Here is a 57,383-nt window from a genome sequence, read left to right as displayed (position 1 = left end):
GTCATGACGACGAAGGCTCCGCAGACGCAGATGGATGATCCGCTGGCTCTCGACCGGCAGGTGTGCTTTGCACTTGCGGTCGCGAACCGGGCGGTGCTGTCCGTCTACCGGCCACTGCTCGAGCCGATGGGCCTCACGCATCCCCAGTACCTGGTGATGCTGGCACTGTGGGGAAAGTCGCCGATGGCGGTCAAGGAAATCGGGCAGGCACTGCAACTCGATTCGCCGACGCTGTCGCCGCTCCTCAAGCGACTCGAGGCGTCCGGGCTGATCACGCGAACCCGTAGCCGCGCCGACGAACGGCAACTGGACGTGGACCTCACCGAAGCCGGTGTGGCACTGCGCGCGGAGGCGGAGAAGATCCCGCCGGCGGTTGTCGCGAAGCTCGGCGTCAGCCTCGCCGAACTCGAAGAACTCCACAACGTTCTGACGCGGGTCAACGAGGCCGCGCTCCGCGCCGGAGCCTTGGACCAATGAGAGAAATGTGATGACTGCATCCGAAAGAAACGTGATGACTGCGTCAGTACCGTCGATGCGTACCGAACAGGTGACTTCCGTGACTTCCAAAAAGCAACGTACGAGCCCGAATCCTCTTCAGTGGTTGGGTTATTCAGTGGGGCGCAAGCTGCCCGATTCGATGCAGGACTGGGTACGAAACGACCTGATCGGTGACTGGGCCGTGCCGCGTCACCTGATCCGAAGCATGGTGCCGTTCATTCCAGTGTTCGCGGCTTTCATGCTCTTCCCCGGACCGTGGGCCCTGCGGGCATCGATGGTGCTGCTCGGAGTGCTTCTGGCACTGTTCTATTCGGTCTCCTACATGGCTCAGAACAGGTCGCGTCGCCTCGAGCGTCACGGTTTGCCTTCCGACCTCGAGAACCCGAAGAAGATCTCGCGCCACGACGCCGAGAAGGCCGCCTACGAGAAGTTGCACGGCGGCCCCGCGACGTAGACACCTCGGTCACAAGCCGTGGAGGGCGCTGCCGCCGTTCAACTCGCAGACGCGTTGCTCCACGGTCGCCGAGAAGCCCCCTTCCGGCTCGGTCGAACGAAGAGCCGATTCGACATCTTGCTCGACCAGATATCCGTTGATCGCGATTGCCGCGGTCGAACCTGCCGCCGCAGCATTGATTACCTGGGCGCGAGGGTCGACGACGTTGCCGGCGCCCCAGATACCAGGAACACTGGTGGCGCCGGAACGATCGACAGCCACGAATCCCGTGGGGCTGGTTTTGCAGCCGAGTCGCGTCAGATGTGCGTCGTTCGGAACGAAACGCGGCGCAACGAACAGTGCTGAGCGCGCAACAAGTTGGCCGTTGTCGAGTTCGACGGCTTTCAGTTTGCTTTTCTCGCAGACCAATCCAGATACCGATCCGTCGGCAACCGTCACTCCTCGGGCAGCCAGTCGCGCGCGTTCGTCGGGGGTGAGCGAGATCTTGTCGGGGAAGAACGTCACATCCGACGACCACTGTCGGAGTAGAAACGCCTGGTGAAGTGACATCTCGCGAGCGTCGCCGCCGAGAACGCCGATCGGTTGGTCGCTGATCTCGTACGCATGGCAGTACGGGCAATGGAGCACGCTTTGTCCCCAAAGCTCCTGGATGCCTGGTATTTCCGGGAGTGAATCCCGTAGACCGGTGGCAACCAGCGCAGTACGAGTTTCGAGCGTCGTGCCTCCTGAAAGTTCGACGACAAAGCCGGGTTCGATACCGCGCCAGGAGATGTCGACTACGTCATCTTGTGTCAATTCCACTCCGTACGTCTGCAATTCGCTGCGTCCGACGGCGAGCAACTCACGTGGCGCCATGCCGTCGCGCGAGAGGAAGCCGTGCATGTGTGCTGCCGGTGCGTTGCGCGGTTTGCCGGAATCGATGACGGCGACCGAGCGCCGAGCACGACCCAACACCAGGGCTGCGCTGAGTCCGGCGGCGCCACCGCCGACGATCACGGCGTCGAGGATCTCAGTTTCAGTGTGTGTTCGCATGAGCACAGATTGCTCGCGGAGGGGGTTCTTCAGCAACTAATGTTGCCATTTCTGGGAATCGTCGTCAGACTCGGCACCATGAATGTCAACGGTCCGCACATCGATGCCGCCATCTCGCAGATCGGCGCGCGCCTCAAACGCATTCGTACACAGAGGAACGTCACGCTCACAGCGCTGTCCGAGTCCACCGGTATTTCGAAGAGCACCCTGTCGAGGCTCGAAGCGGGGGAGCGTCGCCCGAGCTTGGAGTTGCTGCTTCCGATCGCGCTTGCCCACCAAGTGCCGTTGGACCAACTGGTGGCGGCACCGCAGGTCGCCGATCCACGCATCCAGAGTGCGCCTCGAAGCGTCAGTGGGCGAACGGTATTGCCGCTGACTCGGCAACCGGGTGGGTTGCAGGCATTCAAGATGACCATCCCGGCAAGCCAGACGGAACCGGATCCCCAAGTGCACGACGGCTACGAATGGCTGTACGTGTTGTCGGGGAGGTTGCGGTTGGTGTTGGCCGATCACGACATCGTGATGGGTACGGGTGAAGCTGCTGAATTCGACACCCGAAACCCGCATTGGTTCGGCAGTGACGGGCGCGGCCCGGTCGAGGTACTGAGTCTGTTCGGCCCCCAAGGAGAACGCATCCACGTTCGGGCCAGGCCTTCGGCGAAGTGACGGACAGTCATACTTTCATTCGATGCTGCCGGAAGCGAAGAGGACAGTGAGGGTCTGTGCGAATCGAAATTGACGACCTGAGTCGGGATGCGGTCCGTGCTCTACTCACCGAACATCTCGCCGACATGCACGCGACCTCGCCCTCGGACAGCGTTCACGCGCTGGACGTCACGGGGCTGATGGATATCTCTGTGACCATGTGGACGCTGTGGAGCGAAGGTGACGAGTTACTCGGTTGCGTCGCGCTCAAGGAACGGTCGTCGGCGGGCGGCGAGATCAAGTCGATGCGAACGTCATCGGCAGCAAGGGGGCGTGGCGTGGGAACGCGACTTCTTCAACACGTCGTGGACGAGTCGAGACAACGAGGTTACCGGCAACTCGAATTGGAGACCGGTACGCAAGAGTTCTTCGATCCAGCTCGCCGGTTGTACGCGAAATTCGGGTTCGTGCCTTGTCCACCGTTCGGGAACTACCGCGAAGACCCGAACAGCGCATTCTTCCTTCTCACCTTGTGAGCAGCTCGCACGCTACAGCATCTTGGCTGTGATGCGTCGTACTGCACTGTCGGGGTCCATGATTGCGGTGTCGAGCACCAGCCGTTCCGTAGTCCACGGCTCGTAGTCTCGATCCAGAATTTCCTGCCACGTCGGTAGTACGAGATCCGGGATGTCGACGACTCGCCGTTCAGCGCGTCTGCGATGCTCGTCGGGATCCGAACAGATGACCTCGACACCGAGCAGGCGCGCCGAATTGTGTTGTGCGGTAGCGGACCAGGCGGTTCGTGTCGCCTCGACGGGGTTGACGCATTCGACCACGACCGAAAGTCCCAGTCGCAATTGTTCGGCGGCGAGCGCGTACCCGGTGATGTATCCAGCGGTCCCGGACGCGTCAGCGATACCGCTGCGGATCAGCGTCTGTTCGATGGTATCGATCCGCACGAAGGGGATTTGGTGACGCTGCGCAAGCGCCCGCGCGATCGTCGACTTGCCGGTGGCCGGCAAACCACCGATCACGACGAGCGTTGCGCGGGTCGATGGCTGGGGGTTGTGTCCGGCATCCACCATCCCCGAAATGTACGGGGCGTTGTCGATTTACGTGAACTCGCCCCGTACTCTGCTCAGTTCGAGATCGCGAACTCTCGTGCTTCGAACGCCAGATCGTCGGCGGCGGATTCCATTCGTGCCGTCGCGCGGTTGGGTGCTGTCAGCACTGCGACAATCGGAACTGCCAACGCCAGCAGGCCGAGAACGAAGACAGGGAAGAGGAACGAGAACACTTCGAGTCCCTGTGGCGCCGGGGCTGCCGCGTCGTGAACAACCTCGACAGCGGCCATTCCGGTGTAGTGCATACCGACGACGGCGATGCCCATGATGATTCCGGCGACAAAACGCAGAATCGTGGACTCGAGCACCATGGTGAACCACAGTGCAGCGGTTCCGGCGACGACTGCGATGAGAACCGACAGTGCAACGAAGAGCAGGTCGTAGTGGATCTCGCCCTGAAAGCGCAACGCGCGCATACCCGTGTAATGCATGATGTTCACGGCGAGACCGGTTACCACGCCCCCGATCAGAAGCCGCGTCCAGCGAAATTCGGTCCCGATGATCAGCAGGCCGACAAACACGGCCCCTACTGAGATGATCGCGGAGATCACGGTCCATCCGAGGTTGTATCGAATGGGACTGCCGGGGACTGCGAAGCCGAGCATGGCGATGAAATGCATGAGCCAGATGGCGACGCCACCGATCGACAAGGCAGCCATGGCGAGCCATCGCATGCGTGTGGCGGTTGTCGTCGCCGACGCTGAATGCCTGGTGCACGCCAGGCCGACTACCGACCCGACCACGGACACGACGTAGGCGAGTCCGAGCAGCCAGATTCCCATCGAGAAATGGTGCATTTCATCCGACATGCCAGTTCCTTTCGGCGACGATTCGCATCTGGTGATTCATCTAGACGACTGCTTCAGCTGCAAGTCGTTCGAGGGAGTATTCGGTGACGGCGATCAGCGCGCGTTTGGCTGATTCGCGGTTTCGGGCGTCGATCTCGATCATGGGAACCCGGTTGGGTAGAGCCAACGCCTGGCGGAGATCGCTCGCCGAATGGATTGGCGCGCCGTCGAAACGGTTGACCGCCACGATGAACGGGAGGCCTCGCGCCTCGAAGAAGTCGACTGCGGCGAAGCTGTCTTCCAGGCGACGCGTGTCGACCAGAATGACCGCACCGATCGCACCGGTGATCAGGTCGTCCCACATGAACCAGAAGCGGCGCTGTCCCGGGGTTCCGAACAGATAGAGGACCAGGTCGTCGGCGAGAGTGATGCGCCCGAAGTCCATCGCGACCGTCGTGGTGCTCTTGTCGGGAGTGGATCCGAGATTGTCGATACCGTCGCTGGCGTCGGTGACCATGGCCTCCGTGCGAAGGGGGACGATTTCGGAGACGGTCCCCACAAGTGTTGTCTTGCCAACACCGAAACCCCCGGCGATCACAATTTTTGTCGATTTCACGCGAGACGATGAGTCAGAGTGCCCGAAGTCCACTGAGGGTCCTTTCGATCAGTTCGCGTCGCTCGACTCGAGATGCGTCGCTTCGCAGAGTGGCATGTATTTCCAGTGATCCGGCTACTACGAGGTCGGCGACCAGTACCCGCACGACTCCGATCGGAACACCCAGGTGGGCAGCGATCTCGGCAACCGAGATCCGCTGCTCGCAGAGTGCGACGATCGATGCACGAATATCCTGCGGTGCAAGATTGTTCGAGACCGCGTCTTCGATCGTCGCGATGATCGCTTCGAGTGGGAGGTCGATGGACGGCAGGGTCCGACCTTCGGTGAGCGCGTACGGCCGGACCAAGCTCGGTTCGGCGTCGTCGTACTCGGATTGATGGTGAGGCATCGAACTCAAATACCCTGCGATGTTCTCGGGGCAATGTCCATGGTGGTGCCGACGCGATCGACGAGAGTCGCCATTTCGTAACCGATCTGGCCGATGTCGCATCCGGCGACAGCGAGAGCAGCAAGGTAAGCGCCACTACCGACGCCCATGAGAAGCAGGTAGCCGTTCTCCATCTCGACGACGGACTGCATGACGGCTCCACCGTCGAAGAGGCGTGACGCCCCCGCGGACAGGCTGGCGAGTCCGGAAGTGACAGCGGCTAATTGATCGGCCCGATCGAGCGGAAGATGTGTGCTCGAGGCCGTCAACAACCCGTCGGCTGAGACGATGATCGCGTGACTCACACCCGGCACGTCTCGGGCAAAAGCCGATACCAGCCAGTCGAGTGCGCGGGGAGTCTCTTGGGCTCCGACAGTGTTCACTGTTCTCCTTCGTCGTTGTGCAACATCGTGGACGATTCGAAAGACTGTCCGCCATCGGGCTGATGGTCGGCGGCGCGCCGACGCCCTCGTTGTACTCCGGATTGGTAACTGCTCCAACCACGTTGGACGTCCGCCGGATTGGATGCATGGCGCTGTGTCGTTCCACCTCTCCCGACTGCGCCGGGAACCAGGCGGGCTCCGCGGTCTCGAATGGGAAGTCCGGAATCGGCGATCTTGGTGACCGGCATCTCGAACGAGGTCCGAGCGGCCAGCCAGCCTTGATCCGCGTCGGTGGTCCACGCACTGCCGGTGGAAGCAGCTGACGTCTCCGCCGTCGGGTCCACGAGCCACTCGGACACCATCCGGGCGAAAATCGGCATCGTGGTCGGGGCAGCGAGTACGCCGTTCGAGTTGCCGTCTCCCGCGCCGTCAGCGCGCGCCGATGCGCGAGCAGAGAGCCCGTCACGGGTGCGCGAGGAGAAGAACGCCGCAGTGTTTGTCGGCGTCGGGGCTGAGAGCCGGTGCCGTGGCGGCGGGGTTGTCGACGGGTGTGGACCCACCGGGATCTCGGGACCCTGTGCCGGCGAGGTGAATTCCGGCGACGGAGTACGCACGGGAAGGGACGTCGATGCGCTTGTGCCTTCGGGATCGGGCAGAGGAGCGAAGGACGACACGGAGGTGGCGGGTGCAGCAGTGGTCGGAGTCGAGGTACTGACCGCCGGTACTCCACTTGTGCCCGGAGTGCGACGTGGCAACCCCGAAGGCGCTGTTGTCGTGGGAATGGATTGCGGTGTGATCGGGGCGAACGTCTCAGTCCGGTCGGTGCTGTTGCTGGGCGTTCGACGCGGGAGATCTGCGAAACTTCTGGTCGCAGGCTGCGGGGGTGCCAATTCGGTCGGGACGGGCTGTGACCAGGACGGTTCAGACGGTGCGGGCGGCGGAGTCCGATCGAGCGTGGGCACGGGTCCGGTTCGCGGCGTGCGGATCTCGGGTCCCCGAGAAGAATCGAGTATCGACGTCGGTAGGAGCACCGTTGCGGTGATGCCGCTGTGCGTCGACGACGTTGCCGTCGGGCGCAGGCGCACAGAGATGTTGTAGCGACGACTGATTCGGCTCACGACGAACAAACCCATGCGACGCGCTGTATCCGAGCTCATCTCGCCGCCGGCGGCGAGGCGCTCGTTGGCATCGAGGATATCGGCAGGCGACATGCCGATACCGAGATCTGCGATCTCGACGATCATGGAGCCGTCGATGGTGCGGGCAGCGTTGATGGAGACGGTGGTCTCCGGCGGGGAGTACCGCAGAGAATTGTCGAGCAGTTCAGCGATGAGGTGAACGACGTCCGGGGCAGCATGACCGGTGACGACTCCGGGCGGTATCTGCCCGAGTTCGACGCGTCGATATTCCTCGACGCCTGATACCGCCGCACGAAGGATATCGCCGAGAGCGACGGGGGCGGTTCTGGCGCGGCGTACATCGGTTCCGGCGAGAACCAACAAGTTGTCGCCGTTTCTACGCATTCTCGCGGCGATGTGGTCGAGCCGGAACAGATTCTCGAGGCGACGAGGGTCGTCTTCGTCCTGCTCCAACTGTTCGATCAAACCGAGTTGCTGGTCGACGAGGGACTTGTTACGCCTCGACAGCGTTTCGAACATGTCGTTGACCTGGCGCCGCAGGGTGGCCTGCTCGCCGGCCAGCGTGATGGCCTGACCGTGCATGTCGTCCACCGCGCGTGCAAGCTCGCCGATTTCCTCGTGGGTGCGGATCGGTACACGGGCGAAGTCGACGTCGTCGATACTGGCACCTGCGCGAATTCGTTCGATCGCGTCGGGGAGTCCGCGTCGTGCTGCTTGCAATGCGGCAAATCGCAGCCGACGGATCGGATCGATGAGCGATCGGCTGATGACGAGGGCGATGGCCAGTGCCAGCAGGACCGCGCCGAGCACGATTGCAGTGTCACGAAGTGCTGCGGTTCGTGCTGCATTGGATTCAGCGGTGACGGTATCGCCGAACTCGGTGACGGTGGTGTCGGTCAGGCTGTTGTACTGGTCGTTTCCGGATTTCAGATCGGTACCGACGCGGCTCCCCAGAGGAGAGGTCGACGGGGTTGATCCGAGTGCGTTGATCCGGTTCTGAGCGGAGTTGCTGAGGGTCCGGACGGTGTCGTTGCTCCCGTCGATGGCGAGAATGTTGTTCAGAGCGACCAGTTCGGCACCGGCGGCACTGACCATCGAGGTACGAGCCTGCTGGTCCGGATCACCTGAGCCGAAGAGGATTCGTTGTTCGGCCAGTGCTCGTCGCGCATCCCAGAGTGCTGAGAGTCGGCCACCCTCTTCGCGCAGCGCCGGACGCTGAGAATGCTCGACGACGCTGGTGAAGGTGCTCGAGAGTGCGCGAGAGACTTCGCCGACCCGCGAAACCAAGCGTGCGGGAGCCACCGCGCCGGCGGCGACCTCTTCCATGATGGAACGGCTCTCTGCGAGCGCCGAAGTCACTTGGTCGTTGAGGTCGTCGTCGGACTGGAACGCGCGCGCGGCGTCGACCAGTTGATCCATTGCGTCCGAAACCGCTTGTGTGGCGGGGCCGGTGTCAGTGCGTGCCGATGCGGCTTCGGCGAGCTCGTACAGCGCGGATTCGAGATTGATCGCGGCGGGCACAGCGAGGGCGCGCTCGGACGAGGAACTCAGCTGTGCGGCTTCTTCGAGTTCCGTCTGAACGCGAAGGGCTCCGAGGACGACGGCGACGATCATCGGCAATGCGAGAACGGCGATGACCTTCCATCCCAGGCGCCATTCGCCGATCGACCACCAAGAGGTTGTCGTGTGTGAATCGTGTTTCATGCGGAACATGGCCCCTTCACGTCAACCCTCCGTGGGTCATTGCCCGAACCCCTTCGATCCGGTTTGACCAGAAGGGGTAGTTAGCTGAACGGTAACAGACTGTTCGCTGGCTCGCTACATCCCAGTTGGCTTCTTGGATCGCCGATGACTATATCCGGGTTGTAAGGCCAGGTGAAAGGGTAAACGGACAAGTGCGGCGAATGGGATAGCCGGAAAGTCCAATTTGGTAGCTCGGCGAGCGGTGCTGCCCGGGAATTCGTGGAACTCACGGCAAGCATCTGGCTCGTGTCCCGACATCGAGGACACGTCCGAACGAGGCGCACACGCATGTCAGAATGTGGAAACCGCACCGATGACCGAATTGAACTTGGAGCCATAGTGAGTGGAACTGCTCGCGACGCGTTGCGCGCGATCGCCGAACTGCTCGCCCCTGACAGCGCTGTTGTCATCGATCGTGTGACTCTCGCGATCGACCAGCCGGAACGGTATGTCGAAGTACAGAACGAGTTGTACTCACAGACGCTCGAGAAGCCGCACCCGGAAATGGCGTGGTTTGCTCTCGTCGACGCATTGCACGAACAAGAACGCCTGGTCTGGGTGGATTGGAACGAGGGCGCTGCCGAGGTTCTGGGTCAGCTGCGAGTGCTCACGTCGGCGCCGGCAGGATCGTGGGAGTGGGCGGACAGTCTTGCCATGGGCTTCGATCGAGCTGCCGGACTCGAATCGCTTCTCGCCCGTATCGTCGACAACATCACCGATACGGGCGTTTCACTTGCCTGGCTCGACAGCGACAGCGATACGTTTCTCCTCGCGCTCGTCCCGAGTGTTCACGGTGCAACGCTCGTCGAACTCGCGCTGGCAACCGGGCACTGCGTGCGCGTGTTCTAGAGTCTCAGCGTTTGCCGAGCAGGCGGCGCAATCCTTCGATTCGATCGCTCAGTCTGGGTGGCGTGCGCTCGGGATCCATCAGTGCATTTTCAGCGAGCACGTGGTCTTCGCCGTCGACTGTGTTCCGGTCGAATTCGCGCAGACTGCGAGCGTCGGAGGTCGAGAGAGCGCGAACCGTCGACAACAGTGACTGCTCGCCCAACGCGTCGTCGACTTCTTCCTCGGTGACGTCGAGGTGCTCGCTGAGTAGGCGGCGCCTCAATCCGATGATCGAGGCGCGCAACTCGACATCTGCGTCGTCGTCGGATTCGACGGCGATGTCGCACTCGGTGTCGAAGCCCATCGAACGGTTGTTGAGATTCGACGACCCGATTCGCAGGAGGCGATCGTCCATCACGAGAACCTTGGCGTGTACGTAAATAGGTGCGCCAGAAGAGGTCACGGGATAAAACGCACCGAAACGGTCGTGGATATCGGCCGACCACAGCAAATGCAGCAGGTCGTGGCGTGCCCCGTCCATCGCCTTTTGTTCGAGCCATCCATCGGCATTGCGGGGAATGACCAGAACGATTTCCGGCCCGTCGGCCTCACGTAGACGCGCGGCAATCGCCTCGGCCAGCGTGCGTGATGCGAGGTACTGGCTTTCGATGTACAGCGTGTGTTCGGCGCCGGCGATGGCCGCGAGATACAGCGCCTCGATCTCACGAACCTCCGCGCGCTCGCCGAGTTCCGGCAATGTTCTGGCGACGGCTACGTCGACCACCCGCAAGGTGGGAGCCAAATTGACGGGCCATGGAGTAGTAGTGCTCTTGACCGGTGTCAGATCCTCGCCGGTTGCGGATTTCCAGCGTGCCCGCGCCAATTCGCCGATGGCCGCAGCCGCATTGCCGTCGACCGCCGTGGTTGCGTCATGCCAAGGGCCGTAACGCCTTCCGCTCGGCGTGATTCGATAATCGTTTCGGTCGACGTGATCCGAGGTGTCCCAGCGGTCCACAGTCATGTCGATGCCGCCGCAGAACGCCAGAGCGTCGTCGATGACGATGATTTTCTGATGGTGCGCCGCACCAACCGGGTGGGCGCCGTCGATCTCGAACCGTAGGCGCTCGTCGGTCAGCCAGTTGGACACGAAGACGGGAGTCATACCGCGGCCGATTGCGGTGAACGCGCCGATGTTCCATTTGAGTACGAGGATTTCGAGGTCGGGTTTCTCGCGGACGAGCCAGCGGAGGAACATTCCCAACCGGTTGGGGCCGTCGAGAGTCTGCTTGCCTGGTTCGAGTTTGATGCGCGTGTCGAAGTCCCAGCCGATCAACATGATTCGCTTTTCAGCCTGCAGCATTGCGGACTTCGCATGATGAAAGTAGTCAGCGGCGTCGACGATGCAGGCAAGATTGTCCGCCGGTTCGATGCGCCAGCAGGTTTCGCCCGGAACAAGGATTCTGTTCATTCGCCGATTCCCAGGTACGCGGTCAGTTCGCGCGCTGCCGCTTGGCCGGCGCGGTTGGCTCCGATCGTCGACGACGACGGTCCGTATCCCACCAGGTGCACGCGAGGGTCGGCTTCGACCTGCGTGGCGAGGCGCCCGGTCATCGGGATTCCGCCACCCGGTCCGCGCAGGTGCAACGGCGCCAGGTGATCGAGTGAGCTACGAAAACCGGTGCACCACAAGATGACATCGGCGTCGGCGACGGTACCGTCGGCCCACTTCACGCCGTTCGGAAGAATTTCGGAGAACATCGGCAGTCGATTCATCACACCACGCTCACGTGCTGCCCGGATGGCAGGCGTCACGGGGAGGCCGGTCACCGAGACAACGGATCCCGGTGGCAGGCCGCGTCGTACACGATCTTCGACCATGGCAACCGCAGCGCGGCCGATGTCCGGCGTGAACGGCTCGTCGCGGAACTCGGGTTCGCGCCGCGTCACCCAGGTAGTGGTCGTGACGCGTGAGATCTCGTCGAGCAGTTGGACGGCCGAGATCCCGCCGCCGACCACGACGACATGTTTGCCTTCGAACTCGGCAGCGGTTCGATAGTCCTTCGTGTGCAGTTGTCGGCCACGGAACGACTCGGCCCCGCGATAGTGGGGGATGAAGGGCCGCTCCCAGGTCCCCGTCGCGTTGATCAAGCCTCGCGCCGCGAATACTCCCCGGTCGGTCTCGATCCGCAGGCGCTCTTCCCTCGGACACACCACTCGCGTGTGTACCGGGCGGTGGACGGGAAGTTCGAATTGCTTTTCGTACAGTTCGAAGTAGTGGGGGACCGCCACCGATGCAGGCACCTGTTCGGCGTCTGTACCGGTGGTTTCCGCGAAGGACATTCCCGGGAGGTCATGGACGCCGTTGACGGTGCTCAGTGTCAGGCTCGGCCAACGGAACTGCCACGCCCCGCCCGGCCCCGACGCATGATCGAGCACCACGAACCCCGATTCGGGCTCGATTCCGAACTTGCGCAGGTAGTACGCGGCGGAGAGTCCGGCCTGTCCGGCGCCGATCACCACCACGTCAACCGGGTGTGGTTGCTGTGCGGCAAGGTCGTCTGTACTCATCGGTAATCTAACCTCCTGATGTACAGAACTTAGCTGCAGAGAAGTATGCGGACGGTATCGGCGCCTCGGAACATCCCTGTGTCGAGCCTTCCAGAAACGAAAGTGAGCGGACATGATCGGGTTCTCCCGTGACGGCAACGTCGTGACCATCGAGTTGCAGCGTCACGAGCGTCGTAATGCGCTCAGCGCGGAACTCTGCATCGCAATACGGGACGCGATGAACGCGGCGGTAGCCGAGCACGCGCACGTCGTCGTCATCACCGGTGAGGGATCGGCGTTCTGTGCAGGCGCGGACCTCTCCGGCGACGTCTACATGGAGGGCTTCACCGATCGCCTGTTCGAGATGCTTCGCTCTATCGACACGGCGCCCATCCCCGTCATCGCTGCCGTCAACGGTCCGGCTATAGGCGCGGGCACGCAACTGGCCATCGCGTCGGATCTTCGCGTCGTGGCGCCGAGCGCTCGCTTCGGAATCCCGGCCGCCACCCTCGGTGTCTCGGTGGACAAGTGGACGATGCGTCGGCTCGCGTCGCTGGTCGGCGGCGGTCCCGCGCGCACCATTTTGCTCGGCATCGAACAGATCGGCGCCGAAGAAGCCTTCACTCGCGGCCTCGCCAACAAAATCGGAACCCTCGACGACGCTCAGGAATGGGCACACCGCATCGCGAATCTCGCACCGCTGTCGTTGCGGCACATGAAGATGGTTCTCAACGACGACGGCACCATGGAGGAGCAGTCTCCCGAGCAGCTCGACGCGCTTCACGCCGCCTGGCTCAGCGAGGACGTCCAGGAAGCCCGCGCTGCCCGCATCGAGAACCGCCCTCCCGTATTCAAGGGTAAGTAAAGCTGGTTGCAGGGAAAACAGGCGCCGGGCACGCAGGGCAGATAGTGGCTACGCTCGTCTGAATGAAGAAGACGACGGTTCTCGGAGTTGCTGCTGTTGCCGCGGCGACGGGGTGGGTGGCGCGAGCCGCATGGGGCATCCCGACGCAGATCGGGGCCTCGCGAAACACGGTGCAACCGTATGCGGCGATGTCCCCGCGATACCGGGACCGCCAGTTCCACAACTCGGAGCCCAGCAGCACACTGGTTCCGGGCACCGATGTCGGAATGTTCAAGTCGATGGCCACGCGAGGGTCGACGGGTCGGCCGCGTCGGCCGATTCCGTTGGCCACTCCGCTGGCACCGGCGGCAGCCGGCGACGCGGCGGTGACGTGGTACGGCCATTCGAGCGTTCTCGTCGAGGTCGACGGCTACCGCGTTCTCGCCGATCCGGTGTGGAGTGAACGCGTATCACCCTCGGCCACAGTAGGTCCCGCGCGCATGCACCCCACTCCGGTGGCTTTGACCGAACTGCCTGCAGTGGATGCGATAGTCATCTCTCACGATCACTACGACCATCTCGACATGGCTACGGTCAAGACCCTGACTCGTACACAGACCGCTCCGTTCGTCGTGCCGATCGGTATCGGGGCTCACCTGCGGCACTGGAAGGTGCCCGAGAACCGGATCGTGGAATTGGACTGGGACGAGTCGACAAAAATCGACGACCTGGTCCTCACGTGCACGGAGGCTCGTCACTTCTCCGGTCGTGGCCTCGTCCGGAACACGACGCAGTGGGCGTCGTGGGTATTCGCCGGGCCGAAGCACCGGGTCTTCTTCGGTGGTGACAGCGGATACACATCGCGTTTCGAACAGCTGGGTGAAACCTATGGGCCTTTCGATCTGACGCTTCTCCCCGTCGGTGCGTACGACGTGCGCTGGCCGGACATCCACATGAATCCGGAAGAGGCAGTGCAGACGCACATCGACCTCAACAAGGGCGACGGGTCGCGCGGTGTCTTCGTCCCGATTCACTGGGCGACGTTCAACCTCGCGTTTCACTCGTGGTCGGAGCCGATCATTCGCCTCGACGAGTCGGCCGCAGATGCGGGCACAACAGTGTCGGTCCCGATGCCGGGCGGCAGGATCGACGCGTTGTCACCGACACCGCCGTCGAAGTGGTGGATACCGCTGGGCTGAGCGGCGAAGTGTCGCGGACGTGGTTGCCTGTCGAGTCGCACCCTGATTAGTTGCTCCGGGTGCGTAATCTTTGACCATGGCTCACGAGCACACCAGTTCAGAAGAGACAGCAGTGGCGGTAGCGCCTGAGCGATTGCCGGACGACGTCGACGTCGCCCGCGGCCTGACCGCCGATCAGGTTGCAGCAAGGATCGCGTCGGGACAAACCAACGATGTACCGGATCGGGCGTCTCGCTCGGTCAAGGACATCATTCGCGGCAACGTCTTCACTCGCATCAACGCGATCCTGACCGTGTTGTTGGTGATCGTGCTCGCGACGGGCTCGATCATCGACGGCATGTTCGGGTTGTTGATCATCGCGAACAGTGGCATCGGCATCATCCAGGAGATCCGCGCCAAGCGCACGCTCGACGCACTGGCCATCGTGAGTCAGGCCAAGCCGATGGTCAGGCGTGACGGCGTCGCCGTGGCGATGGCACCCAAAGATGTTGTGCTCGACGACATTATCGAACTCGGATCCGGCGACCAGATAGTCGTCGACGGTGAGGTGGTCAGTTCGGCCGCACTCGAGGTCGACGAATCGCTGCTCACCGGTGAAGCCGATCCGGTTCACAAGGCGAGCGGCCAGCAAGTGTTGTCGGGCAGTTTTGTTGCCGCGGGCAGCGGTGCATACCGCGCCACCAAGGTCGGCGGCGATGCATACGCGGCCAAGCTGGCCGAAGAGGCGAGCAAGTTCACCCTCGTGCATTCCGAACTGCGTAGCGGCATCGACAAGATCCTGAAGTTCATCACCTACCTGATGATTCCGGCGGGTGCGCTGATCATCTTCAATCAGCTCTTCACGATCGGCCTGCCGATCCGACCGGCACTCAACGGCATGGTGGCAGCTCTGGTTCCGATGGTTCCCGAAGGCCTTGTGCTCATGACGTCCATTGCATTTGCGGTCGGTGTGATCCGGTTGGGCAAGCGCCAGTGCCTCGTTCAGGAGTTGCCGGCGATCGAGGGTCTGGCCCGTGTCGACGTGGTGTGCGCGGACAAGACCGGAACGCTGACCGAGAACGGTATGCGGCTGTCCGAGGTCGACGTCGCACCGGGTGGATCGGGGGAGACTGCGGTCAAGTCCGCGTTGAGCGCGATGGCCGCGTCCGACCCTCGCCCCAACGCGAGTGTCCTGGCGATTCGCGAGTCTCTCTCCGACGACTCCGGGTGGGGTGAAGCGACAGCGGTGGCGCCGTTCTCCTCGGCGAAGAAGTGGAGCGGCCAGTCGTACGGCAGTCACGGCAACTGGGTACTCGGTGCCCCGGACGTGCTGCTCGATCCCGACTCGGAAATGGCCCGCAAGGCCGAGGAAGTGGGATCGAGCGGACTTCGTGTCCTCATGCTCGGCAGCAGCGACCTCCCCGTCGACGACGCCGACGCCCCTGGCACCGTCACCCCCGAAGCTCTGGTCGTGCTCGAGCAGAAAGTGCGCCCGGACGCCCAGGAGACGTTGGAGTACTTCGCCAGCCAGAAGGTCGCGGTCAAGGTCATTTCCGGCGACAACGCGGTTTCCGTCGGCGCCGTTGCCGGATCCCTCGGACTCGAAGGCGGCGACCGTCCCATCGACGCGCGAGAGCTGCCGAGCGATCAGGAAAAGCTGGCGGACACTCTCGACGGAGCAACGACGTTCGGTCGAGTGCGACCGGATCAGAAGCGGGAAATGGTCGCGGCCTTGCAGTCTCGCGGACATACCGTCGCGATGACCGGTGACGGCGTCAACGACGTGCTCGCCCTCAAGGACGCCGACATCGGAGTCTCGATGGGTTCGGGCAGCCCGGCTACCCGAGCCGTGGCCCAGATCGTGCTGCTGGACAACAAGTTCGCGACGCTCCCGTACGTCGTCGCGGAAGGCCGCCGAGTGATCGGCAACATCGAGCGTGTGTCGAATCTGTTCCTGACCAAGACCGTCTACTCGGTGGTGCTTGCGTTCCTGATCGGCATCACCGGCGTCCTGTCCCAGGTCTTCGACTTCGAACCGCTGCCGTACCCGTTCCTGCCCCGCCACGTCACGATCGCAGCGTGGTTCACGATCGGTATCCCGGCCTTCATCTTGTCTCTGGCACCCAACAACGAGCGCGCGCGAACCGGTTTCGTCTCGCGCGTGATGCGTCTGGCGTTGCCGTCGGGCCTGATCATCGGCATCACCACGTTCATCTCCTACGTATTGGCTTACCAAGGCCCGGACCAGACGGAAACCCAGAAGATCCAGGCCGGAACCAGTGCGCTCATCACGTTGATCATGATCGCCGTGTGGGTTCTGGCCGTCGTGGCTCGGCCGTACGTCTGGTGGAAGCTCGTTCTGATCGGCGGGTCGGTGGCCGGATACCTCATCCTGTTCGCGCTGCCGTTCACCCGCGAGTTCTTCAAACTGGATCCGAGCAACGTCGCTGCGACGACGCTCGCGATCACCCTCGGCGCGATCGGCGTTGTACTCGTGGAACTCTCGTGGTGGATCAGCGCACGCCTGCACGGGGAGAAACGAAAGATGTTCGCGACACCCGACGACCTGCCCGGCGAGCATCACCATGCCCACAGTGAGTGAGTAGTTTCAGCGCCTGAACATCTGCACCCAGGCAATGCGATCGCCGCCGCGCTTCTTGGCTCGGTACATCGCATTGTCTGCGTGCTCGATCAGTTCGTTTACAGCTCGATCCGGTAAGTCCGTCTCGGGACTCAGATAGACGCTGACGCCGGTACTGGCGGACACAGGATAGGGATCGGAGTCGGACGAGACCGCCGAATGTATCTCGGTGGCGACCCGCTCGATATCTCCTCGATCGACTCCGCGCAGGACGACGAACTCGTCTCCACCGATTCGAGCCACCACCGCATCGGGTCCGGCGGCAGCGAGGAGGCGGTCGGCGACAGCGGTCAACGCGTCGTCGCCCGCGACGTGGCCGTGTGTGTCGTTGAGGTTTTTGAACGAGTCGACGTCGATGAGTAGTGCGATCAGAGCCTGCGTTCGATCACTGCGCAGCAGATGCTGTGCCTCGTCCTGGAGTCCGCGGCGATTGAGTGTCGCGGTGAGGTAGTCCCGGTGGGCGTTGCGTGCGTCGTCGGTCAGGCGCAGCCAGACGATCTGCAGAATCCATGCGGTGGAGAAAACCACACCGGCAACCATCAGATAGAGATTCACGACCACCCAGTCGTCGTTGACCGGCTCGGACATCGCCATGGCAGCGAGCGTCGTGCAGACAGCAAGAGCCCAACCGATGTGGCTGATGGCAACGCGAGGGCTGTGAACTATCGCCGCATAGAAGCCGATCATGATGAACAAGATGCAGCCGATGGTTCCGACGAAAGCGGTGCGCACGGCGAAGAAGAGAGTGACGGCGAGCCACAGGTCGGCCCAGACGACAAAGGCCACGGATTGTCGCCAAGTTGGCCACGATTCATTACGCGCCCAGCGGTAGCCCGCATAGGCGCCACTGATAGTTCCGAGGGCGAAGATCGACCGCGCCAGGGCGGTGTCGGAACCGAAGCGGCTCAACTGCATGGTCGCCGCGATCAGGGCGAAGAGAAAACACCACACCGCGACTAATTTGCGTCCGGGAACGGTCAGCCCGCGAGTGTCGAGGAATCGGGGGAGCCAGGTGTAATCGGTGCGATCCGACCACCACCGGGACAGCAGTTCACGCGTGGGGTAGGGGTCGCTCCCCGTCCCGCGCAGTCCTGCATTCAAACCGGGCACCTGTCGATGTCGATGGGTGGTCAATCAGCTATTGGCGGGTTAACGCTACCTCGAGTTGCGCACGGCTCGAACGCACGGACCTGCTTTCTGGCGCAGAGGCCGTCGACCTGTGAGAATCGAAGGGCGCGGAGGAACGATTCCGCCGAAGGATGTGCGTCAGCACCGGGAGAGGACACGGACATGGGTTTCTTGGACAACGTCAAGGGATTGGTCGAAAAGGGCCAGGAGCTCGCAGCGGAGAACTCCGACAAGGTTCACGACGCTATCGACAAGGTCGCCGACATCGCCGACGACAAGACCGGCAACAAGTACGGCGATCAGATCGACAAGGCAGCTGAGGCCGCCAAGAAGGCTGTTCCCGAAAAGCAGTAATACCGGATTCGGCATACCGTTTTTCGGTAGCACCGTTGCTCAGGGGCCCGTCACCGAAAAGGTTGCGGGCTTCTGTGCGTCCGCTGGGTGAACTCCCAGGGTCGGCGGGCAGAATGAACGCGTGAACTTCACCTGGATTCTGCTGGTCGTCATTGCCGCCATCGCAGTCACCGGGCTGTCCAATCGACGAAACCTGCAGGCTCCGCTGGTTTTGGTGACGGTAGGTTCGGTCGCATCCTTCATACCCGGTATGCCGCGGCCGGAACTCGATCCCCACGTCATTCTCGGTGTGGTCCTGCCGCCGCTTCTCTACTCGGCCGCTCTGAAATTCTCGGTGGCGACCTTCAAACGCAACTTGGCCCCGATCTTGCGCCTCGGCGTCGGAATGGTGTTGGTGACGGCGTTCGTGGTTGCCTTCTTCTCCGAATGGATGGTGCCCGAGTTCACGATCGGCGCCGCCCTGGTGCTCGGGGCCGTGATCGCGCCGACCGACGCCGTCAGCGCGGTGGCGGTCGGTCAGAAGCTCGGGCTCCCGAAACGGGTGATCGCCATCCTGACGGGCGAGGGGCTCGTCAACGACGCCACCGCGCTCACGCTCTTCACCGTCGCCGTCGCAGCAGTGACCGGAACGCGAATTGCCACCGATTCGCCCCTGTTGTTCTTCGCGTACGAAGTGATCGGCGGCGTTGTCGTCGGCTTGGTGCTCGCGTTTGTCGTCAAGTTCGTTCGTGCCCGCATGTACGACTCTCCACTGGAAACCGGCTTGGGGTTGGTGCTTCCGTTCGCTGCCTACCTGGCCGCCGAAGAACTACACGCGTCCGGTGTTCTGGCCGTTGTGGTCGCTGGTCTGGTGATCGGGCACTATTCGACGGACGCGTCGATCATGACGCGATTGCAGGAGCGCTCGGTGTGGTCGAGCCTGGACACTCTTCTCGAGATGTTCGTCTTCGCATACATGGGGCTCCAGCTGAGCTTTGTGATCGACGATGTTGTCGCCGACGGACTTCCGGTGCTTCACGTGTTCGCGTACGGTCTCGCAGTCCTGGCCGTTGTCATCGTGATTCGGCCGGTGTGGCTGTTCCTGAGCTACTCGCGTGTGCGATTCGGTGTAACCCTGCGCCGTGATCGCGAGAATCAACTGACGTGGAAACAGAATCTGGTGGTCTCGTGGGCGGGAATGCGCGGCGTCGTCACTCTTGCTGCGGCCGGCGGTATCCCGTTTGCACTCTCGTCCGGCGAGCCGTTCCCCGGACGCGGCGTCATCCAGGCGATCGCGTTCATCGTCGCGGTCGGGACATTGCTCATCCAGGGATCTAGCTTGCCGTTCATGATCCGTCGCCTCGACGTCGCGGATCCTTACGAGCAGTTGCGCACGCAGGAACAGATGGAGTTGGCCCGCAACATTTCTCGCAAGGCGGGAGAGAAGGCGTTGGCAGACGCGGCCGCGCACCCTCCGCCGGGGATCGACGGGAAGGAACTGCAGGCGATCGTCGAACGCGTACGACGCTCGATGCAGGCGAGGCTTCAACTCCAGGAGGTCGACGAGGACGCCGATCGCGAGGCCGCCTTGTGGAATGCGGGAGCTCTGTTCGACAAGTTCCGGCATCAGTCACTGCGCTCGCAACGAGTTGCGCTGATCGCCGCACGTGACGACGGAGATCTCGACGACGAGGTATTGCGTACCGTATTGGAAGGACTCGACATCGAAGAGGCCGCAGCAGAGGAACGTGTCAGGCGTCGCCGAGCAGGTAGCGGTGCGGGCAAATAGAGGGGAACACTGCGTATGACTGTTCGGAGTTCGAGGGTTCGCGCAGTCTGGGGAGTCGTGGTGGCGAGCGCACTTCTCGTGAGCGTCGGCTGCGGATCGGATGCCTCGCCGGATGTCTCCGTCACCGACAACGCAACCACGACGACCCCGTCGGTCGAGAGCAGTGCGCAACGTGGCGTCGTGTTCGACAGTGAACCCTTCACCAGCACAGCCGAAGTGGCGGCGTCCGGAGCAAGCGCGGTGAAAATCCTGTACGGCTCCACCTCCGGTATCGACGGCCGAGAGACTCAGGTGTCGGGAACGGTGTTCACGCCGCCTGGAACTCCGCCGGAGGGCGGTTGGCCGATCGTCTCCATCGGCCATGGCACGACGGGTATTTCGGACGACTGCGCGCCGTCGGCCTCGCCGACCCTGTTCGGCACGATCGGCCTGGTCGCGCCGTTCCTCGACTCGGGATACGTGGTCGCTGTCTCCGACTTCGAGGGCCTCGGCACTCCGGACCCGCATCCTTACCTGCAACCGGACACCGCGGCGTTCAACGTCATCGACGCGGTTCGAGCGGCGCGCAACGTCGTTCCGGACACCTCGACTCGTTGGGCAACTCTGGGGCTGTCCCAAGGCGGGCAGGCATCCTGGGCAGCAGCCGAGGAAGCCGACACCTACGGCGACGGACTCGAATTCGTCGGTGCAGCAAACCTGTCCCCGGCAGCGGACATCTCGCCGATCATCTCGAGTGATTCCGAGGTGAATCTGTCACTGCCTCAGCAACTGCTGCTGCCCTATGTACTCGAAGGGCTGTCCCTCACCCATCCGGACCTCGAACGAACCGACTACGTGCGCGGCGCATTCGAGCAGAACTACGACCTGCTCACCTCGTGCCTGACCGCTCGGGCGACGGAGAAGTTGGGTCTGGTCGGAAAGGTGACGCCCGCCGACACGCGGCCGGCCACCGCCGAGGATGCGGACCGAATTCACGCGTGGCTCAGCGATGTTGCTCTTCCCCGTCAACGCGCGAGCGGTCCGATGTACGTAGTCGTCGGTACCAACGACAACCTGATCCGTCCGGAATGGACCGAGGCGGCAGTCGAACGCGCCTGCGCCGACGGTGACGTCATCGAATTCCAGGCGCGACCGGGTGAAGGTCATGCGGACGGCGCCGCTGTGCCGGGAGCTGTCGCGTGGGTGAAGGATCGATTTGCAGGTGTTCCGGCACCGAATACCTGCGGGTCGTGAATCGATGACGCCGTTGGAGCGAATCCGCGCTCTTGCACTGGCATTGCCGGAGGCGACCGAGCGGGTCAGCCACGGTGAAGCGTCGTGGTTCGTGCGCAAGGCGCCGCAGTTCGTCACCATGGCAGATCACCACCACGACGATCGCGTCGCGATCTGGGCCGCGGCCCCACCTGGGGCGCAGGCAGATTGGGTCAGTCGTGACCCGTCGAGGTTCTTCGTCCCTCCGTACGTGGGTGGCCGGGGATGGATCGGCGTGTACCTCGACGTTCCGAGTGCCGACGAGACCGAGGACGAGAAATTCTGGAACGACGTAGCCGACGTCGTCGAAGATGCGTACCGCACGGTGGCTCCGAAAACACTGATACGGAAACTGGACGAGGACTCGCGGTGAGTCCGGCCGTGGTCGCGCTTCTCAGCGTGCTGATTCTCGCAGTGGCCGGGGCGCTGACGGCTGTGTGGATGCGCACCAGACGTGAGGTGACCACCCCCACCGAACGTGCCGTCCATGCCGCTCTCCATACGGCTTCGCTTGCCGCGCGGCCACTTCGGCGTGGACTCGACGAGAATTCGGCCGCCGAGGCGGCGCCTCACCTACGTGAGCTGACCGGCGGCTCCGGTCTGGGCCTGGCAGACGCGTCGGGAAACCTGTTGGCGTGGGACGGCCGTCACGAAGCGTTGTCCGAACAATTCCACGACGCCGCCATTCGTGCGATCGAAGGCGAACGCCGGGTACTCGTCACGCACTCGGACCTGGTGCGCGGACCGAGCGATCACCATGTGCGAGCGCTGATCGCTCAGCCCCTGCTGATCGAGGACATCGGCGTGGTCGGCGTACTGGGAATCGTCACCAGCGAGGACCCGTGGCCGGGAATGCTCGGAGCGGTCACCGAGGTGGCACGATATGCCTGCAGTCAGATCGAACTCGCCGACCTCGACGCGTCCAGAGCCCTGTTGGATCGAGCCGAAGTGCGTGCCCTGCGCGCACAGATCAGTCCTCATTTCATCTACAACGCGCTCAACACGGTCGCATCGTTTGTTCGAACCGATCCGGCGCGGGCCAGAGAACTGATCCTCGAGTTCGCGGACTTCACGCGGTACTCGTTCCGATCTGCGGGTGAGTTCACCCTGCTTGCCGACGAGCTGCGCAACATCGATCGTTACCTGACCCTCGAACGCGCGCGATTCGGGGAGGCTCTGAACGTCCGCCTTCAGATAGCACCCGAAGTGCTCAACGTGGTTCTTCCTTTCCTTGCCCTCCAGCCGCTGGTCGAGAACGCGGTTCGTCACGGCATTTCGAGTAAGCCGGAGGGCGGGACCGTGAGCATCGTGGCTGCGGACGAGGGACCGGACTGCATCATCAGCGTCGAGGACGACGGTGTGGGGATGGACCCCGAACTACTGCGCTCCGGTTCGCTCGACGCCATCGAGTCGGGATCGGGGCGACCCAGCGCACGAGAAGCTGCTCACGTCGGTTTGGCCAACGTCGACGACAGACTTCGTGCCGCGTTCGGCAACGACTACGGACTCGTGGTGGAGACAGCGCCGGGTGCCGGTACGAAGGTCAGCATGCGTGTTCCCAAGTTCAAGCAGGGTATTCACGTCTGATTCTCGCCTTCGATGATCAGGCTGAAACCGTCGTGGGAACATGGACCTGTTGTGAACGAGACTGACACTGATGCCCAGCTGACCGTCCTTGCCGTCGACGACGAGAAACCAGCCCTCGACGAGCTGGCCTTCTTGCTGCGCGCCGAGGACTCGGTGGCGCACGTTCACACGGCATCGGATGCGACGACAGCGTTGCGGATACTGCGCGGTGGAAGCATCGACGCGGTGTTTCTCGACATCAACATGCCCGGACTCGACGGTCTCGAACTGGCAGGCATCCTCTCCAATTTCGCGACGCCACCGCCCGTGGTGTTCGTGACAGCGCACGACGATCGAGCGGTTGACGCATTCGATCTCGGCGCCGTCGACTACCTACTCAAACCGCTCCGGGAGGAGCGTCTCGCTCAGGCCGTTCAGCGGATCGTGGGGCTGGCCGGGCGCACCAAGAGTGAGAGCAAACCCGAAGCTGCGCCCACGGACGAGGTGATCCCGGTGGAACTGGGCGGTGTCACGACGCTCGTTCAGCGTTCCTCGGTGGAGTGGGTGGAAGCCGACGGGGACTACGCGCGTTTGCACACCGCTGGAAAGTCGCACCTGGTGCGCATCCCGATCTCGACGCTCGAATCACGCTGGGCCGACGCGGGCTTCTTGCGTGTGCACCGCTCCTACCTGGTATCTCTGGCGCTGGTCACCGGCATCCGAACCGTGGGCAGTGGATTGGTGGTCTGTCTGCGCCCGCACGGCGACAAGCCTCCCGTCGAGCTTCCGGTCAGTCGCAGACACACCCGTGAACTCAAGGATCGACTGGTTCGTGCGCCCAAGCAGAGTTGGTTGTCGCGGTGACGTCGCAGTCCGATCCTCCGCAGCGTGAGCGCGTTGTGTTGGCGCAACGTAGTGGCGCACGGATCGTGCGAACACGGGTGGAGGTGCAGGAACAGACCGAAGTCGGTGACGCCATGATCCGCGGTCTCGTTCGCGCGCAGTTGGGACTGGCGATTCGCCTTGCCGTCGTCGCAGCCGGGCTCCTGTGTGCGGTGCCGCTGCTGACGCATCTCTTCCCGACGCTGTCGGAGGTCGCGGTCCTTGGCATCCGGTTGCCCTGGCTCGTGATGGGCGGCGCCGTGTATCCCTTGCTGTTGACGACCGGTTGGGTGTTCGTGCGTCGTGCGGAGCGAAACGAGCAAGACTTCAACGACATCGTGGACGACTGAGCGCGGCACTGTGGGAGGACAACCTATCCCGGTGTTGACGGTGCTCGGCATCGTGGCAGCAGCTGTCGCGACGGTGGCTATCGGAATCTACGGCGTTCGGCTCGCTCGTACCACCTCGGACTTTCTCGTCGCGTCCAGAACCGTCAGTGCGCGGTGGAATGCGACGGCCATCTCTGGCGAGTACCTCTCTGCTGCTTCGTTTCTCGGTGTTGCGGGGCTGGTCGCCAAGTACGGCGCCGACGCACTCTGGTATCCCATCGGCTTCACCGCCGGATACCTCGCCCTGCTGCTGTTCGTCGCAGCGCCGCTTCGGCGTTCCGGTGCGTATACCGTCCCCGATTTCGCCGAGTTCCGTCTCGGCTCACCGCGATTGCGCAAGCTCGCGATGCTCGTGGTCGCGATGGTGTGCATCCTGTACCTGATCCCGCAGTTCCAAGGCGCGGGACTGACGCTCAATATCTTGCTCGGGGTTCCCAGTTGGATCGGCGGCGTAGCGGTCGGGGTCATCGTCATCGCCAACGTCGTCGGCGGCGGGATGCGCTCGATCACCTTCGTTCAGGCCTTCCAGTACTGGCTGAAACTGACTGCCGTCGCGATTCCCGCTGTGGCACTGACCTTCTACTTCTTCGGCGATCACCACGACGTCGGCGCGTCGATGCCGCCGACGGTCACCACTGCGACGACCGTCGACATCACCACCGACGTCGTCGTCCAGGTGTCCGAGCCGGTGACGGTCAGCGGCGGCACAGTCGACGGGCGAGCGGTCGAAGGCACGATGACCCTGGGGCCGGGGGAGCACACTCTCGGTGAAGGCATGTCCATGGTCCTCGACGCGGGAGCCGCTGTCCCTGTCGTCGCCGGAGCGCCCGCGCAGAACTCTGACTGGATCACCCCGGGTTGGGGTTTCGGTGGGCCGCACCCGATGTACCAGGTGTACTCGCTGATGCTCGCGACCTTCCTCGGAACGCTCGGCCTTCCTCATGTTCTCGTCCGGTTCTACACCAACCCCGACGGCCGGGCAGCCCGTCTGACGTCGCTCGCCGTTGTCGGTCTGGTCAGCGTGTTCTACCTGTTTCCGACACTCCTCGGTGTTTTCGCTCGACTGTACGTCCCGCAACTTCTGATCACCGGCACCTCTGACGCGGCGGTGCTGCTGTTGCCGGGCTCGGTGTTCTCGGGGTGGGGCGGACAACTGCTGGCAGCCCTCGTGGCGTCCGGTGCCATCGCCGCTTTCCTGTCGACGTCGTCCGGATTGCTCGTCAGCATCGCCGGCGTCGTCAGTACCGATGTTCTCCGTGGTCGAGTTCGAGACTTCCGTATTGCAGCGCTACTGGCCGGGGTCGTTCCTCTCGTGCTGTCGCTGGCGGTGGTGTCGGTCGACCTCTCGAGAACCGTCGGTTTGGTGTTCGCAGTCGCTGCGTCGACGCTCTGCCCACTGCTCGTATTGGGTATCTGGTGGCGCGGTCTGACTGCCGTCGGCGCGGGGGCGGGGATGGTTGTCGGTGGATGTGTTGCGGGCACTGCCGCTACTGTCGCCGTCCTGGGTGGTTTGTCGGAGGACGTCCTCGGTGGCTGGCCGGCAGCCATTTTCGCGTTCCCGGCCGCGGTGAGCGTGCCGCTGGCGTTCCTCACGATGATCGTCGTGAGCAAGGTGTCGTCGAAGCAGATACCGGCAGATATTGCGCGAATCTTCACGCGGATGCACGCCCCGGAACGTCTCGGAATGGGCTCCGATCGCGAAGACGATCTCCGCCAACCCTGACTTTCACCGCCCGAACCCTCTGCCGTTGGTCGCGCCTGCCTGACCGTTCGGCGCAGCGCGCGACTGCTCACCGTGTGACTGGCGCCACAGCGTCTTCATGTGACTCCGATCTCACTAACGTCTGTGCGTAGTTCACTTCACACGCGAGGCGAGGAGCCGGCAGTGTCCACAGCAGAAATCAGTGAGGGGTCGCCGCAAGAGCGACGCACCCCGGATGCCCAGGCATTCATAGACATGCAAGCGAGTCCCGAATTCCAGGAACTCCGAACGCGTCTGCGCAAGTTCGTTTTCCCCATCACTGCATTCTTCCTGCTCTGGTATGCGGTGTACGTCGTCCTGGCTACCTATGCCCACGACTTCATGGCCACCAAGGTCCTCGGCAACATCAATCTCGGCATCATCCTCGGCCTCGGGCAATTCGTCACGACCTTCGCCATCACCGCGTGGTACGTGAAGTTCGCCGGTCGTGAGCTCGATCCCCGCTCCGCCGCCATCCGTGAAGAACTGGAAGGTCCCGCACAGTGATCACCACACTCGCCGCGTCCGGAACGGACGTAGGAAACCCAGCCTTCAACATCGCGATCTTCCTCGCGTTTGTCGTCGTGACCATGACGCTGGTCATTCGCGCCAGCCGGACCACCAAGAAGGCGTCCGACTTCTACACCGGTGGTGGGCAGTTCACCGGCCCGCAGAACGGGTTCGCCATCGCCGGTGACTACCTCTCGGCGGCATCGTTCCTCGGTATCGCAGGTGCGATCGCCGTGTACGGCTACGACGGCTTCCTGTACTCCATCGGCTTCCTTGTCGCCTGGTTGGTTGCACTGCTCCTGGTCGCCGAATTGCTCAGGAACACGGGCAGATTCACGATGGCCGACGTCCTGAGCTTCCGGCTCAAGCAGCGTCCGGTGCGCATGGCGGCGGCCCTGTCCACTCTGGCGGTTTCCCTCTTCTACCTTCTTGCCCAGATGGCCGGCGCCGGTGGACTTGTCGCCCTGTTGCTCAACATCGACGGCAAGGTGGGACAGTCGATCGTCGTCGCGATCGTGGGTGTGCTGATGATCGTGTACGTCTTGGTCGGCGGCATGAAGGGCACCACCTACGTACAGATGGTCAAGGCAGTTCTGCTGGTTGCCGGAGCCGGAATCATGTTCGTACTCGTTCTGTGGGCAGTGCGCGGCAACTTCTCTCAGTTGCTCGCCAATGCGCAGGACATGGTCAACAGTTCCACCACCAAGGGTGTGCAGGGACGCGACATCCTCGGCCCCGGTGCCAAGTACGGTCTTTCCGGAATGACGAAGCTCGACTTCATCTCTCTCGGAATCGCTTTGGTGCTCGGCACCGCGGGCCTGCCGCACGTGCTGATGCGTTTCTACACGGTGCCCACTGCCAAGGAAGCTCGCCGCTCGGTGACCTGGGCGATCGCGCTCATCGGTGCCTTCTACCTGTTCACACTGGTTCTCGGCTACGGCGCGGCCAGCATGGTCGGACCGGACAAGATCTTGGCAGCGCCTGGTAAGGAGAACGCGGCCGCTCCGCTTCTCGCCTTCGAGCTCGGTGGCACCATCTTCCTCGGCATCATCTCCGCGGTGGCGTTCGCGACCATCCTCGCCGTCGTTGCCGGTCTCGCGATCACTGCTTCGGCGTCGTTCGCTCACGACATCTACGCCAGTGTGATCAAGCGCGGCAACGCAACCGAGGAGCAGCAGGTTCGAGTTTCTCGAATCACCGTCGTGGTCATCGGACTCGTCTCCATCGTTCTCGGCATCATGGCGATGGGGCAGAACATCGCCTTCCTGGTGGCTCTCGCCTTCGCAGTGGCGGCCTCGGCGAACCTGCCCACCCTGCTCTACTCGTTGTTCTGGAAGAAGTTCAACACCACCGGTGCGCTCTTCAGCATCTACGGCGGTTTGATCAGCTGCTTGACGCTGATCGTGTTCTCCCCGGCGGTGTCGGGCAAGCCGTCGTCGATGTTCCCGAACTCCGACTTCGCCTGGTTCCCGCTCTCGAACCCCGGCATCGTCTCGATCCCGCTGGCATTCGTCCTCGGCATCGTCGGTACGTACATCGGACGTAACAAGATCGAAGATCCGGCAAAGCAGGCGGAGATGGAAGTTCGCTCCCTCACCGGCGTCGGCGTCGAAAAGGCTGTCAGCCACTAAGAGGGGCAAAGCCCCCGTGCGTCTTTCTGGTACCTCTGGTTACGGAAAAGGCGCACGGGGCTTATTGTTCTGCCATGGCAAAGCTCACAGTGAAAATCGACGTTCCGCTTCCTCCTCAGGAAGTGTGGGACAAGGCGTCCGATCTCAGCGGATACGAAAACTGGCTCGTGGTTCACGACGGATGGCGCAGTGAACTTCCCGAACAACTGGGTGTCGGCACCGAGATCAGCTCGGTCGTGACTGTGAAGGGCCTGCGCAACCGCGTTCGGTGGACCATCAAGAAGTACGACGTTCCGAAGGCGATCTCGCTCAAGGGAGACGGCAAGGGCGGGGTCAAGCTCGGTCTCGAACTCGACGTGAAGGCAAAGGGCGACGGGTCGGAACTCGCGCTGACAGTCGAGTTGGGCGGCGCGCCGTTGTTCGGCCCGATCGGTTCGAGTGTGGCGCGGGCGCTCAAAGGCGATGTGGAGAAGTCGCTGGCCCAGTTTGTCCAGATCTACACCTAGTTGTGGAGATTTCCACATCGAGCTACTTCACCGCTAACGTGAGTTAGGATTCTTTTCGGCGGGATAAACCGGGCATCGGTTGGTTATTGATGCGGGTCCCGCCGGAAAGGATTCGATCAATGTCGTCTCGTCATGGGTACGGCGCACCACCTGCGTCCATGCCTCGATCCGTGCAGGTTCTGATCGGACTCTTGGCAGTAGTCGCAGTCGGTGGAACCGCAGCATTCGCCGTGACGTTCAAAAGCGTCAGCGACAAGGGAGAACTCGGTGCGAGTGCTGTCACAGCTGCGACGGCAACCAGCTGTGAGAACCCGGAAACCGTGACCGTGGCCGCCGATCCGTCGATCGCCTCGGGACTCGAAGCTGTCGCCGCTGCCATCCCCGCTACGGAACTCGGGTGCAGCTCGCTCAGTGTGACGCCGCAAGATCCCGTGCTCACCGTCGCGGCGATCGCCGACGGTTCGGCACCCGCACTGTGGATCCCTGATTCGAGCGAATGGTTGGACAAGGTTTCGGCGAGCGGGCAGGAGATTCGCCGGATCAGCAACTCGGTCGCGTCCACCCCTGTTGTCACTGTCTCGGCGCCGGGTAGCGAGGCACCCGCCGCTTGGACGGATGTCCTCGGCGCTCCAGCACTGCACATCGGCGATCCCCTCACCAGTGCCGTCTCCAGCGCACCGATCGTGGCAGCCTTTGCCGAGGCCCAGTCGCGGGGCGGGGACCTCACGTCCATTTCGGCAGCCCTGGTCCCGGTGGCGCAAGCGCAGTACGGAAATCTGAAGGAAACCGGTTCGACCGGACGCATCCAAACCGTGGACGCGGACGGCGGGACCGCGGTGACGACCGAGCAGACCTTCGAGGCTTATCTCGCCGCACATGCGGACAGTCGACTCACCGCGTCGGTACCGTCGTCCGGTTCGGTCTTCATGGACTACCCGATGGCAAGTGTGGGTGCAGACTCGTCGGCGGCGGTCGACGCCGGCAAACTGCTGGCGGCAGCGCTGACATCGGACACCGGGCGCTCCGTACTTGCCGGCCTCGGGTTCCGCGGCGCGGATCAGGCCCCGCCGGTCGCCGGTGGAGTGGGAAAAGTTGGCTCGCTGGTGCCGTCCGATCCGACTGTGGTCACCAAAGCGCTTGCGCGGTACGAGATTCTGTCCAGGCCTTCCCGTGCACTGGCAGTTGTCGACGTCTCGGGGTCCATGGACTACATGCAGGACGGGGTCACTCGAATGGCCGCGACTGCACAGGCCGGTGACATTGCGATCCGAATGTTTCCCGCCAACGCACAATTGGGTCTCTGGGCATTCTCCGTAGACCTCGGCGAGGGCACGGACTACCGCGAACTCGAACCTGTCGCCCGTATGGATGCAACTGAAGGCGACACGGATCATCGGAGCAAACTGCTGTCTCGGATCGACAGCCTCTCTTCGATCGTCGGCGGCGGAACAGGTTTGTACGACAGCGTTCTCGCCGCGTATCGGTCCATGCAACAGACCTACGATCCGGCCTCGATCAATTCGGTGATTCTACTGACCGACGGTGCGAACGATGATCCGTCGAGTATCTCGCTGCAGGAACTTCTCGACACCCTGACTCGCGAGCAGGACCCGACGCGGCCGGTACCGATCATCACCATCGGTGTCACCGATGACGCCGATACCGATGTGCTCGAGCAGATTTCGGCTCTCACCGGCGGCAACAGCCACTTCGCTCCGACACCGGCAGACATCCCGAAGGTCTTCGTCGGCGCGATCAGTGGGCGCGCCGGCTGAACTACTCGAGGACTGGCGCGTCGGCGCTGTCCGTGATCCATTCGGTTGCGAGTCTCTCGAGGGTGCCGTCGGCGTAGAGCGCATCCACGGCGGCAGAGACGCACGCCGTCAGAGGACTGTTCTTCTCGAGCACGAACCCGAAGAATTCGGTGACCGCGTTGGGCCGCGGAAACTGACCCACGATGACCGACCCGGGCAGTTCGTTCTCGGTGATGTGGAATCCGGTCGGGATGTCGACGACCAATGCGTCGATCTCGCCCGCGGCCAGCGCAGCTTTCGCGTCGTCCGTGGTCGCGAACTCGCGTGGCGCAGTGGTCGGAACAATCGTGTCGGTGATCGCCGCGAGGCTGGTGGAACCGGTCTGAGCGCCCAAACGGTAGCCGGCCAGATCCGCAAGATTCTTTGCCTCAGCGGCTTTGCTCCCGCGCGAGGCGATCACCGACTGCGCCACTGCGTAATACGGCGAGCTGAAGTCGACGTTCTCGCGGCGATCCCCGGAAACCGTGAACTGATTGACGTCGAAGTCGAAATCCTTGGGGCCTGGTTTCAGTGCGTCGTTGAAGGCGACCGTGGTGAAGCGAACCTGATCGGCGTTGTACCCGAGTTTGTCGACGACGGCCCGGGCCACCGCCCCCTCGAAGCCCTTGCCGTTGGACGGAGTGTTGTCGACGAACCACGGCGCGTACGCCGGCGAATCGGTGGCGATGGTCAAGACACCGTCTTCGAGGGTGGTCCCGCTCTGGGGTCCGCACTTGTCCACGGCGGTGGTCGAGGGCAGTTTGGTGAATGCCTCGGGAACCGTGGTCGTGGTGTCCGCTGCCGCAGGTGCCTCCGGCTGCGACGAACACGAGCCCAACAAGATCGAGCAAGCGAAGATCGCGGTCACGGCAACAGCGCGTCGTGTCATAGGCACAAGGCCATCTTGCCTGTTTGTCCGGTACGGACGTGACGGGGGTCTCGTGTGAGCGGAGTTCACGCAGCTGAGCGTCGTAGTGCAAGGCGCTCCGACGGTGTCGTCCCACCCCATACTCCGTGTGGTTCAGCGGTGTCGAGTGCAAAGGTCAGGCAGTCCCGAATGACCGGGCAGCGGAAGCACACCTGCTTCGCGGAACTCTCCCGTGCAGCCCGATTGCGTCCGCGCTCTTCACCCGGCGAATAGAACACCGCCGGGTCCACTGTTTTACAGGTGGCGAACATCCGCCAGTTGTTGTCCACCAACGGCTCCACGGAACTGCGAACTGTCATCGTGGTCTCCTCTCCCATCGAGAATCCAGTCTTGCCCGTGGCCTGGCGCAGCGGCAGGTTTCCGATCCATCAGATTTCTACTGCCAGACGCAGCGCTATCCAGCACAATGAGGAGATGGCAACGACGGATCGGGGTCAGATCACTCTCGACGGCACAACCGTGTCCGTGACCAATCTGGGCAAGATCCTCTACCCCGAGAGCGGCACCACGAAGGCCGAAGTCATCGACTACTACACCCGTATCGCCGCAGTCATGCTTCCACATGTCGTCGGTAGACCGGGCACTCGTAAGCGTTGGCCCAACGGTGTGGACGGTCAGTCCTTCTTCGAGAAGAACCTGGCGTCGTCTGCCCCGCAGTGGCTCACGCGTGCGTCGCTGCAACATTCTGATCGCGTCGTCACTTACCCGATCTTCGATTCCGTTGCATCCCTGGCGTGGCTGGGGCAACAGGCGGCACTCGAATTACACGTTCCCCAATGGCGATTCGACGGTTCCGAGCGTGGTCCGGCGACACGACTGGTATTCGATCTCGACCCGGGCGAAGGCGTCGGATTGACCGAGTGCGCCGAGGTGGCGAGGTCGATTCGAGATCTGGTCGCAACTCTGGGGTGGACTGCCTATCCGGTAACCAGTGGTAGCAAGGGAATTCACCTCTACGTTCCACTGGATCGAGCCTTGGACGGCAGCGGTGCGTCGACTGTCGCCAAGCAGATCGCCACCGGACTCGAGAAGCTTCACCCGGATCTCGTCACCGCGACGATGGCTCGAAATGTGCGGGCAGGCAAGATTTTCGTGGACTGGAGTCAGAACAACGCAGCCAAGACAACCATTGCGCCGTACTCGATGCGCGGTCGCGATCAACCCTATGTTGCCGCGCCGCGCAGTTGGGACGAACTCGACGATCCGAAACTACGACATCTGTTGTTCGACGAGGTTCTGGAGCGCGTCGAATCCGATGGTGATCTGCTGGGCGATCTGGATCCGCCGGTCTCGGCGGCTGTAGCCGACACGTTGACGCACTATCGCAACAAGCGGTCGGCCGACCGGACGCCGGAGCCGATCCCTGCTGCGGTGACCAAGGAGACAGCGGGCAATACCTTTGTGATTCAGGAACATCACGCCAGACGATTGCATTACGACGTTCGCCTGGAGCGGGATGGTGTGCTCGTGTCCTGGGCTGTTCCGAAGGGCGTGCCGACCAGTGCCGGAGAGAATCGGTTGGCCGTGCACACCGAGGATCACCCGCTCGAGTACGCCACGTTCTCGGGCACGATCCCGAAGGGGGAGTACGGCGGCGGTTCGATGACGATCTGGGATTCCGGGACGTACGAGACCGAGAAGTGGCGTGAAGACGAGGTGATCGTGCGCCTCAGTGGGAAACGGGTGCAGGGACGCTTCGCGCTGATCCGGACGAAGGGTGACCAGTGGTTGATGCATCTGATGAAGGATCAGAACGCGAGTTTCGGAACGGAGTTTCCCAAGAATCTCGAGCCGATGCTTGCCACCGCTGGAACGCTCGAAGGTCTCGACTCGCAGGAGTGGGCTTTCGAAGGAAAGTGGGACGGGATCCGAGTGATTCTCGAATATCATTCGGGCACAATGTCACTTCGCAGTCGCGCGGGTAACGACAAGACCGGGGACTATCCCTCCCTTGCCGGGTTGGCCGAGGTGCTGGACGGTCATGACGTGGTTCTCGACGGTGAAGTGGTGGCGTACAACGACGCGGGGGTCACCGATTTCGGTCTTCTCCAGCGAGGTGGGGAGCCGGTGTTCCTGGCCTTCGATCTTCTGTACCTCGACGGAGTGTCTTTGCTGCGGAAATCCTACTCGGACCGGCGCACCGTGTTGAATGCGTTGGCGGGCAAGGTCGGTGAGCTCGAGGTACCTCCACAGATCGAGGGCACGGCGGAGAACGCGTTGGAGGTGAGTACCGATGCCGGATGGGAAGGGATTGTCGCCAAACGTCGTGCATCGGTCTACCTTCCGGGGCGGCGTGGGTCGAGTTGGATCAAGGTGAAGAACTGGCGCACTCAAGAGGTGGTGATCGGAGGGTGGCGCACCGGGCAGGGCAATCGAGCACAGGGGATCGGGGCGCTGCTCATGGGAATTCCGGGTGAGGATGGATTGACCTACGTTGGGCGCGTCGGTACCGGCTTCAGTGATCGCGACTTGGAGTCTTTACTTGCGACACTGGAACCGCTGCGTCAGAAGGAAAGTCCGTTCGGGGAGGAACTTCCAGCAGATGACCGCAAGGGTGCGGTGTGGGTGAGGCCGGAACTCGTCGGTGAGGTGCGGTTCATGGATTGGACGAAGACCGAGCGTCTGCGTCATCCGAGTTGGCGAGGTCTGCGGGAGGACAAGAAACCGGGCGACGTGGTGCGGGAAACAGTGCAATGACGGCCAACGCACCGACGAACGCGACTGCGGCACAGATTTGGATTCCGGTACTCATCGCCGAGGTGTAAGCCTGGTTCGCTGCGTCGGTCAAGGCACTCGCGGGGGGAGCGCCGGCATGGATCTGCGCCGGATCGGCTGTGGAAGTGCCGCCTCCGGGTTCGAAGCGGGACCGGAAAACGGTGGCTACGACCGTCCCGATGACGGCGACGCCCAGAACTCCACCCAACTCTCGCACGACGCTGTTGATCGAACTGGCCATCGAAGCCTGCTGGGGCGCAACCGAAGACATCGACGTGGTTGTGGCCGGAGCCATGACCAACCCCATCCCCGCGCCGACCAGTGCCATGATCGCAGCCAGGATTCCGAACGGTGCGTACCTATCTGCTGCGATCGACAGGACCAACAGTCCCGCGGACATGACTGCGAGACCGCTCGCGATCGAACTGCGCACGCCGAATCGGCCGACCATACGATCGCTGCTGGAGGCGACAGTCGCCATCACTATCGCAAACGGAACTGCACCGACGCCGGCGACCAATGGACCGTAACCACGAACTAATTGGAGGTATTGCGTGTACGTGAAGAGAACTCCGAAAAGGGCGAAGAACGTTACGGCCAAGATGGCATTGGAGATGCTGAACACTCGACTGGTGAAGATGCGCACGTCGGTCATCGGCGCCGAGGCCCGCAGCTCCCACCAGACGAATCCGGCGAGAAGTGCTGTTGCGCTGACGATCTCCACTAGCGTGACGGGCGACGACCATCCGCGAAGGCTTGCCTGGGTGAGGGCATCCACGATCAAAGCCAGTCCGCCGGCGGATAACAGGAGCCCGGGGATGTCGAACGAACCCTTCGTGATTCCTCTTGCCGGGGGCACAAGAGAAACCGTCGCGGCGATCACACCGGCGACCAGTGGGACGTTTATCCAGAAGACGCTTCCCCAACTGAAATGTTCGAGTAGTACGCCACCGGCTACGGGGCCGATCGCGATTCCCAGTCCGGCGGTTGCAGACCAGATTCCTATCGCCCGGCCTCTCTCGTGCGGGGCGAACATCGAGACGACAAGTGACAGCGTCGCCGGCATGACCAGTGCGGCGGCTGCCCCCATCACTGTTCTCCAGCCGATCAGCTGCAACGACGTGTGAGAGAGGGCAGCGAAGGCTGACCCGAGAGCGAACAAGGTGAGGCCGGTCAGAAGTATCCGACGGTGACCGAATCTCGCGCCGAGTCCACCTGCCGTGATGAGCAAGGCGGCGAACGCCAATGTGTATGCGTTGGTGATCCATTGCAGGTCGACGGTGGTCGCCCGCAGTTCGCGGGCAAGGGTCGGGATAGCGGTGTTGAGGATGGTGTTGTCGATCGTGACTACGACGAGGGATGTGCAGAGGGCGCCCAGTGCTGCCCATCGTCGCCGGTCAGTGGGTTCGAGGGAATTCATCATGTCCTTACGAATGTAACCTTACGAATGTTTAGTGATGACAACGTACCCCTTCGCCTTACATGTGTAAAGTTTGTCGGGTGAGTGATGTTTCCGAAGATGCCGATGAAACTGGGACGAGTGGTTCTCGGAGTACTCGCGCCCGAAATCCGAGAGGAAGCGGCGCACGGCTCCGCGGAGAGATCGTCGCCGCAGCGGCGACGCTCATCGCCCGCACCGGATCGGATCAGGCGGTGACGCTCCGATCGGTCGCTCGCGAAGTCGGGATATCCGCACCATCTATCTACGGACACTTTTCCGATCGCGATGCCATTGTCGAAGCGGTGGTCTCCGAATCGCTGGAGCAGTTGCATCTCGCCGTGGCCGACGCCGTTTCCGCACACCCCGATCCGGTCGAGGGTCTGTATGCCGGGTGCTCGGCATACGTCGAGTTCGGCATTTCCGAGCCCGCTCGGTATCGGGTCTTGTTCGGGTGGTCCAGGCCGAAAGGTCAGTCACCACAATCGGATACGCGAGGACTGGCCGCCTTCAACACGCTGGTGACCAACCTCGACGCGTGCGTCGCCGCTGGGAGGTCGGCCAGCACAGACACTTTTGTCGATGCGGTATCGATCTGGACTTCGCTGCACGGACAGGTGATGTTGCGGGCCGATCTCCCGGAATTCCCGTGGCCGTCGACCGACACCGTCGGTGAGATGGTGAGGAGCCTTGCGCGGCTTGTGAACTGACGCCTCAACCGTTTGCTGATCGGCAACCAGGCGAGGTCTGATCCAGCATCGTGAGATAGGCATCGAGCTGAGCTGCGCCGGCGAGAAGGTTGCGACTGCGTGTGGCCAGCCGGTCTTGCCAGGATTCGAGGAACGCTGACAATGCGTCTGCTCCGCCGGCCTCGCGCAGCGAATCGAGAAACTGAGCGACTTGCGACAGCCGATAGCCACCGCGCCGCAGCTGCCGTGCGATCTCGGCGTCGCGCACACACTCCGAACCGTATTCGCGATAACCCGTTGCCTGTTCGCGCCCGGGGCGCAGGATGCCGTGCTCTTCCCATGTGCGCAGTGTCGCCGGGTGAACGCCGAGACGGCGCGCCAGCTCACCCACCGTCAGCGCTGGACCGTGCACCAGTGCCGGTGCCATGGTGGACAGAGTCCCCAGCGCTGTGGCTACCTCGGTGCGAGTTTTTCGCTCGGCGAGCAGCGTCACGTGCGCACTGTCGATCAGGCGGTAGGCGGACTCGGTGTCGCCCTGGTTGGTCGCCCGCATGATTTCCGTGGCCCGCTGGTGCCCGTGACCGCCGCGCAATGCGAGGAAAGTGCGCAGGGCTTGCGCGTGCACTGGGGTGTATCGCCGGTAGCCGTAAGCGCTGCGCTCGGTCGGAGGGAGGATGCCGGCATCGTCGTAGTTGCGGATCGCCTGTGCGGACAACCCGTGTTCACGGGCAAGGTCTATGGGCCGCACTGATCACCTCCGATTGAGGCTTTTCACGGTATACCCCAGGTAATTGCCAGTGAAAGTTTCACTCGAATCTTCAACGATACTGTCGAAGGCAGTCCACCTTCGAAAGGGATGATCATGTCCACTGCCCCAGCGCTGAGTGAGTTCGGCCACCAACTCGAAGACGCGGCAAGTCTTGGTCGTGCGGTCGACGAACTGCTCGCCACGCTAACCGAGGTGCCGACTCTGCTCGCCCTCGGCGAGCCGACCCACGGAGTCAAGGTATTTCCGTTGCTGCGCAACGAACTTCTCGGCCAACTGGTCGAACGAGGATATCGGTCGATCGTGCTCGAAACAGATGTCTTTGCGGCTTTGCTCGTGAACGACTACGTGAACGGGGGAGAGGCGGACATCGAGAAGGTGCTCGACACAGGCTTCAGCCACGGATTCGGTGCGGTACCGGGTAACCGCGAACTCGTCGAATGGCTACGCGAGTACAACCACGGCCGCGCTCCGGCCGACCGAGTTCGCTTCTACAGCTTCGACGCTCCGGTGGAGTATTCCGGTGCACCGAGCCCACGTGGCGCGCTGTCTGCAGCAGGTGACTTCCTGCCCGCTGCGATGCGGCCGCACTCGTTCGACGGCATCGACCTTCTGCTCGGGCAGGACACCGACTGGACCAACCCGGTGGCGATGTTCGAACCGGCTGCGTCCGTCGGCAACTCCGATCAGGCTCGTGCCCTGCGCATCATTGCGGACGACCTCGCCAGCGTCCTGCGGCGCGCCGCACCTGTGCTGCGGCCCGCCGACCCGGCCGGGTACGACCTGGCCCTTGCACATTCACGCACCGCTCTGGGGCTCTTGCGCTATCACTCCGCGATGGCGAGTTCCGCTCCTGATCGCATCGGCACTCTGCTCAGTCTGCGTGCCGAGATGATGGCCGAGAACCTGTTGGCGGTCGTCGCCCAGGAGCAGCGACGCGGGCCGATCCTGCTCTTCGCACACAATGCCCATCTCCTGCGAGTGCCGTCCGACATGCCCGTCAACGGCGACGTGGTCAGCTGGGGGAGCGCCGGCTCACTTGTCGGACTTGTCCTCGGGGAGCGCTACGTATTCGTGGCAACCGACGCCAACCCCGACAGTGATCCGGGCACTCTGCAGGGAGCGTTGGCCGATGCGACCAGTCGGCGTGCCCTGTTTCCGGCGCCCGCACTTCGCGCAGCACTTGACCCGTCCGTCACCGCGGGAGAGGCGATCCTGCCCGGCCACCTGCCGCTGAAACCTTCGGAGTTGGACGGCGCCGACGCGGTCATCTTCGTCGCGGACACTGATGAAAAACGTCATCAGTACTGGTAACAGCGTCAGGGGCAGAGTGCGTGCGAGAGTATCGCGACGGTGTCCGGCTGGTCCTTCGGCGTCGACGTCAGCGTCACAGTGAACGCGCGGTCCGGCGTCGCGCCGGACAGTGTGTAGTACCCGTAGATCCCGCCACTGTGGCCGGTATAGGTGACGCCGCAGGGAAGTTCGGTGGCGCCGACGCCCATCCCGTACCCGAGCCCCTCGGCTTCGGTGGCGGCGACCTGAGGGGTGGTCATCTCGGCAAGCTGCTCGGCCGGCACCACCTGCCCGTCGAGTAGTGCACGCCAGAAGGTGTTCAGGTCTGTGCCCGTCGAGACCATCGCTCCGGCAGACCAGGGGATCGACGGTTCCGTGCGGGAAACGTCGGTCAGGCCACCGTCGAGATCCTGATAGCCCGTCAGGTGATCGCCCCTGATGTCGAGCTCACCGGCCGGCGGGAGGTACGTGTCTTCCAAGTCCAGCGGATCGAGTATCCGAGACCGGAGTTCATCGGCGTAGCTGCGGCCACTCACGGATTCGACGAGCATTCCGAGAACGATGTAGTTGGTGTTGGTGTAGACGAACGACGTTCCGGGGACGAATTGCGCCGGTTTGCCGAGGGCGATGGCGACCGCGGCGGACGGCGTCAGCGTTCGGTTCTCGTTAGCTGCAATCCATTCGTCGGCGCCGGGTTCTCCGGCGAACTCGGGAAGGCCGCTGCGATGTTGCAGCAGTTGCCGCACGGTGATCGCGCTACCGTCGATGCCACTGCCGTCCATGTCACTGCTGTGCAGTAGGCCCGGGAGATACTGCTCGATCGGTGCGTCGAGGTCGACCTTGCCCTCGGCGACCAACTGCAGAACGAGCGAAGCTGTGAATGTCTTTGTCACACTTCCGATCCGGACGCGATCATTCTTGCCGATCGAATCGCCGTTGGTCCGGTTGGGCACGCCGCTGGTCATGACAGCCGTCGTGGTGCCGTCGTCGAGTGTTGCGATCGACCCGACGACACCCGACCTGGTGAGTCCGTCGAGATCCGATTGAATCTCCACTGCGCGCTGGAGCGTCGAGCAACCGACGAGTGCCGTGGTGGCTCCGATGATGACCGCGGCGACGAGCAGGTATGGGCGCATGAGTCGAATCTATGGACCTTGTCGTGCCGCGGGATCCAGGAAATCCCCCATCATTCCCTGATCTTCTGCCAGCCCGGGACGTAAGGCCCGTTTGTTCAAAACCGACAAATCGGATCAATCATTCCTGTCCGAACACCACGTCCACGCCGTTAACATCCGAACGAAGTGTTTGTTTTCACGTGTCTTACCAGTTCACGGCTATCGAGGTGCGCTGCCGCGCGCCGAAACGACTCCCACGAAGGACGGATGCATGAAGAAGTCGACACTCCGCACGGGAACGGTCGCGGCTTTGCTGACCGGAAGTGTCCTGTTGCTCTCCGCTGCCCCCGCCTCGGCCGACCCGGGAAGCCTCGGTAGCGGTGGCAGTAGCGGGAGTTCCGGAAGCTTGGGAAGCACGGGCAGCATCAGCAGCGGATCAGCCGCCCTTCCGATTCCGAGTCCGGCAGGGCTGATCGCGCTGGCAGCGGCGAGCACTCAGACCGGAAAGCCCTACCAGTGGGGCGGCGTCGGGCCGAACTCGTGGGACTGCTCCGGGCTGGTGCAATGGGCGTTTCGGCAGGCCGGCGTGAATCTGCCACGGACCAGCCAACAGCAGGCCAACGTCGGACAGCCGGTTCCCCGGTGGGCCCTCGCCCCCGGCGACGTCATCACCTTCTACCCCGGTGCGACGCACGTCGGCATCTACGCTGGGTTCGGAATGGTGTTCAACGCCTACGGAGTTGGTGTTCCGACCGGACTGACGCCGCTGGCGGATCTGCCGATCAACAACATCCGCAGGTTCTAGAACCTGCACAGAACCTTCACAAGTCCTCCCAGGTTCATCCACGAGGGCCGAATACAGTCAGTTCCATGAGTCAGCGAAGAGTGCTCGTGGTCGACGACGAGGTCAGCATCTGCGAGTCCATCGCGGCGAGGCTGCGTGCCGAGGGCTACGACGTCGAGCTGGCGTTCGACGGTCCCAGCGCGGTGGCCCGCTGCGAGCAGATGGACGCAGACCTGGTGGTACTCGACGTGATGATGCCGGGATTCGACGGACTCGAAGTCTGCCGCCGCATCCAGGCCGTGCGCCCGGTGCCTGTGCTGATGCTGACCGCTCGCGCCGATGAAACGGACATGCTGATCGGTCTCGGCGTCGGGGCCGACGACTATCTGAGCAAGCCGTTCAGCATGCGTGTGCTCGTCGCCCGGGTGCAGGCTCTGCTTCGGCGTGCGGATCGCGCGGAGCACGCTGCTCGCCCGGTGGCCGACCTCCTCGAGTTCGGTGACGTCGTGATCGACCTGACCGAACGTCGAGTGCGCCGTGATGCGCAAGAAGTTCACCTGACTCGCACCGAATTCGATCTCATCGCCTATCTGGCGGAGCGGCCGCGAGCCGCGATCCCGCGGGAGTCGCTGCTCGAGGAGATCTGGGGCTGGGGTGAGGGAGCGGGCAGTCGGACCGTCGACAGCCACGTCAAGGCACTGCGACGCAAGCTCGGACCTTCCGTGATCCGGACCGTTCACGGCGTCGGGTACGCCTGGGACGTGCCGCGATGAGCGGCGTCGACCGACTCTTTGCACGGTGGCCGCGGCCGCTGGACCCGATGCGGTCCTTCAAGGTGAAGGTCGGCCTCCTGGTTGTCGCAGCACTGGTGTTCGCCGCGGGTGGTTTCTGGCTGACGTCGCAACAACCGTTTCGTTTTGCTCTACTGACGGCGTTGGTTGTCGCTCTCGGCGTTACGCAGGTGCTCGCACACGGGATGACGTCACCGCTTCGCGAGATGACGGCCGCGGCGAAGGCGATGGCGCGCGGCGACTATTCGCGGCGAGTACGAGCGACTTCCAGAGACGAAGTAGGCGAACTCGCCCATGCGTTCAATCGGATGGCCGAGGACCTCGGGGCCGACGACCGGTACCGCCGCGAGTTGATCGGCAACGTCTCCCATGAACTGCGCACGCCCATCACCGCTTTGCAAGCCATGCTCGAGAACGTCGTCGACGGTGTCGAAGAACCGGATCCGGCGATGATGAAATCGGCGCTGCGGCAAACGGAACGACTGGGCGCGCTGGTAGCCGACCTTCTCGATCTCTCGAAACTCGAGGGTGGCGCAATGCCGTTGAAACGCCGCCGTTTCGAGGTCGAGCCGTTCCTACGCGAGCTGTCGAGTGTGAGTGCGGGCGACATCGAGATAGACGTCAAGCCTCCACAATTGTCCGTGGTCGCCGATCCGGATCGCCTCCACCAGGTGGTGACCAACCTGGTGGACAATGCGGTTCAGCACGGGAACGTCGACACCAAAGTTGTCATCCGAGTACGTACCGGCAGCGCGGGGGAGTTGGTGCTCGACGTCCACGACGACGGCCCCGGCATCGAACCACAGGCCCGTGAGCGAGTGTTCGACCGCTTCATCCGCGGCGGCTCGACCGACGGAGGCACCGGACTCGGCCTCGCGATCGCGAAGTGGGCGGTCGAATTACATGACGGCAGGATTGCCGTCGTCGATGCCCCGTCGGGTTGTTGCATTCGAGTAGTGCTGCCGCAGAACTGAATCAAAGTCCCTGACGAGATCGAGAGATCTCGCGATGGCGCATGTCTTCATCGGCATTCGTCTGTACTTCCGACCCTGAAAAATTGAACCAGACACATAGGAGATCACATGAGCGCTCCGATAGTAATTCCACTGGAACCGCCGATGCCGGCCGTAAAACCCAAGCGTTCCAGCCGGTTCTGGCGTCCCGATCGCACTTCGATGGCCACCCGCTCGATGCTCCTCGGCGCGGCCGCAGTAGGGGTGCTTGCGGCCCTGATCCTCGACCCAGGGTTCGCGAGTATCGCGTACGTGATCGTGGGTGCCGGTGTGGTGATCGTCTTCGGGATTCTGACGCCGCCGCGGATGACCGTGACGCAGTGGGTCGCCGCCATCGGGATGCTCGCACTGCTGGGTGTTGCCGCCGTTCGCGGTGCGGAGTGGTTGGTGTTCCTCTGCGTCGTAGCGGCGTGGGTTCTGTTCACGTGGACTCTGATCGGCGGGCGGACGTGGACCGGAATACTTCTGGGAACGGTCGCTCCCTGGCGGGCACCGCACCGGACGGTCAACTTCGTTCGTCGTCGAAAACTTGCTACCCGCTCTGCTCCGCGGGTGCCGGCGGCGCGAGTTGTCGCCGTAAGCGCAGTATCGATTCTTCTCCTGCTGATTTTCGGATCTTTGTTCGTGAGTGCGGATCCGGAGTTCGCGAAGATCTTCGACGGCTTCGCTCCGGCCATCTCGGTGTCGAACCCGGGAGCACGGATCTTTGCCGGCGTCGTGATGGCGTTCGGCACGCTGGTTGCGGTGTACCTGCGCCGCAGAACGCCGACGGTGGACGCGTTTGCACCTGCGCCGGCGACGCCGTTGCCGATGTGGGAGTGGGCGGTCCCGCTCGGAGTACTCAACGTGCTGTTCCTCGGTTTTGTTGCAGTACAGACGAAGACGCTGTTCGGGGGAGACGAGCACGTACAGGTGACCGATGGACTGACCTATGCGGACTACGCGCGTGAGGGTTTCTGGCAGCTCATGGCGGTTACCGTGCTGACGCTGCTCGTCATCGCCGTCGCAGTGCGGTACATCGACCGCCGCGACGCTGGATCGAGGCGTCTTGCCCGCGGACTGCTGGGTGCACTGTGTGTTTTCAGCCTGGTGATCGTGGCGTCCGCTGTGCACCGGATGTGGTTGTACGAGAATCAGTACGGTTTCACGGTGCTCCGGGTCAGCGTCTTCGCGACAGAGCTGCTTCTTGGCTTCGTGTTCGTGTTGTTGCTCGTCGCAGGTATTCGGATGTCCGGGAAGTGGCTGCCCACAGCTGTTCTCGCCACTTCGGCCGTCGCGCTGCTTGCCTTCGCGGTGTTCAACCCCGACGCGTACATCGCGCAAAAGAACGTGGAGCGGTTCGAGGGCGGCAAGAGCATCGACGTTTCCTACTTACGCGGGCTCTCCGTCGACGCGGTACCTGCCTTGGATCGTCTACCGGAACCGCAGCGTTCATGTGCCTTGAGCAGATATCGATTCGGAGTGCCGGGCACCACTGCGCCCTGGGAGTTCAACGCAGCGCGTGAGAAGGCCCGCGACATCCTGGAAGCTCGCCCGGTGGGGCCGTGCCTGCAGATGTACACGGTCGGATAGACGCAGGGCGATTGTGCAGCCGCACGGCAGATATCGCGCGCGGCTGCACAATCGGCGAGCGTCGCCTGGTCGATCAGTGCACGGCGAGTGAGATTTTCTCCCGTTCCTCTGCGGACACCACATCTCGGGTGGATCGTAAGTCGACGGTCACGCTGTGGAGTTTGCCGCCGTAGCGGAACGTGCCCTTGTCCGCGAACTCTTCCGCGACCGGGCTTCCCCGGTTGATGCCGACGTCGAGCTGTTCGTTCATGCTGAAGATCGCCCGAGTGGTCTTCTCGATCCGGCCTTCGGAGACCACCTCGTCGTCGACGCTCAGGGTTGCGGTTCCACCCTTGCCGATTCCGCCGCCGTCGTACTCGAAGTGGACGGACACCTCGCGTGCATTGGGTGCCAGCGGGTTGCGCCCACGCACGAAGGTCCGACCACCGCCGCTGAAGTTGTAGCAGTAGACGGGGACGGAATCGAGTATGTACAAAGCGAATCCGCCGAACCGGCCACCGAGGCTGACCAGCATGCCGTCGGCGACGCTACCCAGACTTGCGGTCAGCGTGTACGAGCGGTTGAAGAACGTCGGCGCGGCTTTCTCGACCAGACCGTTCATGTGTGGGTACAGCGTGAGGGTCTTGCGGCCCATCATCGGATGCGGGGGTCGTGATTCCGCGGTGGCGTGGCGACCGACCGTTCTGTCGTCCAGCGGCAGCACCTGATATTTGGCCGCCTCGACGAGGAACTTTTCCTTGAGCCGGGCGAGGATCTCGGGATGCTCGTCCGCGAGATCGCGGGCCTGCGACCAGTCGACCGAGGTGTCGTACAGCTCCCAACGGTCCTCGCTCATCGGTGTGAGCTCGAGGCCGTGAGTGGCCATCAGCCAGGGTGCGCGGTGGGCCGTGACTGCGGTCCAACCGTGATCGTAGATTCCGCGGTTGCCGAAGATCTCGAAATACTGTGTGGTGTGGCGCTCTTCGGCGTCGGGCTCGGCGAAGGTGTAGTTCATCGCCACGCCTTCCATCGGTTTCTGGGTGACCCCGTCGACGCTGGTCGGTGCCGGAATGCCGGCAGCTTCCAGGATTGTCGGCGTGATGTCGACGCAGTGATGCCACTGCTCCCTGATTCCTGGCTTGTCGATCCCCTTGGGCCAGTGGGCGATCAGACCGTTTCGGGTACCGCCGTAGTGGGACGCAACCTGCTTGGCCCACTGGTAAGGGGTGTCGAGAGCCAGAGCCCACGACGCCGGATAGTGCGGGTAGCTGGTTTCGGTCCCCAATTCGTCGTAGCGCGCCAGTACGTCGGATGTCGCACTCTTGTAACCGTTGAGGCCGGCGAGGTAGTTGAACGAACCCTCCATTCCGCCTTCCGCGGAAGCGCCGTTGTCACCCATCATGTAGAGCACCAGAGTGTTGTCGAGTACACCCATGTCCTGCAACCGGTCGACGAGCCTGCCTACCTCGTCGTCGGTGTGCTCGAGAAACGCCGCGTACAACTCCATCAGACGGGCCGAGACCTTCTTCTGGTCGTCGTCGAGTTCGTCCCAGTGTGGGAGCCCCGGAGCCCACGGGGCCAATTCGGTGTCAGGAGCGACGACGCCCAGTTCCTTCTGCTTTTGGAGGGTGATCTCGCGTTGGCGATCCCACCCGTGATCGAATTCGCCGACGTACTTGTTCAGGTATCGGTCCGGAACCTGGAGTGGAGCGTGGCACGCGCCGAAGGGGAGGTAGCAGAACCACGGCTTGTCGGGGTCCATCGTGTTGACGCCCTCGACCCATTCGATCGCGTGGTCGACGAGATCTTCGGACAGGTGGTAACCCTCCTGTGGTGTCTTGGGTAAGTCGACCATCGTGAAGTCCTCGTAGAGAACCGGGGTGAACTGGTCGGACTCGGCACCGAGGAAACCGTAGAACTTGTCGAAACCCTCACGGACCGGCCACCGATCGAACGGCCCGGCAGCGGTGGTCTCCCACGTCGGGGTCTGGTGCATCTTGCCGAAAGCACCTGTCGCATAGCCGTTTCCTTGCAGGACGCGTGCGACCGTGGCGGCAGAGGCGGGGCGGGTCCCGTTGTATCCCGGTGCCGCGTTGGCCATTTCGGAGATGACACCCATACCGACACTGTGGTGGTTCCGCCCGGTCAGTGTGGCGGCACGCGTCGGCGAGCACAGAGCCGTGGTGTGGAATCGGCTGTATTTCACGCCGGTTTCGGCCAAACGCTCGGCGGTGGGGGTGCGGCACGGGCCACCGAACGCGGAGGGTGCGCCGAATCCGACGTCGTCGATCATGATCAGCAGCATGTTCGGGGCCCCGACCGGCGGGCGAAGCGGTTCCGGGCGGGTGTACGGGGGATTCTGATCGGGGTAGTACACGGCGGCCGCGACGTTCGGCGTCTCGGGAATGATCGGAATGGAATGGCGATTCACCAGCAGGCTCCTTGGCGTGTGCAAAACCGGGCGGATTAAGCTGTCGTCTTAATCTGGAGCGTATCGATCGGAATTCAGTTGGCGGCGTATGTCTCGTTGACTGGGACAACTACCCTCGTGAGTGGTTAAGGAGTCCCTGCACTCCCTAACCGCGCACAGGGGATGGGGCTTGCGGAATTAAGACAGTGACTTATATGGTCGGTGTATGCCCGCCTCGTTGGATGCCAAGAACGCCATGATCGCCGTCGCCGAGCGGATGTTCGCCGAGCAAGGTATTCACGAAGTGTCCATGCGGGACGTGGCGACTGCGGCCGGGCAGCGCAACAACTCTGCAGTTCAGTATCACTTCGGTGGGCGAGACGGTCTGGTGCTGGCCGTATTCCGGCATCGGATGGATCAGATCAACGCAGCGCGACTGACGTATCTCGACGACATCGACGCCAGTGGGCGGACCGACTTGGTCCGTGCTTTGGTCGAAGCCTTTCTGTACCCGCTGGCAGATTTTCTGGCGACGGTCGACGGTTCCAACTATGCGAGGTTCATTGCCCGAATCTCACCGTCGGTGGATACGCAGAGTGCTGAGTTCCGCGAGGTCAGCGAGGGGATCAACGAAGTTGTCGTCAGGTTGACGCGGGCGTTGCCGCATCTATCTCGCCGCGTCGCGGTCGAACGGATCGATCTGACGTTCAACATGAGCGTCTCCGCTCTGGCAATCTTCGAGCAGCGCCGCGAAGACGAAAACCCGGTTGTGCAGGCAGATTTCGATACGACAGTGGATCATCTGGTCGATCTCGCGGTAGGAGCACTGACCGCGCCCCAAAGCGCACACAAACGCACACGAGCAAAGCGGGTGCACGCGTCGACTGACGTGTGACCCCGCGACACGACACGACAGGACGGAGTCATTCGATGGCTACCCTTACATCCTCACGAACAGTCCAAATCGGCAATCACACAATCGAATTCGGACCACGCGGAATGAGGCGAAACCCGGAAGGCGTTGAATCGAGGCCGTACGAGCGGTTCACTCTGACACCCGTCACACCATTCATCGGTGCCGAGATCAGCGATATCGACTTGCGTGACCCGTCGGAGGAGCAGATCGAGGACGTGCGTCGGGCCCTCCTCGAATGGAAGGTCGTGTTCTTTCGGGACCAGCCGATTTCGAGCGTGAATCATCGTGACTTCGCGGCCCATTGGGGTGAACTCGAGGTTCATCCACTTCTCCCGCAGGGAGAGGTCCCGGCAGTCGTCAGATTCGAACGCGGAGAGGACAGTCCAGGAACCGAGAACATCTGGCACGTCGACGTCACCTGGACGAAGACGCCGCCGCTCGGTTCAGTACTTCGGGCGATCGACGTACCGCCTGCCGGTGGTGACACGCTCTGGGCTGATATGGGTAACGCCTTCGACTGCCTCCCCGACGAGATCAAGGACTTGATCGACGGCAAGGACGCCATCCACGATTTCGTGCCGTCCTTCGGACGCGGCATGAGCCCGGAGAAGTTGGAACAGATGAAGGAGCAGTACCCGCCGGTTCTGCACCCGATGGTGCGTAAGCATCCGGAGACCGGGCGTAAGACTCTGTTCGTCAACAGCCTTTTCACCACCCACATTCCGGACATGGATCCTGTCGAAGGCAACGATCTGCTCAACCTGCTGTTCGCGCAGGTCAAGGTCCCGGACTTTCAGTGCCGCTTCAAGTGGGCGCCGAATTCCATTGCCTTCTGGGACAACCGGGCTACCCAGCACTACGCAGCGAGTGATTACTTCCCTCATCGCCGCGTCATGGAGCGGGTGGCCATCCTGGGGGACGTGCCCTTCTGATCTACTCCTGCGGAATGCGGATGATGCACCGGAAGCCGACGTGGCAGGTCGAGGACTCCTCGGATTCGCCCTGCCGCGCGGCGGGGCGGTAGCGCAAGCAGTAGTTCGGTGCACACAGATGTGAGCCGCCTTTGATCACCCGTCGTGCGTAGGGTTCGCCCACCAACGCCTCCGTGGCGAACTCCGCTCGGGGATTACGAGGAATGCAGCACGACGAGGCCGGCGCGACGTTCTTGGAACTGCGGGCGTGGTCCGATGTGTAGTGATCGGCCGTCCATTCCCACACGTTCCCGGCCATGTCGAACAGTCCGTAGCCGTTGGGCCGGAACTTTCCGACCGGAGCGGTGCGCTCGTAACCGTCCTCGAGCAGATTCTCCCAGGGGAACTGGCCCTGCCACACGTTGCCACCGGGCCGCCCGCCCGGAGAGTCGTGATCGCCCCACACGTACGCCTGGCGATCGAGTCCACCGCGGGCGGCAAACTCCCACTCGGCCTCGGTCGGGAGTTCCTTGCCGGCCCACGCGGCGTAGGCCTGGGCGTCGAAGTACGACACGTGGGTGACGGGGTGCCGTTCACGTCCCCCGACGTTGCTGTGGGCGCCCTCGGGATGGCGCCAATCGGCGCCGGGAGTGAACGACCACCACTGGGTGTAGTCGTCAAGTGAAACCGGGCCGGGTGGCGAAGTGAAGACCAACGATCCCGGGACGAGGAGGGCTGGATCGGCGTCGGGATAGTCGGCGGCATCCGGGGCGATTTCAGCAGTGGTGACGTGGCCGGTTGCCTTCACGAAGCGTCGGAACTCGGCGACCGTCACCGCCGTCGTGTCCATCCAGAATCCGTCGACGGTGACCTGGTGAACTGGGCGTTCTTCCGGATAGAAATCTTCGGAGCCCATCCAGTACGTCCCACCCGGGATCAAAGACATGTTCTTCGGGGGAGTAGCCGTGGAGTGAGGCGTCGTCATGAATTCAAGAATGGCACGTTGGTCGCGCCGATGTGGGGAGAGTCCCACCTGGTGCCCTCGGCAGGATTCGAACCTGCGACCCTTCCTTTAGGAGAGGAATGCTCTATCCCCTGAGCTACGAGGGCGGGGAGCGTACCGACAAGCGCTGAAAACCCTGTGCTGCCGGGGTTTTCGCTTCCCGATACTGCTGTTGCGTCCGCTCGACCTGTCGGCACGAAGCCTCGGGCGTCACAGCTGCGCTAGTCAGTGTAGCGGCCCGCCGACGAGGTCGCGAAGTCGACGGTATCGCCGGGTGCAAGCAGGAGCCGAACCGATCGCACTGATCGCAATGGTGTTCACCGCGGAGCAGGCACGGCATCGTGCGGGAATGACCCGCAGAATCCGCTTCAACGCCTTTGCCATGAACTGCGTCGCCCACCAATCACCAGGTCTGTGGCGCCACCCGGAGGACCAGTCGTCCAGGTACACGGATCTGAGGTACTGGACGGAATTGGCGAAGCTCCTCGAGCGTGGACGATTCGACGGGCTGTTCCTGGCCGACGTGTTGGGAACGTACGACGTGTACGGCGGCAATCACGACGCAGCGCTGCGGCAGGGCGCGCAGGTACCGGTCTCGGACCCGCTACTGCTGGCGTCGGCGATGGCTGCCGTGACCGAGCACTTGGGCTTCGGGATCACCGCAGGTACAGCTTTCGAGCATCCCTACCCGTTCGCTCGGCGCTTGAGCACCCTCGACCACCTGACGAACGGGCGAATCGGGTGGAACGTGGTCACCGGATACCTCCCCTCGGCCGCACGGAACATGGGCGAGGACGACCAACTCCAGCACGACGATCGCTACGACCACGCGGACGAGTACCTCGAAGTTCTCTACAAGTTGTGGGAAACGTCGTGGGAAGACGACGCGGTGGTGCGTGACAGAACCACCGGGGTCTACACAGACCCCGCCAAGGTTCATCCGATCGAGCACGAAGGCAAGCACTTCACCGTTCCGGGCATCCACATCTCCGAACCTTCTCCGCAGCGGACGCCGGTCATCTTCCAGGCCGGCGCGTCGCCTCGCGGGGTTCGGTTCGCCGCCGAGAATGCCGAAGCAATTTTTGTCGGTGCACCGACAAAGGCGATTCTCAAAGACACCGTTGCCCGAATCCGAAACGAACTGACGAAGGTCGGGCGAGATCCGTACTCGGCCCGCATCTACACACTGTTGACGATCATCACCGACCGAACCCCTGAGTTGGCCCAGGCGAAGCTCGAGGACTACCGCAGCTACGCGAGTAGTGAAGGCGCGCTCGTTTTCACCTCGGGGTGGATGGGAATCGACCTCTCCGGATACCGAGCGGACGAACCGATCGGGAACGTCGAGAGCAATGCCATTCAATCCGCGGTCGCATCGTTTCGTCAGGCCGACGAGAAAGGTGGCGAATGGACGGTGGGGGACATCGCGGAGTGGGCGGGCATCGGCGGGCTCGGCCCGATCGTTGTCGGTTCCGGCGCGGAGGTCGCCGACGAATTGCAGGAGTGGGTGTCCGAGACCGACGTCGACGGTTTCAATCTCGCGTACGCGGTGACTCCCGGAACCTTCGAAGACATTGTGGAGCATGTGATTCCGGAGCTGACCAAACGAGGTGCCTACCAGAGCGACTACGACGAGGGAACGCTGCGCAACAAACTGTTCGGGCGAGGGGACAGGCTGCCGCTCGAACACCGAGGCCGGAGCTTCGACCGGATCCGCACTGCCGGCTGAGCGGGGACCTCAGGACCAGCCGGACCCGGGTACGTGAACCGAGGTGGTGAGGTCGACGGCCTCGATGTCCGAAGACCTCAACTCTTCACCACACACACTGCAACCCAAGCGCGCTTCGAACCGTTTACCGCAGGCCTTGTGATGGAGAACGATGTCCGGGCCGTCCGCGGATCTGAACCAACGCTGACCCCAGGAGATCATGCACATCACCACGGGGAAATACGCCGTGCCCTTGGCGGTGAGTCGATACTCCGACCACTGTGGGCGATCCGGAAGCGGACGCGTTTCCATTACACCGATCTCGGTGAGGTGCTTCAAGCGATCCGCGACTATCGCCGGTGGTGCACCGGTGATCTCGGCGAACTCTCCGTAGCGGCGAGCGCCTCGGAAAGCTGCACCGATGATCGCCGCTGACCAGCGATTGCCGACAAGTTCCATCGTGTGAGCCAGAATCTCCGGACGGCGTTCGGACTTGGTGGAGCGTCGCCGCGATGTTGCTTCCGGGACACTGCGTGAGAAGTCCCCACTCGGACCCATTTGGGAGTCCAGGGATCGTACGTCCACGTCCTCGCCGCACTCCTTGCAGCGCAGGATCGGGGTGAAGTCGTTTCCGCAGGTGCTGTGCCGCAGTGGTGGAAGCGGCTGGGTTTCATTGGGCGCCCACTGCTTCTCCCACGACCACATGGTGATGAGGACGGGCCAGATCGACTGCCCTTTGCGGGTGACCGAGTATTCGTGCCTGGGCGGGTTCTGCTGATACTCACGACGCTCGAGCATTCCGCCGGCCGTCAGGACCGCCAACCGTGAGGACAATACGGAGTTGGAGATTCCCCCGAGGGCGAGCCAGTCGTTGTATCGCCGCGACCCCAACAGGGCGAATCGCAGAATCCAGAGGTTCCACTCGTCCCCCAACAACCCGAGCGTGACGGCCAGTGCGTTCGGACCGCCGGCAGGCAACTCGGTGACGCCCGCCGACGCGGTGGGTGTCGAAGATCCGGCTGCATTCACTCGTACCACCCCGAAATCATAGGCCGCGCACCCTGCGGCACCGCGAGACCGTACCGAATGGTCTGCAGAAAGAGTCGGGAATCACTCGGTGCGGGCAATGAGTAACGCTTCCTGAGTGATCTGGCAGATCTGGAGTCCGGATCGATCGAAGACCGCCGCATTCACTACTGCTCTGCCGGTGTGAGCTGTGGGGGTCGAGTGCTCGAAGAGCAGCCACTCGTCCGCCCGCACAGGGCGTTGAAACCACATCGTGTGATCGAGGGACACACCAGTCCAGTCCGTGTCGAGCGAGTGCTCCTGCCCGATGTCGTAGCCGTGCGGAGTCAGCGCGGTTGCCATCAGCATCAGATCACTGGCATAGGCGAGAGCAGCCACGTGAATCAGTGGATCGTCGCTCAGCCGCTGAGCCGAACGCATCCAGATGTTGCGCGGAGGCGCCGCCGAATGCGTCGTGGGGGACTGCGAATCGATGGGGGACACACGAATCTCGATGGCGGAGAACTCCTCCCACACCTCTCCCAACCCACCGTCTGCCTCGGCCAACTCCTGCAACGTCACGCACTCAGCGGGCGGGAGTGCGGTAGGTACTGCGCGACTGTGAGTGATGCCCTCGTCGATCGAGGAGGCAGAGACCGTCGAACGGCAGACGAGTCGTCCGTCCTGGTGGACGTCGACGCCTCTGGTGGACAGGCGTTTTCCGTCCCGAAGGCGATCTACCGAGAACTCGGTCGCGCGATTCGTCGACCCCGGGCGAAGGAAGTGGGTGTGGACGGAACTGATCGCTTTGCCGTCGGTAACCGTGTGCCCGGCTGCGAGAATCGACTGGGCTACCAGTTGGCCGCCGAACAGCTGAGGCAGCCGAACACCGTCGTTCGACCCTTGCCACCGGTCCGGGCCGGTCGATTCCAGATCGAAGACGTCGGCGAGACCACTCGTGGGGGCGCTCACGACGCGTGGTTTCGTGCCGGACGGGGTGGACGAGGTAAGAATCCGCTGGTCCGGGCGACGTAGTCGTCGTAGGCCTGCCCCTTGCTCTTGCGCATGCCGCGTTCGAGAAGGGCCTTACCGCTGTAGCTCACCAGCAGTTTGATCATGACGATCGGAGAGACGATCGTGATCAGCGCCAATGGATCACCAAGCGCGAGGATGAACAGTCCGACCCAGACGCATGCATCACCGAAGTAGTTGGGATGGCGGGTCCAGGCCCAGAGCCCACGGTCCATCACCTTCCCGGCATTGGCCGGATCAGCTTTGAAGCGGGAAAGTTGGTAGTCTCCAACCGATTCGAAGACGAAGCCGACGGTCCAGACCGCGATGCCGATCGCGCCGAGGACTCCGAGGGCGCGAAACTCGTACATCGCGAACTGGACGGGCAGCGACACCACGAGAATGAGAACGCCCTGGAGGCCGTAGATTTTGCGAATCAGGAACGGAACCAGCGGTCCCTGTTGATGTTTGAGCAGGGCAGTGTAGCGCTTGTCCTGCCCGTGCCCACGGTTTCGGAAGCCGATGTAGAGGCCGAGTCGCATTCCCCACACCACGGTCAGAGCCAGCACGACGAGGCGACGCAGATCGTTGCCGTCCGACCCGATGGACGTCAGGTACGAGACGACGGCGACGACGGCGAAGCCAGGCCCCCAGCAGATGTCGATGATCGAGTGATTGTTCATCCGGATGGCGACGGCCATCACGACTGCGATGAAGACGAGGACGGCGAGTGCGCTCACACCGAAGTTCAGTGCAAGATCGCCCAGTGGGATGTCGGTCATGCGCGCGCTTTCCGATTGTGGTGGTCGAGCAGTTCGGAAGCGAAGTCCGCGAAGGCTTCCTGTGCGCTCGGATAGGTGTGAGGAGCGCCGAGTCGGCTGGTCACGAGTAGCGCGTCGAGCGCTTTGGCATCGAGTTCTGTGGTGGTGGGCAAGAATTCGGTCGAGCCCTCGACGGCGTCTGCCGAACGCACCCCGTTGCCTGCCGTGACGATCACCTGCCCGTTGGTCGTGGACTCGGGATCGACGAGGGCGGTGACCACCGGGGCTACCAGGTCGGCCCCCATGATGTCGATGAATCGTGGAGCCATTCCGGATTCGGTCATCTGCGTAGTGGCATAGGGCAGTACGACATTGGTGAACACATTGCGACTCGCTCCTTCGCCGGCTGCGGTGCGTCCCAATGCGATGACGGCACCCTTGCTGGCGGCGTAGGCGGACACGGTGGGTTCTCCGTGCAGTCCTGCGGTCGAGGCAATCATCACGATGCGCCCGAATCCGGCTTCGCGCATCACTCGGGAGGCTTCGGCGGCGACCAGTGCGGTTCCGACGACGTTTGTCGTGATGACGGTGCTGAGGTTCTCGGCGGTGGTGCGATGAAGCATCTGTGGACCGCTGACCGCGGCGCTGGTGATGCAGAAGTCGAGTCGTCCGAACCGAGTGAGAGCGTCGTCCACCAACTTTCGGCCGACCTCGGGGTCGGTGACGTCGTCGTGGTTGGCGACGGCCTGTCCACCGGCTTCGAGGATTTCGTCGACAACCTGATCTGCAGGGCCTCGGCCGCTCGAATCGAGTGTGCGATTTCGATTGTTGACGATCACCGTGACCCCTCGGCTCGCGAGATGCAGTGCGACGGCACGGCCGAGGCCCTTACCCCCTCCCGTGACGACGGCAACGCGGACGGAGAGTGAACTGACGGTCATGAGGCGATCCGTTCGACGAGCACCGCGACTCCGACACCGGCGGCGCCGCTGACCGCGGCCACACCGTAGCGTCCGTCGCTCCGTACCAGTTCGTCGACACATGCGCCGACGAGAATTGCTCCGGTGGCGCCGAATGCATGGCCCATCGCCATCGTGCCTCCGTTGGGGTTCATGCGGTCCGGCCCGGCGTCAAGATCGCGGCGGAACCGTAGGCAGAGTGCGGAGAACGCCTCTGCGAACTCGAACACGTCGATGTCCTGTGGACGAAGCCCGGCTCGCGCGATGACTGCCTCCACGGCGCTCTGGCCCGCAGTGAGCATGAGGACCGGATTCACCGAAGTCGAGGCGGATCCGATGATCCGTGCGCGAGGGGTCAAGCCGGCTCTCGCCGCGGCTTTCTCGGATCCGAGGAGTAGGAGCGCTGCGCCGTCGGCCATGGCGGGAGAGGATCCGACGGTGTGCAGGTGTTCGATCTTGCCGACCTCAGGGTAGGCGGCGAGCGCGAGTGCATCCTGACCGGCGGCGCCGAGCCCTTCGAAGGCCGGAGGCAGCGCGGCGAGTCCCTCTGCCGTCGTCTCTGCCCTGACCAGTTCGTCGTGCGCGATTCCGGCTTCACCATTTCTGCCGGGGACAGGCACAACGGACCGCTCGAATGCGCCGTTGCGCCAGGCCTCGGCAGCCTTGTGCTGGGTTTCGACGCCGTACGCATCCAACTCGTCGCGGGAGTACCCCTCGATCGTGGCATTCAAGTCGGCGGCAACACCCATATGGATGGAACCGATCTGCGCGATAGTTGCCGGATCGGTCCACAGCGGTCCGCGATCACTGAACATCGGAGTCCGGGAGACGCTTTCGACGCCACCGGCCACGACGAGGGACACGTCGTCGCCGCGAATGCGGGCCGCGCTCTGGCCAACTGCGTCGACGCCGGATGCGCAGAAACGGTTGAGGGTTGCGCCGGGGACGGAGTCGCCCCAACCGGCAAGGAGTGCGGCAGTTCTAGCGATGTTCGCGCCCTGCTCGTCCACCTGCGATGCGCAACCGAGAACGACGTCGTCGATCTGTTCTGCGGCGAGGTTCGTTCGACCCTGCAAAGCCTTGGCCAGGTGGACGACAAGATCGACTGGGCTGTGTTCGTGGAGGGCGCCTCGCGCCGATGCTCGACCGCGCGGCGTTCGCACGTAGTCGAGGACAAAAGCATCAGTCATTTTCAACCCTTCAATTAGTAGAGTTACTCTGCTAGTTGTAGTACGGTTGCGGTGAAATTACAACCGCCGTTGCGCGGGTATCTCGGTGACGTCACCGAGGCCGGATCGGCAAGGGGAGAGGTCATGACTGTTTCGAACATTTGGATTCTCGGCGGGTACCAATCCGACTTCGCACGGAACTTCACCCGTGAGGAACTCGATTTCGCGAACCTTGCCGAAGAGGTGGTGAACCACACCCTGGACGCGGCGAAGGTTCCTGCCACCGACATAGAGGTGATCCACGTCGGTAATGCCTTCGGGCAATTGTTTGCCGGCCAAGGTCAGCTGGGCGCGATGCCCGCCACCGTGCATCCAGACCTGTGGGGTGTGCCCTCGTCTCGGCACGAGGCGGCGTGCGCATCGGGCAGTATCGCTGTACTTGCAGCGATGGCAGACCTGCGCGCCGGCAACTACGACGTGGCTCTGGTGATGGGTATCGAACTGGAGAAGACGGTTCCGGGTGATGACGCGGCTGGCCATCTGGGCGCTGCAGCCTGGGTCGGACACGAAGGTCAGGAAGCAAAATTCATGTGGCCGTACATGTTCGACCGTGTGTCGAAGGAGTACGGGCGGCGTTACGGGATCGACGAATCTCACCTTCGCGCGATCTCGCAGATCAACTTCGCAAACGCGAAGAACAACCCCAACGCGCAGACACGCGGTTGGGCGGTGCCCGATCTACTCGGAAATGCGGGTGGTGACGACACCACCAATCCCGTTGTGGAAGGTGGTGTTCGACGATTCGATTGCAGTCAGGTGACCGACGGTGGCGCCGGGGTTGTGCTGGTGACGGACAAGTACCTCCGAGAGCATCCTGATGCCGCGGCGACTCCGCTGGCCCAGATCGCGGGCTGGGGTCACCGGACAGTTGGTTTAGGTCTCGAGCAGAAGCTGGCCCGCGACGCCGATAATCCCTACGTGATGCCACACGTTCGGGATGCGGTGATGGGTGCCTTCTCCCGGGCCGGAGTCGACCTGGCCGGGATAGACGGGATCGAAACACATGATTGTTTCACGGCGAGTGAGTATCTCGCGATCGACCACATCGGTCTGACCGCGCCCGGCGAGTCGTGGAAAGCCATCGAGAGTGGTGACATCGCCATGGGCGGCAAGCTACCGATCAACCCCAGCGGCGGTCTGATCGGCGGTGGTCATCCGGTGGGTGCCAGTGGTGTTCGAATGCTTCTCGACGCGGCCCATCAGGTGACGGGAACGGCCGGCGGTTTCCAAGTCGAGGGTGCGAGCCGCTTTGCGACGCTCAACTTCGGTGGAAGTACGGCCACCACCGTCAGTTTTGTCGTCGACGCAGTTTCCTGAAAGTGCAGCCCAACCCAGCCTTTCCCCATCAGTCGAAAAGAGAATTCCATGGACGTCGAAATCGTAGGCAAGTTGTTGTCCACCCTTCCCACCGATGACGATCACCCGTATCGCACCGGCCCGTGGCAACCCCAGACCACCGAGTTCAAAGCGGACAACCTCGAAGTCGTATTCGGTGAGGTTCCGAAAGACCTCGACGGTGTCTACCTGCGTAACACCGAGAATCCGCTCCATCCCTCGATGAAGGCGTATCACCCCTTCGACGGTGACGGCATGATTCACATCGTGGGCTTTCGCGACGGAGAGTCGTTCTACCGCAACCGATTCGTACGTACCGACGGCTTGGCGGCCGAGCAGGACGCCGGCGCTGCGTTGTGGGCCGGGCTTGCCGAGTCTCCCAAACTCAGTCGCCCCGAGGGCGGCAAGGGTGCGCGCACCCGGATGAAGGACGCGTCCAGCACCGACGTCGTCGTTCACCGGGGGACTGCTCTCACCAGCTTCTACCAGTGCGGAGATCTGTATCGTCTCGATCCGATGTCGGCGGAGACACTCGGCAAGGAAAGCTGGAACGGCAAGTTCCCCTTCGAATGGGGTGTGTCCGCGCATCCGAAGGTGGACGACAAGACCGGAGAAATGCTGTTCTTCAACTACAGCAAGGAAGCGC

Annotated in this window: 54 protein-coding genes and 1 tRNA gene (1 of these 55 cut by a window edge); 32 read left to right on the top strand and 23 right to left on the bottom strand. The window is 62.9% G+C overall.

The window, feature by feature from the left end; translation table 11 throughout:
- Window positions 1-3 precede the first annotated feature (3 nt).
- On the top strand, window positions 4-477 hold the full coding sequence (locus tag AOT96_RS02945; RefSeq protein ID WP_003939892.1) for a MarR family winged helix-turn-helix transcriptional regulator: 474 nt from the start codon (window positions 4-6) through the stop codon (window positions 475-477).
- A gap of 34 nt (window positions 478-511) precedes the next feature.
- Window positions 512-952, top strand: a complete 441-nt coding sequence (locus AOT96_RS02940) for a DUF5313 family protein (RefSeq protein ID WP_223304421.1) — start codon at window positions 512-514, stop codon at window positions 950-952.
- Window positions 953-961: 9 nt separating this feature from the next.
- Here the strand turns inward: AOT96_RS02940 and AOT96_RS02935 are convergent, their stop codons facing one another.
- Window positions 962-1,990, bottom strand: coding sequence for an NAD(P)/FAD-dependent oxidoreductase (locus AOT96_RS02935; RefSeq protein ID WP_065351274.1), 1,029 nt, complete (start codon window positions 1,988-1,990; stop codon window positions 962-964).
- A 33-nt stretch (window positions 1,991-2,023) separates the two neighbouring features.
- Here AOT96_RS02935 and AOT96_RS02930 point away from each other — a divergent pair, with 33 nt between their 5' ends.
- Both AOT96_RS02930 and AOT96_RS02925 read left to right on the top strand, forming a co-directional pair.
- Window positions 2,024-2,650 (top strand): helix-turn-helix domain-containing protein, encoded by a 627-nt coding sequence (locus AOT96_RS02930; RefSeq protein WP_007727793.1) that lies wholly within the window; start codon window positions 2,024-2,026, stop codon window positions 2,648-2,650.
- Window positions 2,651-2,706: 56 nt separating this feature from the next.
- Entirely contained in the window at window positions 2,707-3,165 is a 459-nt protein-coding gene (locus AOT96_RS02925; protein ID WP_065351273.1) for a GNAT family N-acetyltransferase, read from the top strand.
- 12 nt (window positions 3,166-3,177) lie between these two features.
- On the opposite strand, the gene AOT96_RS02920 is transcribed toward AOT96_RS02925, so the two are convergent.
- Genes AOT96_RS02920 through AOT96_RS02895 form a run of 6 tightly spaced genes read right to left on the bottom strand, consistent with a single transcriptional unit; the run spans window position 3,178 to window position 8,810 of the window.
- Window positions 3,178-3,714, bottom strand: a complete 537-nt coding sequence (locus tag AOT96_RS02920; RefSeq protein WP_042921407.1) for an AAA family ATPase — start codon at window positions 3,712-3,714, stop codon at window positions 3,178-3,180.
- Between the two features lie 53 nt (window positions 3,715-3,767).
- Window positions 3,768-4,562, bottom strand: coding sequence for an MHYT domain-containing protein (locus AOT96_RS02915; protein ID WP_003939865.1), 795 nt, complete (start codon window positions 4,560-4,562; stop codon window positions 3,768-3,770).
- 40 nt (window positions 4,563-4,602) lie between these two features.
- A complete protein-coding gene (locus tag AOT96_RS02910) occupies window positions 4,603-5,190 on the bottom strand; it encodes a GTP-binding protein (RefSeq protein ID WP_003940118.1) in 588 nt (195 codons plus the stop codon).
- Window positions 5,171-5,545, bottom strand: coding sequence for a DUF742 domain-containing protein (locus AOT96_RS02905; RefSeq protein WP_007727785.1), 375 nt, complete (start codon window positions 5,543-5,545; stop codon window positions 5,171-5,173). The genes AOT96_RS02910 and AOT96_RS02905 overlap by 20 nt, the downstream gene beginning before the upstream one ends.
- 5 nt (window positions 5,546-5,550) lie before the next feature.
- Window positions 5,551-5,967: a roadblock/LC7 domain-containing protein gene (locus tag AOT96_RS02900; RefSeq protein WP_003940329.1), complete on the bottom strand. Its 417-nt coding sequence runs from the start codon at window positions 5,965-5,967 to the stop codon at window positions 5,551-5,553.
- Window positions 5,964-8,810 (bottom strand): ATP-binding protein, encoded by a 2,847-nt coding sequence (locus AOT96_RS02895; protein ID WP_231917388.1) that lies wholly within the window; start codon window positions 8,808-8,810, stop codon window positions 5,964-5,966. The genes AOT96_RS02900 and AOT96_RS02895 overlap by 4 nt, the downstream gene beginning before the upstream one ends.
- Before the next feature lie 378 nt (window positions 8,811-9,188).
- On the opposite strand from AOT96_RS02895, the gene AOT96_RS02890 reads away from it, so the two are divergent.
- A complete protein-coding gene (locus AOT96_RS02890; protein ID WP_042451123.1) occupies window positions 9,189-9,698 on the top strand; it encodes a DUF6630 family protein in 510 nt (169 codons plus the stop codon).
- A gap of 4 nt (window positions 9,699-9,702) precedes the next feature.
- Here AOT96_RS02890 and AOT96_RS02885 read toward each other — a convergent pair whose 3' ends face one another.
- Both AOT96_RS02885 and AOT96_RS02880 read right to left on the bottom strand, forming a co-directional pair.
- Window positions 9,703-11,145 (bottom strand): phospholipase D-like domain-containing protein, encoded by a 1,443-nt coding sequence (locus AOT96_RS02885; protein WP_065351271.1) that lies wholly within the window; start codon window positions 11,143-11,145, stop codon window positions 9,703-9,705.
- Window positions 11,142-12,245 carry an NAD(P)-binding domain-containing protein gene (locus AOT96_RS02880; RefSeq protein ID WP_054188849.1) on the bottom strand — a complete coding sequence of 368 codons (1,104 nt, stop codon included), beginning with the start codon at window positions 12,243-12,245 and terminating at the stop codon, window positions 11,142-11,144. The genes AOT96_RS02885 and AOT96_RS02880 overlap by 4 nt, the downstream gene beginning before the upstream one ends.
- Before the next feature lie 112 nt (window positions 12,246-12,357).
- Between AOT96_RS02880 and AOT96_RS02875 the strand changes: the two genes are divergently transcribed.
- The 3 genes from AOT96_RS02875 to AOT96_RS02865 all read left to right on the top strand — a co-directional run bounded on the left by AOT96_RS02875 (window position 12,358) and on the right by AOT96_RS02865 (window position 16,848).
- The gene (locus tag AOT96_RS02875) at window positions 12,358-13,089 is read left to right on the top strand and encodes an enoyl-CoA hydratase (RefSeq protein ID WP_003940192.1); all 732 of its coding nucleotides are present in this window, start codon (window positions 12,358-12,360) and stop codon (window positions 13,087-13,089) included.
- Window positions 13,090-13,151: 62 nt separating this feature from the next.
- Entirely contained in the window at window positions 13,152-14,267 is a 1,116-nt protein-coding gene (locus tag AOT96_RS02870) for an MBL fold metallo-hydrolase (RefSeq protein WP_007727770.1), read from the top strand.
- Window positions 14,268-14,343: 76 nt separating this feature from the next.
- Complete coding sequence (locus tag AOT96_RS02865) at window positions 14,344-16,848, top strand: cation-translocating P-type ATPase (protein WP_003940410.1); 2,505 nt, start codon at window positions 14,344-14,346, stop codon at window positions 16,846-16,848.
- Window positions 16,849-16,854: 6 nt separating this feature from the next.
- Here AOT96_RS02865 and AOT96_RS02860 read toward each other — a convergent pair whose 3' ends face one another.
- Complete coding sequence (locus AOT96_RS02860) at window positions 16,855-17,997, bottom strand: GGDEF domain-containing protein (RefSeq protein ID WP_042451115.1); 1,143 nt, start codon at window positions 17,995-17,997, stop codon at window positions 16,855-16,857.
- Window positions 17,998-18,177: 180 nt separating this feature from the next.
- Here AOT96_RS02860 and AOT96_RS02855 point away from each other — a divergent pair, with 180 nt between their 5' ends.
- From AOT96_RS02855 to AOT96_RS02800, 12 genes are all read left to right on the top strand, one after another.
- Complete coding sequence (locus tag AOT96_RS02855) at window positions 18,178-18,369, top strand: antitoxin (protein ID WP_003940164.1); 192 nt, start codon at window positions 18,178-18,180, stop codon at window positions 18,367-18,369.
- 121 nt (window positions 18,370-18,490) lie between these two features.
- A complete protein-coding gene (locus tag AOT96_RS02850; protein ID WP_065351270.1) occupies window positions 18,491-20,137 on the top strand; it encodes a Na+/H+ antiporter in 1,647 nt (548 codons plus the stop codon).
- Window positions 20,138-20,152: 15 nt separating this feature from the next.
- Complete coding sequence (locus AOT96_RS02845) at window positions 20,153-21,370, top strand: lipase family protein (RefSeq protein WP_065351269.1); 1,218 nt, start codon at window positions 20,153-20,155, stop codon at window positions 21,368-21,370.
- A 4-nt stretch (window positions 21,371-21,374) separates the two neighbouring features.
- Complete coding sequence (locus tag AOT96_RS02840; protein ID WP_042921394.1) at window positions 21,375-21,761, top strand: MmcQ/YjbR family DNA-binding protein; 387 nt, start codon at window positions 21,375-21,377, stop codon at window positions 21,759-21,761.
- Window positions 21,758-22,975, top strand: a complete 1,218-nt coding sequence (locus tag AOT96_RS02835; protein ID WP_030534943.1) for a sensor histidine kinase — start codon at window positions 21,758-21,760, stop codon at window positions 22,973-22,975. Before AOT96_RS02840 ends, AOT96_RS02835 begins: the two co-directional genes overlap by 4 nt.
- A 51-nt stretch (window positions 22,976-23,026) precedes the next feature.
- Complete coding sequence (locus AOT96_RS02830) at window positions 23,027-23,818, top strand: LytR/AlgR family response regulator transcription factor (RefSeq protein WP_003939723.1); 792 nt, start codon at window positions 23,027-23,029, stop codon at window positions 23,816-23,818.
- A complete protein-coding gene (locus tag AOT96_RS02825) occupies window positions 23,815-24,186 on the top strand; it encodes a membrane protein (RefSeq protein WP_003939880.1) in 372 nt (123 codons plus the stop codon). The genes AOT96_RS02830 and AOT96_RS02825 overlap by 4 nt, the downstream gene beginning before the upstream one ends.
- Window positions 24,187-24,196: 10 nt before the next feature.
- Window positions 24,197-25,948, top strand: coding sequence for a sodium/solute symporter (locus tag AOT96_RS02820; RefSeq protein WP_030534942.1), 1,752 nt, complete (start codon window positions 24,197-24,199; stop codon window positions 25,946-25,948).
- 162 nt (window positions 25,949-26,110) lie between these two features.
- Window positions 26,111-26,473, top strand: coding sequence for a DUF485 domain-containing protein (locus AOT96_RS02815; RefSeq protein WP_003939976.1), 363 nt, complete (start codon window positions 26,111-26,113; stop codon window positions 26,471-26,473).
- Complete coding sequence (locus AOT96_RS02810; protein WP_007727752.1) at window positions 26,470-28,107, top strand: solute symporter family protein; 1,638 nt, start codon at window positions 26,470-26,472, stop codon at window positions 28,105-28,107. The genes AOT96_RS02815 and AOT96_RS02810 overlap by 4 nt, the downstream gene beginning before the upstream one ends.
- Window positions 28,108-28,181: 74 nt before the next feature.
- Window positions 28,182-28,613, top strand: coding sequence for a type II toxin-antitoxin system Rv0910 family toxin (locus AOT96_RS02805; protein WP_003939735.1), 432 nt, complete (start codon window positions 28,182-28,184; stop codon window positions 28,611-28,613).
- Between the two features lie 119 nt (window positions 28,614-28,732).
- Entirely contained in the window at window positions 28,733-30,388 is a 1,656-nt protein-coding gene (locus tag AOT96_RS02800) for a substrate-binding domain-containing protein (protein ID WP_065351268.1), read from the top strand.
- A gap of 1 nt (window position 30,389) precedes the next feature.
- On the opposite strand, the gene AOT96_RS02795 is transcribed toward AOT96_RS02800, so the two are convergent.
- Both AOT96_RS02795 and AOT96_RS34570 read right to left on the bottom strand, forming a co-directional pair.
- Complete coding sequence (locus tag AOT96_RS02795; RefSeq protein WP_030534940.1) at window positions 30,390-31,295, bottom strand: ABC transporter substrate-binding protein; 906 nt, start codon at window positions 31,293-31,295, stop codon at window positions 30,390-30,392.
- Between the two features lie 65 nt (window positions 31,296-31,360).
- Window positions 31,361-31,633 (bottom strand): WhiB family transcriptional regulator, encoded by a 273-nt coding sequence (locus AOT96_RS34570; RefSeq protein ID WP_050654722.1) that lies wholly within the window; start codon window positions 31,631-31,633, stop codon window positions 31,361-31,363.
- Between the two features lie 115 nt (window positions 31,634-31,748).
- Between AOT96_RS34570 and AOT96_RS02790 the strand changes: the two genes are divergently transcribed.
- A complete protein-coding gene (locus AOT96_RS02790; RefSeq protein WP_065352752.1) occupies window positions 31,749-34,031 on the top strand; it encodes an ATP-dependent DNA ligase in 2,283 nt (760 codons plus the stop codon).
- Here AOT96_RS02790 and AOT96_RS02785 read toward each other — a convergent pair.
- Window positions 33,931-35,472, bottom strand: coding sequence for an MFS transporter (locus AOT96_RS02785; protein WP_065351267.1), 1,542 nt, complete (start codon window positions 35,470-35,472; stop codon window positions 33,931-33,933). The genes AOT96_RS02790 and AOT96_RS02785 overlap by 101 nt on opposite strands.
- 77 nt (window positions 35,473-35,549) lie before the next feature.
- Here AOT96_RS02785 and AOT96_RS02780 point away from each other — a divergent pair, with 77 nt between their 5' ends.
- Window positions 35,550-36,197 (top strand): TetR/AcrR family transcriptional regulator, encoded by a 648-nt coding sequence (locus tag AOT96_RS02780; RefSeq protein WP_003940096.1) that lies wholly within the window; start codon window positions 35,550-35,552, stop codon window positions 36,195-36,197.
- Between the two features lie 4 nt (window positions 36,198-36,201).
- Here the strand turns inward: AOT96_RS02780 and AOT96_RS02775 are convergent, their stop codons facing one another.
- Complete coding sequence (locus tag AOT96_RS02775) at window positions 36,202-36,924, bottom strand: MerR family transcriptional regulator (protein WP_065351266.1); 723 nt, start codon at window positions 36,922-36,924, stop codon at window positions 36,202-36,204.
- 108 nt (window positions 36,925-37,032) lie between these two features.
- Between AOT96_RS02775 and AOT96_RS02770 the strand changes: the two genes are divergently transcribed.
- Window positions 37,033-38,256: an erythromycin esterase family protein gene (locus AOT96_RS02770; protein ID WP_083197579.1), complete on the top strand. Its 1,224-nt coding sequence runs from the start codon at window positions 37,033-37,035 to the stop codon at window positions 38,254-38,256.
- Between the two features lie 5 nt (window positions 38,257-38,261).
- Here the strand turns inward: AOT96_RS02770 and AOT96_RS02765 are convergent, their stop codons facing one another.
- Window positions 38,262-39,371: a serine hydrolase domain-containing protein gene (locus AOT96_RS02765; protein WP_050654681.1), complete on the bottom strand. Its 1,110-nt coding sequence runs from the start codon at window positions 39,369-39,371 to the stop codon at window positions 38,262-38,264.
- A 250-nt stretch (window positions 39,372-39,621) separates the two neighbouring features.
- On the opposite strand from AOT96_RS02765, the gene AOT96_RS02760 reads away from it, so the two are divergent.
- From AOT96_RS02760 to AOT96_RS02745, 4 genes are all read left to right on the top strand, one after another.
- On the top strand, window positions 39,622-40,155 hold the full coding sequence (locus tag AOT96_RS02760; RefSeq protein ID WP_020970417.1) for an NlpC/P60 family protein: 534 nt from the start codon (window positions 39,622-39,624) through the stop codon (window positions 40,153-40,155).
- Window positions 40,156-40,220: 65 nt separating this feature from the next.
- Window positions 40,221-40,907 carry a response regulator transcription factor gene (locus AOT96_RS02755; protein WP_003940586.1) on the top strand — a complete coding sequence of 229 codons (687 nt, stop codon included), beginning with the start codon at window positions 40,221-40,223 and terminating at the stop codon, window positions 40,905-40,907.
- Complete coding sequence (locus AOT96_RS02750) at window positions 40,904-41,899, top strand: HAMP domain-containing sensor histidine kinase (protein ID WP_050654680.1); 996 nt, start codon at window positions 40,904-40,906, stop codon at window positions 41,897-41,899. Before AOT96_RS02755 ends, AOT96_RS02750 begins: the two co-directional genes overlap by 4 nt.
- Before the next feature lie 108 nt (window positions 41,900-42,007).
- Window positions 42,008-43,510, top strand: a complete 1,503-nt coding sequence (locus tag AOT96_RS02745) for a DUF4153 domain-containing protein (RefSeq protein WP_231917387.1) — start codon at window positions 42,008-42,010, stop codon at window positions 43,508-43,510.
- 73 nt (window positions 43,511-43,583) lie between these two features.
- Here the strand turns inward: AOT96_RS02745 and AOT96_RS02740 are convergent, their stop codons facing one another.
- Window positions 43,584-45,920: an arylsulfatase gene (locus AOT96_RS02740; RefSeq protein WP_065351264.1), complete on the bottom strand. Its 2,337-nt coding sequence runs from the start codon at window positions 45,918-45,920 to the stop codon at window positions 43,584-43,586.
- A gap of 205 nt (window positions 45,921-46,125) precedes the next feature.
- Between AOT96_RS02740 and AOT96_RS02735 the strand changes: the two genes are divergently transcribed.
- Window positions 46,126-46,794 (top strand): TetR family transcriptional regulator, encoded by a 669-nt coding sequence (locus AOT96_RS02735; RefSeq protein ID WP_030534932.1) that lies wholly within the window; start codon window positions 46,126-46,128, stop codon window positions 46,792-46,794.
- Window positions 46,795-46,829: 35 nt separating this feature from the next.
- Window positions 46,830-47,747, top strand: a complete 918-nt coding sequence (locus AOT96_RS02730; RefSeq protein ID WP_050654720.1) for a TauD/TfdA dioxygenase family protein — start codon at window positions 46,830-46,832, stop codon at window positions 47,745-47,747.
- A 1-nt stretch (window position 47,748) separates the two neighbouring features.
- Here the strand turns inward: AOT96_RS02730 and AOT96_RS02725 are convergent, their stop codons facing one another.
- Together AOT96_RS02725 and AOT96_RS02720 are read right to left on the bottom strand one after the other, a co-directional pair.
- Complete coding sequence (locus AOT96_RS02725; RefSeq protein ID WP_050654677.1) at window positions 47,749-48,711, bottom strand: formylglycine-generating enzyme family protein; 963 nt, start codon at window positions 48,709-48,711, stop codon at window positions 47,749-47,751.
- A gap of 49 nt (window positions 48,712-48,760) precedes the next feature.
- Window positions 48,761-48,836: transfer RNA gene (locus AOT96_RS02720), tRNA-Arg, on the bottom strand.
- A gap of 242 nt (window positions 48,837-49,078) precedes the next feature.
- Here AOT96_RS02720 and AOT96_RS02715 point away from each other — a divergent pair.
- Entirely contained in the window at window positions 49,079-50,458 is a 1,380-nt protein-coding gene (locus AOT96_RS02715) for an LLM class flavin-dependent oxidoreductase (protein ID WP_047272629.1), read from the top strand.
- Window positions 50,459-50,467: 9 nt separating this feature from the next.
- On the opposite strand, the gene AOT96_RS02710 is transcribed toward AOT96_RS02715, so the two are convergent.
- From AOT96_RS02710 to AOT96_RS02690, 5 genes are all read right to left on the bottom strand, one after another.
- On the bottom strand, window positions 50,468-51,466 hold the full coding sequence (locus tag AOT96_RS02710) for a winged helix-turn-helix transcriptional regulator (protein ID WP_003940366.1): 999 nt from the start codon (window positions 51,464-51,466) through the stop codon (window positions 50,468-50,470).
- A gap of 81 nt (window positions 51,467-51,547) precedes the next feature.
- Entirely contained in the window at window positions 51,548-52,414 is an 867-nt protein-coding gene (locus AOT96_RS02705; RefSeq protein ID WP_065351263.1) for an acyl-CoA thioesterase, read from the bottom strand.
- The gene (locus AOT96_RS02700; protein WP_042451087.1) at window positions 52,411-53,235 is read right to left on the bottom strand and encodes a DUF1295 domain-containing protein; all 825 of its coding nucleotides are present in this window, start codon (window positions 53,233-53,235) and stop codon (window positions 52,411-52,413) included. Before AOT96_RS02700 ends, AOT96_RS02705 begins: the two co-directional genes overlap by 4 nt.
- Entirely contained in the window at window positions 53,232-54,155 is a 924-nt protein-coding gene (locus AOT96_RS02695; protein WP_065351262.1) for an SDR family NAD(P)-dependent oxidoreductase, read from the bottom strand. The genes AOT96_RS02700 and AOT96_RS02695 overlap by 4 nt, the downstream gene beginning before the upstream one ends.
- Window positions 54,152-55,363 (bottom strand): acetyl-CoA C-acyltransferase, encoded by a 1,212-nt coding sequence (locus tag AOT96_RS02690; protein WP_030534917.1) that lies wholly within the window; start codon window positions 55,361-55,363, stop codon window positions 54,152-54,154. Before AOT96_RS02690 ends, AOT96_RS02695 begins: the two co-directional genes overlap by 4 nt.
- 123 nt (window positions 55,364-55,486) lie before the next feature.
- On the opposite strand from AOT96_RS02690, the gene AOT96_RS02685 reads away from it, so the two are divergent.
- Together AOT96_RS02685 and AOT96_RS02680 are read left to right on the top strand one after the other, a co-directional pair.
- Entirely contained in the window at window positions 55,487-56,719 is a 1,233-nt protein-coding gene (locus AOT96_RS02685) for an acetyl-CoA acetyltransferase (RefSeq protein WP_030534916.1), read from the top strand.
- A gap of 48 nt (window positions 56,720-56,767) precedes the next feature.
- Window positions 56,768-57,383: the 5' portion of a carotenoid oxygenase family protein gene (locus AOT96_RS02680; protein WP_065351261.1), read on the top strand. Its footprint extends 902 nt past the window's final position; only the first 616 of its 1,518 coding nucleotides appear in the window; it begins with the start codon at window positions 56,768-56,770; its stop codon lies beyond the right edge, outside the window.

This window comes from Rhodococcus sp. 008, from assembly GCF_001682295.1.
Classification (GTDB): domain Bacteria; phylum Actinomycetota; class Actinomycetes; order Mycobacteriales; family Mycobacteriaceae; genus Rhodococcus_F; species Rhodococcus_F qingshengii.
The sequence above is the reverse complement of the archived record's forward strand: the minus strand, read 5'-3'. Positions and strand labels throughout refer to the sequence as shown.

Coding starts and splice junctions, on each gene's coding strand:
- AOT96_RS02920 (WP_042921407.1), bottom strand. CDS start 3,714: ATGGTGGATGCCGGACACAACCCCCAGCCATCGACCCGCGCAACGCTC.
- AOT96_RS02870 (WP_007727770.1), top strand. CDS start 13,152: ATGAAGAAGACGACGGTTCTCGGAGTTGCTGCTGTTGCCGCGGCGACG.
- AOT96_RS02940 (WP_223304421.1), top strand. CDS start 512: ATGACTGCGTCAGTACCGTCGATGCGTACCGAACAGGTGACTTCCGTG.
- AOT96_RS02785 (WP_065351267.1), bottom strand. CDS start 35,472: ATGATGAATTCCCTCGAACCCACTGACCGGCGACGATGGGCAGCACTG.
- AOT96_RS02760 (WP_020970417.1), top strand. CDS start 39,622: ATGAAGAAGTCGACACTCCGCACGGGAACGGTCGCGGCTTTGCTGACC.
- AOT96_RS02725 (WP_050654677.1), bottom strand. CDS start 48,711: ATGACGACGCCTCACTCCACGGCTACTCCCCCGAAGAACATGTCTTTG.
- AOT96_RS02845 (WP_065351269.1), top strand. CDS start 20,153: ATGACTGTTCGGAGTTCGAGGGTTCGCGCAGTCTGGGGAGTCGTGGTG.
- AOT96_RS02880 (WP_054188849.1), bottom strand. CDS start 12,245: ATGAGTACAGACGACCTTGCCGCACAGCAACCACACCCGGTTGACGTG.
- AOT96_RS34570 (WP_050654722.1), bottom strand. CDS start 31,633: ATGACAGTTCGCAGTTCCGTGGAGCCGTTGGTGGACAACAACTGGCGG.
- AOT96_RS02895 (WP_231917388.1), bottom strand. CDS start 8,810: ATGAAACACGATTCACACACGACAACCTCTTGGTGGTCGATCGGCGAA.
- AOT96_RS02930 (WP_007727793.1), top strand. CDS start 2,024: ATGTTGCCATTTCTGGGAATCGTCGTCAGACTCGGCACCATGAATGTC.
- AOT96_RS02855 (WP_003940164.1), top strand. CDS start 18,178: ATGGGTTTCTTGGACAACGTCAAGGGATTGGTCGAAAAGGGCCAGGAG.
- AOT96_RS02690 (WP_030534917.1), bottom strand. CDS start 55,363: ATGACTGATGCTTTTGTCCTCGACTACGTGCGAACGCCGCGCGGTCGA.
- AOT96_RS02915 (WP_003939865.1), bottom strand. CDS start 4,562: ATGTCGGATGAAATGCACCATTTCTCGATGGGAATCTGGCTGCTCGGA.
- AOT96_RS02685 (WP_030534916.1), top strand. CDS start 55,487: ATGACTGTTTCGAACATTTGGATTCTCGGCGGGTACCAATCCGACTTC.
- AOT96_RS02800 (WP_065351268.1), top strand. CDS start 28,733: ATGTCGTCTCGTCATGGGTACGGCGCACCACCTGCGTCCATGCCTCGA.
- AOT96_RS02750 (WP_050654680.1), top strand. CDS start 40,904: ATGAGCGGCGTCGACCGACTCTTTGCACGGTGGCCGCGGCCGCTGGAC.
- AOT96_RS02745 (WP_231917387.1), top strand. CDS start 42,008: ATGAGCGCTCCGATAGTAATTCCACTGGAACCGCCGATGCCGGCCGTA.
- AOT96_RS02700 (WP_042451087.1), bottom strand. CDS start 53,235: ATGACCGACATCCCACTGGGCGATCTTGCACTGAACTTCGGTGTGAGC.
- AOT96_RS02770 (WP_083197579.1), top strand. CDS start 37,033: ATGATCATGTCCACTGCCCCAGCGCTGAGTGAGTTCGGCCACCAACTC.
- AOT96_RS02765 (WP_050654681.1), bottom strand. CDS start 39,371: ATGCGCCCATACCTGCTCGTCGCCGCGGTCATCATCGGAGCCACCACG.
- AOT96_RS02865 (WP_003940410.1), top strand. CDS start 14,344: ATGGCTCACGAGCACACCAGTTCAGAAGAGACAGCAGTGGCGGTAGCG.
- AOT96_RS02885 (WP_065351271.1), bottom strand. CDS start 11,145: ATGAACAGAATCCTTGTTCCGGGCGAAACCTGCTGGCGCATCGAACCG.
- AOT96_RS02795 (WP_030534940.1), bottom strand. CDS start 31,295: ATGACACGACGCGCTGTTGCCGTGACCGCGATCTTCGCTTGCTCGATC.
- AOT96_RS02695 (WP_065351262.1), bottom strand. CDS start 54,155: ATGACCGTCAGTTCACTCTCCGTCCGCGTTGCCGTCGTCACGGGAGGG.
- AOT96_RS02840 (WP_042921394.1), top strand. CDS start 21,375: ATGACGCCGTTGGAGCGAATCCGCGCTCTTGCACTGGCATTGCCGGAG.
- AOT96_RS02805 (WP_003939735.1), top strand. CDS start 28,182: ATGGCAAAGCTCACAGTGAAAATCGACGTTCCGCTTCCTCCTCAGGAA.
- AOT96_RS02905 (WP_007727785.1), bottom strand. CDS start 5,545: ATGCCTCACCATCAATCCGAGTACGACGACGCCGAACCGAGCTTGGTC.
- AOT96_RS02945 (WP_003939892.1), top strand. CDS start 4: ATGACGACGAAGGCTCCGCAGACGCAGATGGATGATCCGCTGGCTCTC.
- AOT96_RS02730 (WP_050654720.1), top strand. CDS start 46,830: ATGGCTACCCTTACATCCTCACGAACAGTCCAAATCGGCAATCACACA.
- AOT96_RS02790 (WP_065352752.1), top strand. CDS start 31,749: ATGGCAACGACGGATCGGGGTCAGATCACTCTCGACGGCACAACCGTG.
- AOT96_RS02755 (WP_003940586.1), top strand. CDS start 40,221: ATGAGTCAGCGAAGAGTGCTCGTGGTCGACGACGAGGTCAGCATCTGC.
- AOT96_RS02715 (WP_047272629.1), top strand. CDS start 49,079: ATGACCCGCAGAATCCGCTTCAACGCCTTTGCCATGAACTGCGTCGCC.
- AOT96_RS02875 (WP_003940192.1), top strand. CDS start 12,358: ATGATCGGGTTCTCCCGTGACGGCAACGTCGTGACCATCGAGTTGCAG.
- AOT96_RS02735 (WP_030534932.1), top strand. CDS start 46,126: ATGCCCGCCTCGTTGGATGCCAAGAACGCCATGATCGCCGTCGCCGAG.